The following is a 57671-nucleotide window of genomic DNA, read 5'->3' on the forward strand; positions in this document are numbered from 1 at the left end:
GGAAAAGTTTACGGCAAATACTATCACTACAAAAGAAGAGATGATTCTGCACCTGGCTGAGATTCGAAAAAAAGGCTGGGCACTCGACGATGAAGAACATGAAGAAGGAATTAAGTGCGCAGCGGCACCGATATTTAACCGAATGGGAGAAGTGGAAGCGGCTATCAGTATTGCAGTCCCGATGATGAGAGTAAAAAATAAGGAATTCGAGATGTATATTTCAGAAATAAAAACAGCCTCTCAGGAAATCTCAAAAGCAATGGGCAGTCAATTGACTTCTTGACTACGCTTTCAAATTGAGTATAATAATAAAAATACGCGAATGTATTTTTATTTTACCATTATGAGGAACGGTGTTCCTTAATAAGGAACGAGGAGGAGCTATGAAAAATCAGGTGCTCGAAACGCTGAAAGAAAAAAAACTGGCAGCTATTATTCGTACAGACTCAAGCAAAGATCTGGATAAAACAATTGAAAGTCTTTACAGGGGAGGAATTCATTTTATTGAGGTAACGTTAAACACTCCCCAAGCGCTGAACGTTATAGAAGAAAACGCAGGTCTTTATGACGATCTGTATCTTGGTGCTGGAACTGTGCTCGATAAAGAGTCTGCAGCAGCCGCCATCAGAGCCGGTGCTTCCTTTCTTTTGACTCCGACCCTTGATGAAGAAGTGATCAGAACAGGAAGTCAGTATGGTGTTCCTGTCATTCCAGGAGTGATGACTCCAACGGAAATTCTGGCCGCATACCGTGCGGGAGCTGAAGTAGTGAAAATTTTTCCGGCTCACACGTTAGGCAGCTCATACCTTAAAGACGTAAAGGGACCGCTTCCGTTTGTAGAAGCAATGGCAGTAGGAGGCATTTCAAAAGAAAACGTACCGGAATACCTGCAGAAAGGCTGGCATTCCGCGGGTATTGGGAGCTCACTTGTGAATCCGGAGTGGATTAAAAATCAGGAATTTGAACGGATAGAAAAGCAGGCAGCCGCATTTGCAGACATAGTACGTTCGGCAGAAAGGAAATAAAGATGAAATATATTATGCTTATTGACTCAGGAACTACAAATTCCAGAATCAGGCTGATAGATCAATCTTCTTCGGCAGTGGAAGGCTCCGTAAAAGTAGAAGCCGGGGTTCGGAATACCGCCATGAGCGGTTCAAACGAGGAATTAAAGCAGGCAGTCAAACAGGGAATTGAAAAAATCTTAAGAGATAACAGTATTCAAAAACAGGACATTCAGTATATTTTAGCATCCGGTATGATTACATCGAATTTAGGCCTGCATGAAGTAGCTCATCAAAAAGCTCCGGCGGATACTGAAAAACTAGCCGCCGCTATGGAAAAACGCTGTCTGGAAGAAATGCTTTATATTCCATGTTATTTTATTCCGGGATTAAAAAGTATGGAAGAGATAGAAGGTCGTACAGAGGTGCTTGACGTGATGCGCGGCGAAGAAACGGAAGCTTTTGGCCTGCTTGATGTAATGCAGCTTTCGGGAGATGGAATACTAATGCTTCCTGGTTCGCATACAAAGTGGATTAGAGCTGATGGCTGCGGAAAGCTGCTTTGGAGCTCTACCAGCTTAAGCGGGGAATTATTAAAGGCCGTCCAGAGCCGGACAATTCTTTCTGACTCGCTTCCGGAAGGCCTGATAACAAAACTCGATGAGCGGGCATTATGGAAGGGATTTTCAGCAGCAGAAACAATGGGAGTAAACAGGGCACTGTTTCAGATCCGCCTGCAGCATTTATCCGGAAGCACAGAAGAGAACGAACGGGCTAATTTTTTAACCGGTGTTATTTTTCATTCGGATATTACCGCATTAAAAGAGATGAACCAGCAGAACGGCGGCTGGGTGCTGATAGGAGGATCCTTTCCTTTAAAAGACGCTGCAGCATCTTTAATTAAACGAACACTGCCGGAAATAGAAGTAATAGAAGCATCGTCTGAGCAAGTAGAGCGTGGAGCGTGGAGAGGTCCGCTCGTAATAGCAGAACAAAAGGAGGAATTATCAAAATGAAAATTACAGGATATGAATTGTTCCAGGTACCGCCGAGGTGGCTTTTCCTGAAAATAGAAACAGCAGATGGCATTACAGGCTGGGGGGAGCCCGTTATCGAAGGCAAGGCCCATACCGTTAAAGCTGCTGTAGAAGAAATGATGGATCAGCTTATTGGACTGGATGCCCGGAGAATCGAAGATCACTGGAATATGCTGTACAGGTCAGGCTTTTACCGCGGCGGCCCTATTCTAATGAGTGCGCTGGCTGGAATTGATCAGGCGCTGTGGGATATTAAGGGGAAATATTTTAATGCTCCGGTGTATGAATTAATGGGTGGAGCTTGTCGTAACTCTATTGGAGTGTATTCCTGGATCGGAGGCGACAGGCCTTCAGATGTAGGAGCGGCTGCCAAAGAGGCGGCAGATTCCGGTTTTGCTGCGGTGAAAATGAATGGCACAGAAGAGCTGCAATATATTGATTCCTACCGGAAGATCGACGAAGCGGTAGAAAGAGTAGCCGCAGTAAGAGAACATGGCGGAAAATATATGGGAATAGGAATTGATTTTCATGGCCGTGTGCATCGTCCGATGGCTAAAATTCTTGCGAAGGAGCTGGAACCTTTTCGTCCGATGTTTTTGGAGGAACCCGTGCTTCCTGAAAACAATGAAGCACTTCGTGAGATAGCCAGACACACCCATATTCCAATAGCTACAGGCGAAAGAATGTTTTCCCGCTGGGACTTCAAGCCTTTGCTGGAAGATGGATATGTTGATATTATTCAGCCGGATGTTTCCCATGCCGGTGGAATTACAGAAATGAAAAAAATAGCGTCGATGGCAGAAGCGTACGATACAGCGATTGCTCCCCATTGTCCGCTGGGGCCTATAGCTCTTGCTTCGTGCCTGCAGGTGGATGCCACTTCCCACAATGCTTTTATTCAGGAGCAGAGTCTGGGCATTCATTACAATAAAGGCAGCGATCTGCTTGATTATATAAAGGATAAGACCGTCTTCGACTATGAAGATGGGGCAGTCAAAATACCGGCCGGACCGGGTCTCGGAATTGAGATCAACGAAGAGTATGTAAGAGAACAGGCCCGTAAAGGCCACAATTGGAAAAATCCAGTATGGCGCCATAAGGATGGCAGCATCGCAGAATGGTAAAAAAAGCCGGCCCTTATTATAAGACGGGCCGGCTTCTGTATTTACAAGCGCTTGCGGGAAATAGCATCCCGGATTAAAGATAATGCTTCCTGCGTCTGCTGTTTTCTTTTGACACAGTAATTCACATAAAGCGTATCAAGCAGGGACAGTTCTGCAATTCTGGAAGCCAATGCTTCAGAGCGGTATTCAGTCTCCTCTGCTACCGTATAAAGGGAAATGTCGGCCTGTTTTGTAAGCGGGGATTTGGCATAGTTTGTAATGGCAATGGTGCGGGCGCCTCTGTTTTTTGCGACTTCGAGCACTTCCAGCAGATCCTTATTGGCACCTGTGTGGGAAATGAAAAAAGCGGCGTCTTTTGGCTTAAGCTGGGAAGCGGCCATCAGCTGCAGGTGATTATCGGTATAAGCCAGGCTTGAAAGACCGGTACGCATAAATTTATGCTGCCCGTCCTGGGCGGTGACGCCTGAACCGCCGCTCCCGTAAAAATGCACCTGTCCTGCCTCGAGTAATATATTTAAGGCTTCCTGGAGGGTTTCTTCTTTTTGTATATCTCTTGTATGAGCGAGTGCGGTCATGTTGGATTGGAACACTTTATTCATAATGGTTGTTTCTGAATCATTTTCCTTTATATCTTCATGAATATCTTCAATAGGTGTTACGAGTTCGGAGGCAAGCGAAATTTTCATTGCCTGATAGCCCTTAAATCCTAAATGCGTACAGAAACGAAAAACAGTAGCATCTGCTATTTGGAGATTATCGGACAGCTGGTTAATAGTAGAATGAATAATTTTTTCAGGATTTTTTAACACATAGTCAGCAATCATTTTTTCTTTTACACTCATTTGTTTGTATGAAGAGTGAATAAGATGAAATACGTGCGGGACGGATGCGCTTGCCATAAAGGGCTCCTTTCCAAACGTGTCTTTCTGATAGTGTAAATCAAATAAACAGAGAAGAGAAGTTGAAAGAAAAAAATTTTCAGGTTGTTTAAAATTTTATTTCTTGTATAATAAAAAAATAAGAAAAATATTTTCATAAACAACTAAAAATGAAAACGCTGTAATTTTGCGGGGAGGATTAAAAAGTGAAAGCGATTATTGGAATTGATATAGGAACAACCAGCACAAAGACGCTTGCATATGGCACGGACGGGCGCATTTTTTCTGAAATAGAAAAAGAGTATCCGCTGTATTCATCCATCCCTTCAGAAAAAGAACAAAATCCGGAAGAAGTATACTCCGCTGTGATAGAAACAATAAGAGATACTGTGAAAGTCCTGCAGGAGCAGGGGGTGGAAGCAGCGGGTGCAGGGTTCAGCTCAGCCATGCATAATATCATGGCCGTTGATGAGAATGGAAAACCGCTTACCAGGCTTATTACCTGGGCCGATCAGCGTTCAGTTAAAGAAACGGAAGCTCTAAAAGAAGGAAACGGCCACGACATTTTTCTGCGGACCGGCACACCCATTCATCCGATGTCTCCTTTAACCAAATTAATGTGGTACCGGAAAAATGAACCTGCTCTTTTTAAACAGGCAGCGAAATGGATTTCCATAAAAGAATTCGTGTTTTACCGGTTGTTTGGCACGTACGCTGTTGATTATTCGATTGCTTCTGCTACAGGGCTGTTTCATCTTGAAAACTTGGACTGGGATGGTGAAGCTCTTCGTACGGCAGGTATAACGAAAGAACAATTATCTGTTCCGACAAAGACAAACAGCATTTTCACAGGGCTGAAAGAGGAGCTTCAACAGGAGCTGGGACTGTCGGGAGAAACTCCTTTTGTTATCGGAGCAAGCGATGGGGTGCTCGCCAACGTTGGATCCGGCGCGCTTGCACCGGGAGTGGTAGCCTGCTCTATTGGAACGAGCGGAGCCGTGAGAACAGTGGTTGATAAGCCTTATGTAGATCCTAAGCAGCGGATTTTCTGTTATGCGCTTTCCGAAGGCAGATGGGTCATAGGCGGACCGATTAATAATGGAGGCATAGCGCTGCGGTGGGCCCGGGATAAATTATTTCCCGATTTAAAAAAGCTGGCAGAACAGGAAGGTAAAAATCCCTATGATGTTCTCAACGAGATAATTGATTCTGTAGCTCCCGCGTCGGACGGTTTAATTTTTCTTCCCTACTTAATAGGAGAAAGAGCCCCCTTTTGGAATTCTGATACAAAGGGAATGTTCTTCGGCCTGACGCTTCATCACGGCAGGGAGCATATGCTTCGAAGCGTTATGGAAGGCGTCATGATGCAGATGTATTCTGTTGTTATTGCTTTAATGGAAGCCGGCGTAGAGCCCGTACAGTTCAGGGCGGGCGGAGGATTTGCGCGCTCGCAGACCTGGAAACAGATGATGGCAGATATGTTCGAAACAGAAATTGTTATTCCGGAAAGTCATCAGGGATCCTGCTACGGAGCCGCCTGGATGGCGATGGATGCACTTGGCATGGTGGACAGCCTGGATAGTATTGAACAGACTATTTCAATCGATGAAAAGCAATATCCGGTTAACGAAAATGTGACCGCTTATAGAGATATTAAGCCGATTTTTCTGCGGATGGCAAGAGACCTGCAGGATGAATTTAAAGCAATATCCGACGTACAGCGTTCCCATGCCGAAGGAAAAAGAAGGCTTTCAGCCGACAATGAGGAGGAAATATTATGACAACATCAACACCGTGGCTCGTTATCGTTGCGGTATTAGCAGTTGTTCTGCTTTTATTTCTAGTAATGAAAACGAAGCTGCAGGCATTTATTGCATTACTGCTTGTTAGTTTTATCGTAGGACTTGCTGTTGGGATGCCGCCTGGAGAAATTATAGAAACTATTGAAGCAGGAATGGGAGGCACACTCGGCTTTATCGCTGTTATTATCGGCCTGGGAGCGATGTTCGGTGAAATGCTCCGTGTTTCCGGCGGGGCTGAACGGCTTGCTTTAACGCTGATGGATAAATTTGGAGAGAAAAATGTGCCATGGGCACTTGCTTTGACCGGTTTTATTATATCGATACCTGTATTTCTGGACGTTGCACTTGTTATTTTAGTACCGATTCTATACAGTTTAGTCCAGCGCACCGGCAAATCCCTGCTTTATTTTGGAATGCCGCTTCTGGCTGGTCTTGCAGTTACCCACAGTTTTATTCCGCCGACTCCGGGTCCTATATCGGTGGCAGCTTTACTCGGAGCAGACCTTGGATGGGTTATTCTGTTTGGTGTTATTGCCGGTATCCCGGCAGTGGCGATTGCCGGCCCGATTTTTGGTAAATACATTGCCGGCAAGATCCAGGTAGGTGTACCGGAATATATGTTGGAACAAATGAAAGAAATGGACTATGACCGTGATCTTCCAAGTTTTCGGAGCGTAGTAGCCATTATCACGCTTCCGCTTGTATTGATTCTGGTCAATACCTCTGCTGATCTTGTGCTCGAAGATGGAAGTACACTTCAGGTAATACTTACTTTCATAGGCCATCCATTTGTGGCGCTTACGATGGCAGCTCTCCTGACATTTTATATCTTTGGTATTCGCCGCGGATATAAAAAAGAGGAGATCCAACAGATTACAACGAAAGCGCTTGAACCAGCGGGAATTATTATCCTCGTTACAGGTGCCGGCGGTGTATTTGGTGAAATGCTGATTCAATCGGGTATAGGAGATGTACTTGCTGATTCCATGCAGAATGCGCAGATGCCGCTGATGTTGTTTGCTTTTATCACAGCAACGATTGTGAGAATTGCCCAGGGTTCGGCCACAGTCTCCATGATAACAGCAGCCGGACTGGTAGCACCGCTTTTAGATACCTATAACGTCAGTGATCCTATGCTTGGCCTTTTGGTTATTGCAATCGCTTCTGGTGCGACCGTCGTATCCCACGTGAACGACTCTGGTTTCTGGCTTGTAAACCGCTATTTCGGATTAACGGAAAAACAAACGCTTCAATCATGGACCGTAATGGAAACTATTATTGGCGTTGTCGGATTTACGGTTGTATTTATCATCAGCTTTTTCGTATAAAACAAGAGGGGGATAATTATCATGAAAATCGGATTGATTGGCTTAGGGAAAATGGGATTTAACATAGGCGCACAGATGCTGGAAAAGCAGCACGAGGTAGTGGCCTTTGATGTGAATAAAGAATTTACGGCTTCCTTTGAAAATGAAGGAGGAATGGCAGCTGAAAGTCTGGAAGATCTGGCGCAGAAGCTGGAAACACCCCGCGTTGTCTGGGTAATGGTTCCCGCCGGCGAACCGACAGAAAAAGTGCTGAATGAAATAGCAGGGCATCTGGATAAAGATGATATTTTAATTGATGCCGGAAATTCCCACTATAAAGAATCGCTGGAGCGTCATAAGGCATTTGCTGAACAAGGCATCCGGTTTATGGATATGGGAACAAGCGGCGGCATTTCCGGTGCAAGGCATGGTGCCTGCTTCATGGTAGGAGGCGCCAAAAGCGCCTTTGACCACATTGAGCCGGTACTGGATGATCTATCCGTGCCTGACGGCTACCATTATTCAGGAGAAGGCGGAAGCGGCCATTACTTGAAAATGGTGCATAATGGCATCGAATATGGCATGATGGCAGCCATTGGCGAAGGATTTGATCTTCTCGAAAAAAGTCCATTTGATTATGACTATGAAGGGGTCGCGAAAGTCTGGAATAATGGATCGGTTATCCGCGGCTGGCTGATGGAGCTGATGGAAGAAGCATTCAAGGGAGATGCAAGGCTTGATGATATAAAAGGAGTTATGCATTCTTCCGGAGAAGGCAAGTGGACCGTAGAGTCCGCACTCGATATGGAAATGGCGGCACCTGTCATTACGATGGCTCTGATGATGAGGTATCGTTCGCAGGAAGATGACACGTTTACAGGTAAAGTAGTGGCAGCTCTGCGCCACGGATTCGGCGGCCACGCGACAGAAAAAAGCGGCGAAAATTAAATTATAAAAGGCTGTTCCCTATAACGGGGTGCAGCCTTTTTTTATTATATTAAATCACGGAACAAGTTGGACTGTTCCTCGAGCTCTTTGGCGGCCTGGCTGATTGTGTGAAAATTATCAGCGGCTTCCTTTATCTGCAGCCGGCTGTTTTTTACTCCCTGCTGGGAACGAACGGTACCTTTACTTATTTTATCTACTTCACGGGTTATGCCTTCCACATGCATATTAACTTCTTTGGTAGACTCCTGGGCCCGGTTTGCGAGCTTTCGTACTTCATCTGCCACCACAGTGAAGCCGCGGCCGTGTTCGCCGGCTCTGGCTGCTTCTATAGCAGCGTTTAATGCGAGCAGGTTAGTCTGGGCAGCGATCTCCTTGATGGTCTGAACGATGTCTTTTATGGAGTCGGCCTGATCTTCCAGAGATTTCAGGATACTGAGGTTGTTATCTGCTTCCTCGGATATAATAGCAGCGTTATCAGACAGCTCTCTGCTTTTCTCAACGCCTCCAAGAGCACGCGTTAACAAATCTTCGGACATGTTCTGTATTCGCGAAGACATCTCCGTCATTTCGGCTTCACGGGCGGTGATATCAGTAGCAATTTTAATAATGGCATTTACTTTGTGGTTGTCATCGAATACAGGCATATACGTGGCTTCTAATGTAATCCTCCTGCCGCTGCTCGTAACACGCTGGATTTTATCCTGAAAGGATACGCCTGTACGCAATCGTTTCCAAAAATTCATGTAATCAATGCTTCCTGCAAACTCAGGAAGGCACAGCGCTCGATGATGCATGCCTTTTAGTTTTTCGGCAGGGTATTCTACAGCCTCTGCAAATAAATCATTAGCCCATAGAATCGTGCCATCCGGCTCAAATTCAATCATAGCAAGAGATTTTTCCAAAGAAGCAAGAACATATTGCTGATTTAGAACCTGATGTGAATTAGCTACTATCTTCATTTCTTTATCCCCCGGTCTATATAACGCGTCTAAACTATATATCGGCAGACATAGAAAAGTGTTAATAATTAATAGTAACAATTTGAAATATAACTTTATTTTTTTAATAATTGCAAAAATAAAAGATAGAAAATTAAATAAATGGCAAAAAAAGCATAAAAAAAGAGTCTGGCTTCTAAAAGTCAGGCTTTTTAATAAATAACTATGTATATATAGCAGGGTAGGGATACATCAAACGAAGAATTCTACGCTTGCAGCAGGGTAAGCCGAGCAGGTATCCGATCCCTGCATTCTGGTAACTTCCTTTAAGAAAGGAAATTATTTAATTATCATTATTATACGTTTGCTTTTTTGTTTCTTTTCTTGAAAAGCGGCTTTTTCACAGCTTTTACAACAGGATTTGTTTTGTTCTGCTGCTCAGCGTCTTTGCCGTAAAGCTCTCTAGCTTTTGTGTACATTAGTGTCAATTAATAACCCTCCTTTTTATCTTCTTATAAACAGTTTTCCCGCTGTGTTTTCTTCGCAAACATACGATTTTGTTAATTAAAACAACGGTATAAACAGCGGGAAAATAAATTGCTTATAAGTGAAAATTAAACCATTTTTCAAGCACTGTCAATAGAAGAATTTCAATAAAGTTCAGGAAATTTAGATAACTCTTCTAAAGCGCTTCTGACAGTAGATACAGCGGATTTTAAAAATATAAAAATTCTTTTTTAACGTAGAAAAACCACTCCTTCTTTAGAGTGGTTTTGGGTGAAATTAAGAGCTTGTTTTTAAAGCTCTTTTTAAAATTTTCCCGGTAGCGTTTTTCGGAAGTTCTTCAATAAATTCAATATCGGCAGGAAGCTTAAACTTGGCCAGATGCTGACTGCAGAAACCATGCATATCTTCTGTAGTTAATTCTTTATTTTTTGTAACAACAAAAGCTTTGATTTTTTCTCCGTAGGCTTCATCGGGTTCGCCAAGTACGGCTGCCTCCACGACATCGGGATGCTGGTAAATGACCTCTTCTACCTCGCGGGGATATACGTTGTAGCCGCCGACAATAATTAAATCTTTTTTCCGGTCTACAATATAAATGTAGCCTTCCTCATCCATACGGGCGAGATCTCCGGTATGAAGCCAGCCGTCGCGGATGGTCATACTGGTTTCTTCCGGAAGGTTTAAATAGCCTTTCATCACGTTGGGACCTTTCACGATCAATTCGCCTACTTCATTCGGTGGAACTTCTCTGTCTTCCGGATCCACGACCTTATTTTCTATGCCGGGGAAATTAACGCCGACAGAACCGGCTTTTCGTTCTCCATGCAGCGGATTAAAGGCGGTGACCGGGGCACTTTCCGACAGGCCGTAGCCTTCCAGAATCGGAACATCAAATCGCTCTTGGAAACGTTTAAGAAGCTCAACGGGCATGGAAGCACCGCCGGAAATACATAGGCGGATAGAGGAAAGCTCTTCTTTTCCAATATCAGGCATCTGATTAATAAAGTTGTACATCGTTGGCACCCCTGCAAATAAGGTCACCTGATGCTTTTGTATAGCCGTTACCGTTTCTTTTGGGCTGAAGGCCGGCATTATAACGATAGGCACACCTTTGATAAGAGAAGCGTTCATCGATACGGTCATACAGAATACGTGAAACATGGGAAGTACAGCCATGGATACATCTTTTTCTTCATATTCCATAGCCTCTGCCGTTGCGAGCGCATTGGACAGCACGTTCTCATGCGTTAAGATTGCTCCTTTTGGCCGGCCGGTTGTACCTGACGTGTAAAGAATAACCGCCGTATCCTCTTTTGTAAGCGATACGGAGCCCATAGGAGTCTGGTTATTATCCAGCAGGGAAGAAAAAGAAATATAGCCGGAAGAAGAATCAGAGCCTTCTCCGGTTAAAATAACGTGGTCCAGGGAGGAAAGCTTATCCTTTGCCTGCAGGAGCGGGTCTTTCATTTTTCCAATACCGACAATTGCCTTTGCTCCCGAGTTCGAAAGAATAAATTCAAGCTCGCTCGCCGTATACATAGGATTCATTGGAACAACAGCAGCACCGATACGGAGAATACTGTAATAGGAGATCACAAATTCCGGAGAATTGCCCAGCAGAAGAGCCACGCGGTCTCCTTTTTGAATACCGAGAGATTCTAATGTGCCGGCGGCCTGGTTAATGTCTTCAGTAAGAGAGGAATAGGAAAAAGGCTGGTCCTGCCATATGTATGCAGTAGACTCAGCAGAGCTCTTTGCTACGTCCTCTAAATAATCCACAAGTGTAGTCAATAAATGAATCCTCCTTTTTAAAATAATGAATGAACAGTCATTCATGTAAGCGATAACAAAATACTACTATAAACATAATCTCTATGGAAGAACATGTCAAGATGCGAACATGGATCTATAACGAAAAGGTCTTAAGATCAGCCTGTATCTGCTGATTGAGCTTATTGGATTTTAAAGTATTTGTACTAAAATATTAACATATTCAAAGAGGATTTATTTCTTTTTATAAACAAGGAAGGAAAGGAAGTTCTTTGTATAGAAGAGGTACGTTAATCAAGGAAAAGATACATAGGTGGGATAAAATGGAGAAGCCGTATATTTTAGCATATGGAAGAGTGAGTGAAGAAGCCCTGAAAAAGCTGGGACATGAGTACGAAACGGTCTACTTTGCGAACGGAGAAAATCTGGAAAATGAACGCTTTCGTGCAGTACTGCAGCAGGCACAAGCTATTGTCGGAGTGGAACTGGAAGTGAACGAAGAACTGCTCGATCACGCTCCGGAGCTGAAAGTTGTCAGCAATGTAGCAGTAGGGTACGATAACCTTAACGTGACAGCGCTTTCTAAAAGAGGGATAGCTGCCTGTCATACACCGGGCGTCCTTAATGATACGGTAGCAGATGCCGTGTTTGGAATGGTGCTTGCCTCCGCACGGAGAATTCCGGAAATGGACCGGTTCGTAAAAGAAAAAAAGTGGAATGGAGTCATGCCGGATGAAAAATTTGGTGTGGATGTCCACCATAAGAAAATCGGTATTATTGGCATGGGACGTATCGGAGAAGCGATAGCAAAGCGTGCCGCCCTCGGATTTGATATGGAAGTGCTGTATCACACCCGCTCAAGAAAAGAAAAAGCAGAGGACGAGTATGGCGCGGTTTATCAAGAACTGCCAGACCTGCTGGAGCAGTCCGACTTTGTTGTGCTTATGACGCCGTTGACTCCGGATACGGAAGGGTTAATGGGGACGGAGGAATTCAGGAGAATGAAAGCGGGCTCTATTTTCATCAATGCTTCCAGAGGCGCGGTAGTAGATGAAGAGGCGCTGGTTCATGCTTTGAGGAGTGGAGAAATCCGGGGAGCGGCGCTTGATGTATTCCAACAGGAGCCGATACAGCCGGATCACCCTTTTTTGACGATGGAGCAGGTTATTACGCTGCCTCATTTAGGGTCGGCCACAACGGAAAATGAAAATAATATGTCCCTTCTGGCAGCGGATAACGCCTTGCAGGTACTCAAAGGGCAAAAACCGGCGTATATGATAAATCAGGAAATATGGAAAGGGAGGAATAAACATGAATGAAAAATTTACAGCAGAAGCAGTCAGTCCAGCCGAATGGTATGAAAAAGACGAGGAGCTGGTCTGGCATGCCATGCGTCCCGGCAGTAAAAAACGCTCTTTTATCGCGTCAAAAGCAGAAGGGGCGTGGCTCGAAGATATAGACGGAAACCGCTATCTTGATGCGATGGCAGGCCTTTGGTGCGTAAATGCGGGCTACGGCCGTAAGGAAATTGCGGAAAGCGTATATGAGCAGCTGCTGGAAATGCCCTTTTACCCTCTGACACAAAGCCATAAGCCGGCTATACAGCTGGCCGAGAAGCTCAATGAGTGGCTGGGGGGAGACTATGTTATCTTTTTTTCCAACAGCGGATCGGAAGCAAACGAAACGGCTTTTAAAATAGCAAGACAGTATTTTCACCAAAAAGGGGAGGCGGCGCGCCAGACGTTCATCTCGCGCTATCGCTCGTATCACGGAAACACGATGGCGACGCTTGCAGCCACTGGCCAGGCCCAGCGTAAATATAAATACGGCCCGGGACTCCCCGGTTTTGTTCATGTGTCCCCGCCGGATCATTACCGCTCAGGAATGGAAACAGAAGCACAGAGCAATGAAAAGGCCGTGCAGGACATGGAAAACGTTATGAACTGGGAGCTTGGCGAAACGATCGCTGGGGTTATTATGGAGCCGATTATTACAGGTGGAGGCGTCCTTGTGCCTGGAGATACGTATATGAAGCGGGTGCAGGATGCATGCCGGAAGAACGGGGCTCTGTTAATATCAGATGAAGTGATCTGCGGATTCGGCCGAACCGGAAAACCTTTTGGCTTTCAGCATTTCGATGTGCAGCCGGATATTGTAACGATGGCAAAAGGCATTACAAGCGGCTACCTGCCGCTGTCGGCAACTGCCGTGAAGCGGGAAATCTATGAATCGTTTCAGGGGACGGAAGCTCACGATCATTTCCGCCATGTGAATACGTTTGGGGGCAGCCCGGCATCATGTGCGGCGGCGCTTGCTAACCTGGAAATAATGGAAAAAGAGAAGCTCAGCGAACGCTCAGAAGAGCTGGGCAGAGAACTTCAGGAGTCACTTCAGGAACTGCTGTCTCTTCCTCATGTAGGAGATGTCAGAGGAAGAGGGCTGCTTGCCGGAATTGAGTTTGTGGAAACGAAAGAAAACAAACAGCCGTGGGAAGAGGCGAAAGTAGCGCAGATAGTAGCACGGTGCAAAGACAAAGGCATAATTATTGGAAAAACAGCCGATACGGTAAACGGCTTTAATAATATTATTACGCTTTCACCCCCGCTTAGTCTTACCCGCGAAGACTTTGATTTTCTAGTAAAAACGCTGAAGGAAACCGTTCGGGAAGTAGTAACGCAGTAGGGTCACAGCAAAATGGAACTGACCACCAGACTGAACTGGATCTGGTGGTTCTTTTTTGTTTTATTGGTATAGACAACTATAACATTTAACTGTACAATTAACCTATGAGCAGATAAGAAGGAGTGGAGAAATGAGCAGAGACTGGATTATAAAAAATGTACGGGTTGTCAATCCGGATCAAGAGCTGAGTCAGGCATTTATTCATATACAGCAGGATAAAATTGTAAAAACCGCCCCGATGGCGGATTGGGAAATATATAAAAACGAAATAACGGTGGAAAAGGACAAAGTCCTGGATTTTTCCAAAGATAAAAACACTTTCCTCGTACCGGGTTTTGTAGACGTCCATATTCATGGAGCCAACGGAAGTGACGTGATGGATGGAACAGAAACAGCGTTTCAAACGATGGCTTCTTTTCTTCCCAGCGAAGGGACGACAAGCTTTTTAGCTACGACTATGACCCAGCATCCCGATAAAATCAGGCAGGCGCTGGAACAGGTGGGCAGCTATAAAGCAAAAGAGAAGGCAGAAGCCGAATGCCTCGGAGCCCATGTGGAAGGCCCTTTTTTCACAAAAGAAAAAGCGGGGGCTCAGCCAGTCGAACACCTCCGTCAGGCAGACGTTTCTCTTTTCAAAGAGTGGCAGAAAGCAGCATCCGGGAAAATAAAAATAGTATCACTCGCCCCGGAGCAGGACCCGGAATTTCTGCTTACTTCTTATTTAAAAGAAACAGGTGTGGCCGCATCGGCCGCTCATTCCAATGCAGAGGCAGATCTGGTCCGAATCGCCCAGAAACAGGGAATTTCCCATGCTACGCATTTATATAACGGGATGAGCGGACTAAATCATAGAGAACCCGGACTGGCAGCAGAAGCCCTTCTTAATTCAGGGATGACAATAGAAATGATCGTAGACGGAGTGCATATTCACCCGGATATGGTGAAGCTTGCCTATCGTTTAAAAGGGGCAGCCGCGACGCTGCTTATTACCGATTCGCTGCGTGCTAAAGGACTTCCGGACGGAAAATACGATCTCGGGGGCCAGGAGGTAACAGTCAAAGGGAATAAACCTTATTTAGAAGATGGGACGATCGCCGGAAGCGTTCTGCCAATGAATGAAGCAGTTAAAAACATGACAGCTTTCAGCGGCTGCTCCCTTCAGGAAGCGGTACGGATGGCTTCATGGAACCCGGCGGCGTTAGCTGGAGTAATTGATCGAAAAGGAAGTATCGAAGCAGGTAAAGACGCCGACTTTGTTTTAATGAATAAGGAAGGGACTGTTTATAAAACATGGTGCAGAGGAAATCTGGCTTTTCAGAGAGGAGAATGACAATGCGCTTAATTAAAGTGAGTGACTATAATGAAATGAGCGAAACCGCAGCTCGTCTGCTCTATGAGAAAGCAGCAGAAAAACCGGAGGCCGTGCTTGGTCTGGCTACCGGCGGCACGCCTGAAGGAACATACGCGGCGCTTGTTCGAAAGGTGAAAGCGGAGCCTATTGACCTTTCCCGCCTGCAGACCTTTAATCTTGATGAATATGCAGGACTTTCTCCGTCTCATCCAAACAGTTATTATAAATATATGGAGAGAAAATTTGTGCAGCCCCTGCAGCTCAATAAGATGCAGTTTCATATTCCAAACGGCGAAGCAGAAGACGGTGAAAAAGAGGCAGCACGCTACGAATCATTAGTGCAGGAATCTTCCGGAGTAGATCTTCAGCTTTTAGGAATTGGTGAAAACGGGCATATTGGTTTTAATGAGCCCGGCACCTCTTTTCAGGCAAAGACGCATGTTGTTACACTTAATAAAGAAACAAGAGCCGCTAATGCAAAGTATTTCAAGCAGATAGAGGATGTCCCTGAGAAAGCAATCACGATGGGAATCGGCACGATTATGAACAGTCGGAGCATTATACTGATTGTTTCAGGAAAAAGAAAAGCGCAGGCTCTGAAACGTTTAATGAGCGAAGAGGTGTCAGAAGATTTTCCAGCGTCTATTCTTCACAGCCATCCTGATGTAACGATCATTGCAGACAAAGAAGCAGCCTCGCTCCTTTCCTAAAGACCACACATCCGCATCAAAATATGTCAGGAGGGCGCAATATGATTGATAAGCAGTCTCCGCTCCCGATTTACTATCAAATTCAGGAGCTGATCCGCAAAAAAATAGACAAAAAGGAATGGCAGACAGGCGATGTCCTGCCTTCAGAACGAATTTTTGCAGAGCAGTACGAAGTAAGCAGAATGACAGTGAGGCAGGCGGTCACAGAGCTTGTAAATGAAGGTCTTCTCCGCCGGGAAAAAGGGCGGGGAACTTTTGTTGCGGAGCAGAAATTCACGCAGACGCTGCAGGGACTTACAAGTTTTACAGAAGATATGAAAGAAAGAGGGCTGAAACCAAGCAGCCGTCTGGTCAGTTTTAATGTTAAAGAAGCAGCAGGGAAAACAGCGAGAGTACTCGGTCTCAATGACGGAGAAGCAGTCTATGAAATACAGCGGATCCGGCTGGCAGACCATTCACCGATGGCGATGGAAACAACGTATATTTCAAAAGCACTGATTCCCGGCTTAACAAAAAACATCGTCCAGAATTCTATCTATGAATACGTAGAAGCGGAGCTCGGCCTGGCGATTGGATACGGAGAGCAGTCATTGGAAGCCGCTCTTGCTATGAAAAAGGAAGCTGAGCTTTTGGAGATAGAGTTGAACGATCCTGTTCTGCTGATTTCGAGAATTACTCATCTGCAGGATAAAACTCCCTTTGAATATGTAAAGTCGGCCTACAGAGGCGATCGGTATAAGTTCAGTATTCAAATGCCGAGAAATGAACAAAAGTAAATCTTCCAGCGTTCCTGCATAAAAATCCCCCTCCATCGTTTCGAAACGATGGAGGGGGATTTTTATGCAGGATTCACCAGTAAAAACAGCTGCTTCATTTAAAATCACCTCGTAAAATTAATTAGATTCTTCAGTGAAATGTAAGTGGTTTTTAATTGCCTCACGAAGATGGCCGTTGTGCTTACCTAATAATTGTTCAGGGTATTCACCACCTTCGCCTGTAATTAATTGAACAATGGCGGCTTTTGTATTGTTTTTTTGTTCCTGCATAGCGGTGGCAGCCTCATTTCTGTCTGCTCCCGATGCTTCCATAACGATCGAGAGAGCACGCTCTTGCAGCTTTAGATTTGTTGGCTGCACGTCGACCATCAGATTACTGTACACTTTGCCAATTTTTATCATGGAAACAGTAGAGAGCATATTGAGGACGAGCTTTTGGGCGGTGCCGGCTTTCATTCTAGTGGAACCGGTGATGATTTCAGGACCGAGTATAAGCTCAATAGCATGTGAAGCTTCAGCTGCCATAAGAGAGCCGGAGGAGCAGACAAGAGCTATAGTGAAAGCACCCTGACTGTTCGCCGCTTCTATAGCTCCGAGCGTATAGGGAGTACGTCCGCTGGCGGCTATGCCGACTACAACATCGTTTTCTGTTACTTTTACAGAAAGAATGTCTGAGCGTCCGGCTTCTGCATTATCTTCCGCATCTTCGCGTGTGGTTTTTAATGCCTCATCTCCTCCTGCCAAAAGCGCAATTACCTGCGATGGATCCACTCCATAAGTAGGCGGGCATTCAGAAGCATCGAGCAGTCCTAATTTGCCACTGGTGCCTGCTCCCGTGTAAATAAGTCTTCCCCCTTTTTGAAAAGCTTCTGTAATTTTTTCAGCTGCCAGTACAACAGCAGGAAGAGCCCTGGAAACCGCCAGGGGAACGATGGCATCTTCTTCGTTAATAATGGACATCATTTCATATGTTGATTTTTCATCTATATCCAATGTTTTTACATTTCTGCTTTCGGTCTTAATAGACTGGACATCGATCATAGCGTTTCTCCTTTTCTAAAATAGTCTAGTCAAAATTTATCACCACTAAGTATAGATGTCTATACCAATGTCAGATTATCTTCTGCATTATTATTTTAAATATAGTAACTAATATTTCGGTAACGCTTACATAAATATATCACCACTAAGTATAGATGTCTATACCAAAATTAATTCAATTATTTTATCTGAACAACGATTTATATAATAGAAGAAACAGAAAAAAAGAAAGAAATAATTAAAAAGAAATGAACGCAAACGGTTGCGTAAAAGCCTGGTTATTTCTATACTATTCATCGTGAGTAAAAAAGAGAAGAGAAGAGCAGTACAGAAAGAATAAGGGGGATTTATGAAAGACACTAGTTTTGCTATACATCCGGATCATCAACAGACAGCAGAAGAAGTTACATTTCAGGATATTGGAAACGTCACAGCCGTTTCAGAAGGCAGTGAGGCGGTCAGTCTGACGTGCGAGTATGGGTATGTAAGGATTAGTTTCCCTGCACCAGGTATTGCCAGAGTGAAAATGGATCCTAAAAAAATGCCGGAAGATACCAGCACGGCAGCGGTTGTAAAGCAGCAGCAGCCTGAAAAGATAACGGTACAGGAAATGGAAGAGGTGCTGGCTGTTAAAACAGAGGAGATTCGGCTCTCTATTTCCAAGTATCCCTGCCGTATTACCATGTACGATAAAGATGGAGAGGCTATTACTGACGAACAGCAGGAAGGAATGTCGTTTTCCCCAAGAGGAGAAGTCCGGGTCCGCAAGAAAATGGAGCCGGAAGATCATTTTTACGGCTTTGGCGAAAAAACAGGTTTTCTGGAAAAGCGTGGGGAAAAGATGAGGATGTGGAATACAGACGTATTTGCCCCTCATAATCCTGAAATAGATGCACTCTATCAATCAATTCCTTATTTTATGTCTATTCGGAACGGGAAAGCATACGGCTTTTATTTGGATAATACATTCCAGACGGAATTTGACCTGAAAACCTCTTACGAGACTTATTCCATTACTGCAGATGGAGGAGCGCTGGATTATTATATTTTAGCAGGACCGGCGCCTAAAGACGTGATCCGCCAGTACACCTCGCTTACCGGCAGAATGGAACTGCCTCCGAAATGGGCACTGGGATACCATCAATCCCGTTACAGCTACAGAAGCGAAGCGGAAGTACGTGAACTGGTGGAGGCATTCAAAAGGAAAAACATTCCACTCGATGCCGTCCACCTGGATATTCATTATATGGATGAATACCGCGTATTTACGTTTGATGAACAGAAATTCCCTGACCCGGAAAAACTCGTTCAGGATTTAAAAGCAGAAGGAATTAAAATCGTCCCTATTGTTGATCCGGGAGTCAAACGTGATGAAACGTATCTTCCCTATCAGGAAGGAATGGAAAAAAATCATTTCAGCTCTTATTCCGACGGCTCTGTCTACTACGGGGATGTATGGCCGGGCGAAAGTGCCTTTCCTGACTTTTTCCGCGGGGAGACGAGAAAATGGTGGGAAGAGCAGCAGGCCTACTATACCAATATGGGAATAGAAGGCGTCTGGAATGATATGAATGAACCTGCAGTGTTTAATGAAAAGAAAACGATGGACAATGACGTCTTTCATGAAGAGAATGGTGTATTCAAAACACACCGGGAACTTCATAACACGTATGGTCTTCATATGAGCCAGGCAAGCTTTGAAGGATTAAAAAACAAACTAGGTGGTAAAAGACCATTTGTTCTTACAAGAGCAGGATTTGCAGGTATTCAGCGTTACGCAGCAGTGTGGACGGGAGATAATAGAAGCTTTTGGGAACATCTGCAGATGGCGGTTCCTATGACCCTTAACCTCGGTGTTTCGGGTGTTCCTTTTGCAGGTAACGACGTAGGAGGCTTTGCCCACGACACAAGCGCCGAGTTGTTAACGCGGTGGACCCAGCTTGGAACATTCACCCCCTTTTTCCGGAATCACAGTAATATCGGTACCGTGTTTCAAGAGCCATGGGCTTTTGGGGAGAAAACGGAAGAAACGATTAAAAAATATATTGAACTTCGTCATAAATGGATGCCTCATCTCTATGAGTTGTTTCAGGAAGCTTCCGAAACCGGCATGCCGATTATGAGACCGATGATGATGCATCACGCTGATGATCCAAATACGCTGAAACTGCATGACCAGTTTATGGTAGGTGAAGATGTGCTGGTAGCACCGGTCACTCAGTCGGCTGCCAAGCACAGGATTGTCTACCTGCCGGCAGGCACGTGGTATAACTACTGGAATGATAATGAGGTTTATGAAGGCGGCCGCTATATTATGGCTGAGGCTGATTTGGACACTCTTCCTATTTTTATTAGAGAAAACAGCGCGATTCTTGAAGGCAGCGTAAAACAAAACGCAGACGCCAAACAAGAAAGCCTGAGGGTGCATGTGTATTTAGGTGGAACGGGGAGCCTGTCTAAGCGCATTTATGAAGATGATGGAGAAACGCTCAACCATCAAAACGAGAAATATTTTTCAGAAAGCATTTCTATTTCACGGGACAATGACATTATTTCTATAGAAGAAAAAGATATTCATGCAGGCTATACGCCGTGCTGGAACACTAAGACGTATGTATTGCATCAAGTACCTGAAACAATAGAAGTGTATATTAACGGCAGTAAGCAGGAAATAGTATATGATAAAGCAGATTTTAGGGCATTTGTATAAAAAAATAACCCAGCCGTATAATTACGGCTGGGTTATTGCTTTTTTTTGAATCAAATAGGCCTTATGAATGAAGTATCTAATATTTGAAAATATTACATTACGATTACACTGTAATTTTGGAATAATTTAGGTTTTGAAAAACAGAACACTGTAGAACTGCGGATTTAACACACTATATTGGTTTAATTACCCGGTTTTTAACCAAAATAAACATTTCACTGTACTAATTTTTTTTACAGTTGTATCACAAAACGCTAAAAAGGGTTGAGGAATAACGTTTTGAACTCTATAATTCAGAGTGTTGATCAGGCAGACAAAGACAAGTGAAAAAAACATACAGTAATAAAAAAAATATCAGGGGGTGACTTTTCGTCTGAAGAACGGCATATACTTTATAACGATAGAGACATACATAGAATGATTTAAAGTAATAAAAAAGTACAACAAATCTTATCTGTGAAAAAATCGATAAAGGGATTATGCGGCGTTCAATATACCTTATACATGTATAGGGTATGAATAAGACGAAAATCAATTATGAAAAAATATCTAGTAGGTTCAGCATTCGCAGCAGCAGCACTATTCGCAGTACCAAACGTTTCTGACGCAGCATCAATTGACGATCACGGAAGCTTAAATAAAGGAGACGTTAACTCTTCTGTTAACGCCCTTCAGGAAGAACTAAAATCACAGGGATATTTCAAAGGCTATACCGGTTCTACATTCGGACCTAGAACGCTAAGTGCTGTAAAAGCTTATCAGCGTGACAAAGGCATTTCTTCTCCAGCTGGAAGCTACTACGGCGTAGTTGGACCACAGACGCTTAGTTCCCTAAGCGGATCAAGCAGTTCTTCAAACACAACTGCTTCAAGCAGCTCATCTAATACAAAAGTTGCCGGAGCTTCTACTACACAATCCAGCAGCGGCGTTGTATCTGCAGCCAAGCAGTACATGGGCTCTCCATATGTATGGGGCGGAACATCCCCAAGCGGTTTTGACTGCAGCGGATTCCTTCAGTATTCCTTTAAGCAGGCAGGCAAAAACGTGCCGCGTACTGTTTCCCAAATGTACAGCGCAAGCACTAAAGTGTCCAGCCCAAGCGTTGGAGACATTGTATTCTTTGATACAAGAGGCGGTCCATCCCACGCAGGTATTTACGTAGGCAACAATCAGTTTATCCACGCTGGTTCTTCTACAGGCGTAACTATTTCAAGCATGGACAGTTCATATTGGGGCCCTCGCTATATCGGAGCCGGCCGCGTATAATAAATATAATCGAGGCAGCCTCTTTCTCAAAGAAAGAGGCTGTTTTTATATGTATTTACTGCTTATGTATCGTCTTACTTTTTAATAATGTATAATGTAGAAAGAACCTATTCGACGCTTCATTGCAAAGGAAAGTGAATGATGAATAACATACAATCTGTACAGAGTCAGCTTGCAAGCTATATAGGGAAATTGTTAAGAGATCACTTTGGCAAGGGACCGGGCTCCGTTTTTGTGTCCGTGAAAAACCCCTTTATCACGATTTATTTAAAAGAGTTTGTCACACCGGTAGAACAGGTACTGATCAACCAGGACAAGCAGACAAACGTGGAGAAAACCCGCGATTATCTTATGATGGAATTAATTCCGGAAATAAAAGAATATTTGAGTGCCAATGCGGGATTTTCCATAGAAGAAGTTTATTACGACTGGTCTCTTGATACAAAATCAGGGATGATTCTGGGTGTGCTCTCTGAAGGAAAAGCGTCTAAAGAAAAAACATGGGAGATGTATCCCGGCAAAGAAAATGTGCATAAAGAAATTATTAGAATGAGCCGTCATGCGGAGAAGACACCTATGTATGTAGACTCTTTTTATTTAAACGACCGGACCCTCGTTATTATGCGTACCGGGATCCTTGTTAGAATCGAAAAAGAACTCATCAAATCGGGATTTGAAGAAGAGTTAAAAATCACTAAACGGCCGCTGGAGAAAAATTTAATCCGCAAAACAGAATTAGAAGAAATTCTGCCTTCCTCTATTGAAAATATCTTTTTGGACTGGGATTTTAATGCAGATATCAGCTTTATTGTTATTATTTTAAAACCAAATAAATAAAAGGCCAGAAGAAGGACGGATAATAAGCCGGACTTTGTGCCGGGAACAACAGACTATTTTGTTGTTTCCGGTTTTTTTATTGTGTTTTTAAAACAAAAAATATAAAATAAAGGCTTCTTATCCGATAATTTTAATGTGTTATGATGATAGCAGTTGATTTGGAGATGAATCCAATGTACACAAAAGAATATAAAATAGGTATCGATATCGGTGGTACGAAAATACTGGGTCTGCTGGTAGATGCTGAACATAGAATAGTGAAAGAATGCCAATATCCAACGTTTAACGAAAATGGAATACTTGACTGGAAGGAGGCTCTTTATAAAACAGCCTCCTATCTCTGCAGACAGACGGAAGCCGGCACGATTGGGCATATGTCCATTGCGTGCGCCGGATTAATCAATACAAAAACAGGAACGATCGTTTATTCGCAGAGCCTGAATGTTCATCAGCTCAAGCTTGCAGATGAATTGGCCGCAGCATTTGCCGTTCCGGTTTCTCTTTATAATGATGCCGATGCGGCAGCTTTTGCAGAAGCGGCTTTTTATCAGAAAGAGTCTCTGCTCTACATTTCTGTAGGTACGAGCATTGGTTCTGGGCTGATACTTAACGGAAGTATATTCAATGGGGCTGGTGGAATGGCTGGGGAAATAGGGCATATCCCCGTAGAGCTTGAGGGACGTTCGTGTCCCTGCGGGAATAATGGCTGCGTCAGAGCCTACGCTTCAGGAAAAGCGATGGAGCAGGAGGCGCTGCAGTGGCAGCAGGAACATGGACAAAAGCGGCTTTTGATGCCTGATATCTTATCAGCTGCAGAAAAGGGAGACCCTTATTGTGAAAAACTGCTGCAGGACGCTGCCTCCCGGCTTGCCCAGGCAGCTGCGGCGGCTGTTCATCTGCTGAATCCTTCAATGATTGTTTTCGGCGGAGGCATAATTGAAAACAGCCCATTTTATTTCCAACACACAAAAAAATCTGTCTATGCAGGAATTCTGCCGGGGTTTTCAACTATTCTGGCCATCAAAGAAAGTCACTGGCAGGAAAAAAGTGCCGCACTCGGCAGTATTTACTTAGTATAAGAAAATAGATAAATGATGAAAAGACACACTATTATATATGGAAAATCAGACATAATTTATGTAAAATAATATAAGAGAATAGAAAGGGGCACTAAGCCTATGTCATCCATATTACGAAAGCAGCTTAAGGACGCACTCAACGATGCTGTTGAAAAGCAGCAGTTTCAATTAGCGGAGCAGGCCGTCGTTCATTTAAAAAACCTTGCCCAGCTGGAAGCTTTTATCGAAGGCGGACCAGCGGCGGAGGATTATTCGAGACAGCCCTCTGCTGCTGTAAATCAGGGAACGGTGGATCTTCTGGCGCCGGTGCCGGAAGACAGTGGATCCCGAAGCAGTGAATTTGTATCCCGGCAGGGTGCAGCTGCTTCTAAAAGAGATATGCTTCTGCTTTATTATATAGAAGAAGAAGATTTAATTAAGTTTAAAAAGTCGCCTCAGACATACGCGGTGAGCATTGATTTTTTTAGGGCTTTTCTGGAGAATCTAATAGAATGGAAAAACAAATCTCCTTTTTCTTCCAAAGATTATTATGAAGCGTTTGGAGGAATGCTGAGTGAAAAGTCCACGTACCAGACCTCCACACTCAGGCAGTTTATTACGCTTTTGTTCCGGTACTGTGTAAGGCTCGGGCTGCTTGAAAAACCGGAAATTCATCAAAGAAGCCGATACGTGGTTTCAGATAACAGTAATGTAGAAAAAACTATACAGTATATTAAAAGCGAAAAGATGCTTCAGCTTTAATAAAAGGCTGATTTTGCAGAGAATCCATTGGATTCTTTACAAAATCAGCCTTTTTTTATGCAATAAACCTGAAATATTCCACGAAATTGGATGGGGGTACTTTTATCTCGGTTCTCCATGAGATTATTCTTTAAAATCATAAACATCAAATCGAAAGTCTTAGATAATAGCGTTTATTAAAAATAAGAATAGGTACTTTATCATGTTTATGTTACATATATCCATTCTTATATTACGTATGTGGGACTTACGTTACAGTTGTGTAACAAAACATCAAAGAGTATTGTGGCATCTTTCCCTATCGTCATATAATTCAAACATAATAAAACAAAATAATAAAAAACAAGGAGGTGTGCGTTCGTTTCACTCTCACTACATAATAATAAACATGTCGTTGGAAAACATAAGAATTACCTTCCATACATAAAGCTTTATACATAGAACAATCAATAAAACCCTGTTCTAACGACATACCTACATAACGAGAGAAAACGGCGTCAACTATACTATGAAAAAATATTTTATCAGCGGTGCACTTGCAACAGCTATTCTATTTACTCCATCCATGGCGGATGCAGCTCTTGGCGACCAGACCCTTCGTTCCGGTATGAAGCATTCTGATGTGTCTGAGCTTCAGAAATGGCTGAATAACAAAGGATTCAATGCAGGTTCAGTAGATGGGTCTTTCGGACCGAAAACAAGAAGCGCGCTTATTTCCTATCAGAGAAGCGCAGGTATTTCAGCTGACGGCATCGCAGGTAACCAAACCTTCGGCAAGATGAAACTTAAATCTTCCGGATCGTCTTCAAGTTCTTCTTCGAAAACAACTGTGAAATCTGCTTCCACCGGCAGCAGCGACTTTTCCCGTACGCTTCGTCAGGGAAGCCGTGGAAACGATGTTAAGGCTCTTCAAAGCGCACTTAACAGCAAAGGATTCAGCGCAGGCACAGCAGACGGTGTATTTGGTTCGCGTACTGCACGTGCACTACGCTCCTTTCAGTCTGCTGCAGGAATTGGCGTAGACGGCGTAGCAGGATCAAAAACATTCGCTGCTCTTAAAGGAAGCGTTAAAGCTTCTTCCAGCAGTTCGTCTTCAAGCTCTTCAAAAGTAGCAGGAGCTTCTACTTCCGCCTCTACTAGCGGCGTAGTAAACACAGCAAAAAGATATATCGGCACTCCATATGTATGGGGCGGGACTACGACCAGAGGTTTTGACTGCAGCGGCTATATTCAGTTCGTTCTTCGCCAGCATGGGGTAAATACTCCACGCACAGTGGCACAGATGTACAATGCAGCTTCAAAGGTTTCCAGTCCATCTGTAGGAGATATTGTTTTCTATGATACTAGAGGAGGCCCTACACACGCTGGTATTTATATTGGAAACAATCAATTCATCCATGCGGGAGCTTCTACGGGAGTAGCAATTGCAAGCATGAACAACAGCTATTGGTCCCAGCGCTATATTGGTGCAGGACGCCTGTAATACAGCAGAAAATAACAGCCGGCCGCGCAGAAGCGCAGCCGGCTGTTATTTATCGTTCTGTTGTCAGCCATTTAAAGAAAGACTTCATATTTCCCCGGAAGTCCTTTCTGCCGTCCAGACGGCGGCCGATAATAATTCCAGCTGCCAGGAGCAGAGTGACTAGAAGGGCCTCTCCAAATCCCCAAAGCAGAAAAACGATTCCGGCAGCAACAGCGGCTGTAAGACCAACGATCCGGCCTTTATAAGGCAGGAGCATTTCCAGAAAATCTGATTGATTTTGCATAAATTCCTCCATTTTCTACATTATAACTACGAGCGCAGTACTATTTTTCTTTTGTATACTATCTCCCTTATTTGGCATTTTGAAACGCTTTAAAGGGGAAGGACTTTCTACGGAAATAGGATTACAACTATATAAAAAAGGGAAAGGAGATACCATAACGATATTACGTATAAAGGAGCTAATAACATGGCAGAAATAAATAACCAGAATAACCAGGAAGAAAAAGAACTTCAGTTCAGTAACGAAGTAATTAAGAAAATTGCAGCATTGAGCGCTTCCGAGGTAGAAGGAATTCTATCATTGAGCGGCGGAGTAGCCGAAGGATTTGCGGAGCGTCTGGGCCGTAAAAGCCTGACTAAGGGAGTAAGCGCAGAAACCGGCGAAAAGCAGGCAGCAATTGAACTGAATGTTATCGCGAAGTATGGCGCTAACGTGCCGCAGGTATTTCAGGAAGTAAAAAGAAGAATTACTGAAAATGTAAGACAGATGACGGGGCTTGAAGTAGTAGAAGTAAAAATGTTTGTAGACGATGTGGATGTTGAAGGAGACAGAAAGCTCGGAGAAGAGCCGGAAGCTCAGGAAACAACAGGACGTCTCGAGTAGTATTACGTTTAAACCAGGCTATTATAACTCTATCTAATTAAAGGGGAACTTGCATATGTTTAGAATGGTAAGAAGATTATTTAAATACGGCGTGATGGCGGCACCATTTATTAAGAAGGGCTATAACAAATACAAATCAAAAAAACGCCCATCTGATACTACACGCTAATAATATCCCCGGCGGGAGCCGGGTTTTTTTATACTTAGATTACAAGGATTTAATAGGAGGATGCTATGTCTTTTGAAAATAAAACAGTAGTAGTAACAGGTGCAGCTAAAGGAATCGGACTGGCAGCAGCCCGGATGTATGCTGAAAAAGGAGCTGCGGTAGTACTGGCTGATATCGATGAGAAAGGACAGGCTGAGGCAGAGGAAATGCAGAATAGAAGCCTCAAAGCTATTTTCATCAAAACAGACGTGACCCGCGAAAGTTCAGTATCTTACTTAATGAACAGAGTGTACGAAATATACGGAACGATTGATGTGCTCATAAATAATGCAGGAATGGAAGCATTTCTATCACCATTCGAAATTACGTTGGAAGAATGGGAAAATGTAATGCAAACCAACCTGCGGAGCGTCTTCCTGGGCACGAGGGAAGCAGCTAAAGTAATGAGACAGACGCAGAATGGGGGAGCCATCGTTAATATTGCTTCCACCAGAGCAATGATGTCAGAGCCCCACTCTGAAGCATATGCGGCTTCTAAAGCGGGCATCATCGGCTTAACCCATTCATTTGCGGCTTCGTTAAGTCCTTATAACATTACAGTGAACGCTGTTTCACCGGGATGGATTGAAACAGGGGATTACGAAAAGCTTTCTATTCATGATCATACGCAGCATTTATCGAATCGGGTAGGGCGGCCGGCAGATGTAGCGAAAGCCTGTCTCTACTTATCTGAAGAAACCAATGATTTTGTAACAGGGACAAATCTGGTTATAGACGGTGGAATGACAAGAAAAATGATTTATGAAGAATAGGTCAGGAAAAGCGGCGGATCGCAGGGTGGACGGAAACAGATATATTTCCGGCAACCGCTCTGGAGATCATGCAGCTTTTTTCTGCTTTATCGGCGAGCCGCATGGCTTTTGCCTCTTCCTTTTCTGTGACAGAGGAAGCAAGCAGTAAATTCGGATAATGAATAATCTCTTTGTACGTAAAAACGCCATTTGTTACATCAACGAGTCCTTTACTTTCCATAGAGAGCTTTTCTGTTTTGATACCTGCTCGTTCCAGCATGGCGGCAAAGGTTATAATATAACAGGTGGCAGCGGCTCCAAGAAGCATTTCATCTGGATTGGTTCCAATACCGGGTCCATCCATTTCCGCAGGAATAGAGATAGCCGTTTCCAGGTGTTCTGAAGACAATGTTCCAACGCTGCTGCGGCCTTCCGGCCATTGCGTCGTAACGATAAAAGGGTGCAGAGCCAAACCTATCACTCCTTAAATATAATGGGATATCCTTTTAAACTAACGAAATACAGTTCTTATTTCAAGAAATATCTTCCATGCTGTCTTGACAAGGCTTACATACAAACTGTACGATAAGATTACGTTTAATGGAATCGATTCCATTAATGAAATAAAGGAAGGGCGGTAAATGAATGAATTGGCTTCTGACAAATAAAAACAAACGTCTTACTCCTGAAAATAGTAAAGAACTTGAATATATAAAAAAGCAGGTAGCAGATTCCCCCTGGCGCCAAGTGTTTCATATCCAGCCGGAAAGCGGCCTGTTAAATGACCCGAATGGTTTCGCTTTTTTTAATGGCGAATATCATTTATTTTACCAATGGTATCCATTTGGTCCGGTGCATGGGTTAAAGCATTGGTATCATCTGACATCGGAGAATTTAGTGGACTGGAAAAGCCACGGCGCAGCGCTTGCTCCTGATATCTATGAAGACCGTCATGGTGTTTATTCCGGCAGCGGTTTAGCGGTAAAGGAAAAGCTATATCTGTTTTATACCGGGAACACGAAGCTGGATAATGGAGAGAGGGTGCCTTTCCAATGCTCCTGTGCAATGAGGACTGATGGGACATTTGAAGAAAAAAAGGTGCTGATGGAAGGGGCTCCGGAGGGCTATACACCCCACTTCAGAGATCCGAAAGTATGGCAGGCGGAGGACGGCATGTATTATGCAGTCATTGGAGGCCAGCGCGTCGACCTTACGGGCGCCATTCTTCTATACGTATCCGCTGATCTGGAAACCTGGGAATGCAAAGGAGAAGTTCAAACTAGTCTGCCGTCGTTTGGGTACATGTGGGAATGTCCGGATTATTTTGAAATACAGGGAAACGGAATTTTGATGTTTTCCCCACAGGGCATCGAAGCTGAAGGCGACAGCTTTCAAAATATTTATCAGTCCGGCTATATTATGGGTGAGCCGCTGGATTTAGCCTCAGGCCGACTGGAGCACGGTGCTTTCAGAGAATGGGATCACGGTTTTGACTTTTATGCCCCGCAGACAACGGAAAGTCCGTATGGCAGAAGGATTTTAATCGGCTGGATGGGGCTGCCGGATCAAAGCTATCCGACCGATCGTTTTGGATGGGCCCACTGCCTGACGCTTCCAAGAGAAATTGTTTTTGAAAACGGGGAACTCCGGCAGCAGCCGGTGAAAGAGCTGAAGAATAAACGAAACGAAGCAGAACATCAAACCTGGAATAACGCAGACGAGCTGATGGATGGACAAGCATATGAGCTTGATATTCGTTTTGATTCACTGCCGGATACACCTTTTTCTTTGCACGTACGGGAAGGCAGACAGGAGAGAACAACGCTGCACTATGACCCCCGGGATAGGAAGCTGGTTCTGGATCGATCAGACAGCGGCGAACCGTTAAATGAAGAGTATGGTACGACGAGAGCTGCATTACTTTCCTACCCGCTTGCAACCCTTAGAATATTCGTGGATGTCTCTTCCATAGAAATATTCGCAAATGATGGAGAATGTGTCTTTACTTCGCGGATTTTTCCGAAAGAAGACAGCAATGGAATCCGAATGCAGGCAGATGCCGGCGGTCTGGTCTTTCATGCAGAAAAATGGGAATATAAATAAAACCACAGCCCTTTTTAACAGGGCTGTGGTTTTTAGCTATTTCAGCTGGTCGCGTTTATGCATGGCAACGAGTGTAATCATTTCAAAAGCAACAGCAGAAGCGAGGGCCGCGGTAATCTCTCCATGATCATAGGCAGGCAGCACTTCAACCAGGTCAAATCCTTTAATATTTAATCCGTATAATCCTCTGACATATTCAAGCGCTTCGTGGCTTGTAGGGCCGCCGACTTCCGGGGTTCCTGTACCGGGGGCATAGGCAGGATCCACAAAATCAATGTCGTAGGAAACAAAAGCAGGGGCATCGCCAACGCGCTCTCGTACCTGGCGGAGGACTTCCTCATAGCCGAGCTTATGCACGTCACGCATCGGAATGGTTTTAAAACCCAGATCTTCAGGATCGGTCACGTCGTGAGGTCCGTAAAGCGGCCCGCGGAGGCCGACCTGGATAGAGCGGGAGGTGTCAATCAATCCTTCCTCAACGGCCCGGCGGAAAGGAGTGCCGTGCATGTATTTCTCGCCAAAATAGTTATCCCATGTGTCGCTGTGGGAATCAAAATGAATCAGAGCGACCGGGCCGTATTTTTTGGCAAAAGCACGTAGATGACCAAGGCTTACAGAATGATCCCCGCCTAGTATAACGGGAGTAACATCATCTGCAAGAATAGTGGAAAGCTGTTCTTCCACGAGTTCATAAGAGCGGTGAATGTTCTGCGGAACCGTGTCAAAATCTCCATAATCGACGCCCGAGCAGTAGTCGAATATATCAATTTCCTGATCCGGATTATACGGACGGAGCAGGATGGAGAAGTTACGGATATGCTGAGGGCCTCCTCTCGCTCCAATCCGATTTGATACCGCGGTATCGAAAGGGTTTCCGACAACCACGAAATCAACGTCCTTTGTTGTGCGGATATTTTCCAGACGCATAAACGTGCGCACTCCGGTATAACGGGGGCTTAATGAAGAATCCTTTGGTCTGTACATATGTAATCCTCCTAGAATGTCATATTAGAAAAAGAAAAGGTGAGCCATAGCAACAATAATTGGCAGCGTAATGATCGTCCGCTGAATAAAGACAATAATAAGGTCAAGCAGAGACAATGGAATTTTGGAACGAAGCAGCAGAATTCCTACTTCTGACATGTACACAAGCTGTGTCATAGAAAGGGCAGCAATAACAAACCGGGTCAATTCACTTTCGATCCCGCTTCCAATAACAGCTGGAAGAAACATGTCCGCAAACCCTACAATCATAGCCGGAGCCGCAGCGCCTGCTTCAGGAATGGCCATCCACTCCAGGACCGGTACAAGCGGATAGGATAAAATCGTAAAAATAGGCGTGAATTCTGCCGTTAAAAGAGCCAGGGTTCCCAGTCCCATAACGAGTGGGATTAGACCGAACCAGATATCGAGTACATTTTTAGTGCCGTTTACGGCAAGTTCTTTAGGACCGGTTACTTCTGACGCTTTAGCCACTGCTTTTTCAGCAGCCCAGCGCAGTCTTGTTTTACCTTCCGGTACATCTTCGGAAATCTGTTTGCCGACCGGCTCATAGTATACGTCGGATTTCCGTGAAAGCGGAGGAATACGCGGACAGATGATGGCTGCGGCAAGACCGGCAACTACCACTGTCAGGTAAAATTGGATGAACATATGATCGAGTCCGATAAATTGAATGACTACAAGGCTGAAAGCAATAGAAGCTACAGAGAAGTTAGTGGCAATGACAGAAGCTTCTCTTTTTGTATAAAAGCCGCCTTCATACTGCTGGGTAGTAATCAGCACGCCGACTGTACCGCTTCCCATCCAGGAAGCCATCGCATCAATGGAAGATCGGCCGGGGAGCTTGAATAATGGACGCATCAGAGAGCGGACGAGCGTGCCGATAAATTCCATTAAGCCGAACTGCAGCAGAAGCGGCATGAGGAATCCTGCCACGAGAAACCACGTAGTCAATACAGGCACTAAATCATAAAGTACGGTCCCTCCCGTCAGGTCGGACCATATCATCTCCGGTCCTATCTGGAATAAAACCATCACGGCAAAAACGGCTCCTAAGAGTCGAAAGCCCGCCCAGACCCAGCTGACCGCAAACAGTTCACGAATGAACGGAAAACGCTGCAGCCAGGCAGCATTTTGTTTCTCAGCGGCTATCGCGGTGAGTGTCATAACCCCTGACAAAACGAGCAGCAGCGTCATAAAACCAGCGAGACCATCCTGAAATACAAGCTGGAGGGATTCGGCAGCAATACCGATGCCTATCGTCCACTGCCCCTGATAGGGAACAGGGAGCAGAAACAAAAACAAACTGACAATAGAAGCAATCAGTGCCTTGGACATATTCCGTTTCGTCCAGGTAGTTTCTAAGCTGTGCCTGTCCGCTTCTTTATTCGATTCCATATTCTCCACATCCTTTGCAATTGTTTTCACTTATACATATTGCAAAAACCATGCCAATATCAGGAACGGATGTTGTATTTTTTTAATTTGCGGACGACGGAAGGCTGACTGATGCCGAGCCACTTTGCCATTTCGGTGGTGGTCCGGCAGTTTAAAGCAGCTTCCTGCATGATGGACGCTTCGACTTCAGCAAGCGTATCCGGCAGCGTTTTGGAAAACGTATCGTACATTTCTTTTTTAGCAGCAGGAGAGCGTGGAATGGTAATATCGTTTGCTGTTATAACGCGCGAAGAGCTTGTAACGATCAGACGCTCGATCATGTTCATCAGCTCGCGGACATTTCCTTTCCATTCCAGTTCACTTAGTAGATAGAGCGTATTTTTATCAAATGATATATCCCGGTGATGCTTTTTAGAAAACTCCTGAAGAAAATGATGAATCAGCGGAATAATGTCAGAAGAACGTTCCCGGAGCGGAGGGATCGTAATAGGAACAACATTCAGGCGGAAATATAAATCTTCACGGAAGGTATTGGCTTCGACCATTTTATCTAGTTTTTGGTTGGTAGCACTGATCAAACGAAAATCCACGGATTTCATTTTCCGGCCGCCTACCCTGTAAAACTGTTTTTCCTGGATGAATTTAAGTACCTTTACCTGATCGGCGAGGGAGAGCTCCCCAATTTCATCGAGAAAAAGCGTACCGCCTTCCGCGAGCTCTGCCAGGCCGATTTTACCCTGACGCTGCGCCCCGGTAAAAGCGCCGCCTTCATAGCCGAAGAGTTCCGCTTCAAAAAGGGAAGCCGGAATGGCGCCGCAGTTCACTTCTATGAAAGGTCCTTCAGTACGCATGCTTTCTTTATGAATCATCTTGGCAATCTGGGTTTTTCCAACACCGGATTCCCCGAGGAGAAGCACATTAACATCCACATCGGCTACTTGTTTTGCCATCTCCAGGCACCGCTTCATCTCCGGCGACTTGGCAACAAAGCCGTGCTCCTGCATGTGCCTGCTGCGAAGGTGGGTGAGCTCATGAAGCACGCGCTCCATCTCTCCTTCCATGTCCTCGAGGTAGCTTTTCATATTAACGAGTTCGGTCACATCATGCGAATAGGTGGCTACCCGCCACAGCTTTCCTTTTGTATTAAATACAGGAACCCCGGTCACAAGAAATTTTTTGTTTTCCCTCGTTGTTTGAATTAACGTAACCCGTTCTTCCTGCTTTTTAACAAGAGGCGTCACAATGGGGGTGAAAAGACCTTCCTGTTCAAGGTCATATACAGAGCGGCCCACCAGCTCTTCATCATCGTGAAGGCCGTAAAGCTGCTTCATTGCCGGTGTTACTTTCGTAATCACGCCGTGAATATCGGTTACTAACAGATCGTCCTTAATAGCATTTAAGATTGCTTCATTTTCTTCATTGATCGTCGTATTATTCATATCTTTCGTCCTTTCATCCTTAAATTATTCATTATTGAATAATGAACAGGTTAAAAATTCCTCCGCCTGTGGACGGAGGAAATAGCATGTGTTAAGAAAAAATATTGGTACGGCGTTCCTGATTCATTGTATAAAACGTCTGCCGGCAGGAGTGCTGGTACGCCCTGTCTAAAGAAGGGCTGCCAATATCCGGTTTTCCGGAATGAAGCTGCTGCTGAAGCCTTCCGTCCGGTGCATAGAGAGAAGATTCTCCAAAGAATGAAAAAGGACCGCTTTCTCCCGTGTGGTTCACTGCGGCGACATAAAGCGAATGATCACGTGCCCGTGAAGAAGCAAACCCGTGAAACGCATGCTGATACGGCTCCTCCCAGGCGCTTGGGGCCACAAGCATGTCAGCTCCTTCCCTTGCGAGAAAAGCCGCATGCTCCGGAAAAGCCAAATCCCAGCAGATCATCACCCCGATGCGGCCTATGTCTGTTGACAGCAGCAAAGGAGTGCTTCCTTTTTTGAAAGACGGTTCTCCGCTCGTACAGTGGATTTTTCGGTAGGTGCCGGCGAGTTTCCCGGCTGGTCCGACAACGTTGACTGCATTGTATACCTGCTTTTCTCCCGGAATCGCCTCTGCAAATCCGTAAAACAGATAAATATTGAGTTCTTTCGCAAGAGCGGAAAGGTGATCATAATGGCTGCCTTCCGCGTGGTCTGCGGACGGGGCATATGGATGGCCGGCCTGATAGCCGGACACACACATTTCCGGCAGAACAGCCGCCCCAAGGCCCGGGGAGAGCTCTTTGGCTCTTTTCACAGATTGTTTTATCATTTCTATATTTTTCTGCTCTTCGTTTACAGGGTAATGATCCTGAATCAGTGCTATTTGAGTATCTTTCATACGGTACTTGTCCTTTCTTTAGGTGCCAGCGTCATGAAGATCCAGTAGAGAAGACCTGACAGGAAAAAGGTGAGAATGGTGGAACCGATAGGAAGCGGGGCTATATACGTAAAGTATAAAGCAAAGCCTGCTCCGAGAACATAGGCCAAATAGGAGAATATGTTAACCCCTTTCCGGTACTGGTAGGTACCGCGGGCATTGGAAATCAGCTCCTCTGCCTCGTATTCGGCTTTATGAATTAAATAGTAATCCGTTAAAATGATCGCAAAGATGGGAATGTAGAGTGTTGCAATCAGCAGAACGAAGTCAAAGAAGTTAGCCATCAGCATGTCTTTAAAAAGCGCTCCTGAGGTTGTGATAACACCAAATGCGAGAGCCGGCTTCCAAAATGTAAGCTTCGGAAATATATTTAAAAAGGACATATTGGCACTGTAAAGCGCCATGGCATTGGTAGATAAAACCGAAAAGAAAACGACCGTTGCTGCGATAAGACCGAAGCCGTGCTGGGCTAAAAGAACAGTTGGATCATATGTCTGCGGCATACCTTCAATAATGCTGTAACCGCCAACGGCTGCACCGAGGCCAAAAGCAATAACAGAAGCGATAATATAGCCGCTGAACGTCGCCGTCATCGCCCCTTTTTCACTTTTAGCGCTCCGGTTGTAGTCGCAGACGGAAGACATCCAGGAGAATGCAGTCGCAATAACAATATCAAACGCAATGACTGCGGTAGTAATAGGATTTTCGTTTAACTGCATCATAATTAAATCATTCAGCTGATAGACAGTAAACAGCTGGTAAAAAACAACGAAAGACAAAACGAGCATAGCTACGGAGATGAATTTCTGCGTCCACTCAATTCCCCTGATACCGTAAATGACAATTAGTACCACAATGACCTGCGTAAGTATTGTAAATAAATTAATGTTGCTGTAGCCAAATACCGTATTTACTGCATAATTCAGGCTGAGCCCGGCCATGTAGGCCTGAATCCAGCTCCAGCCGACCAGGACGATAGTATTTGCCAGCGCCGGCAGCACCGCCCCTTTCTGGCCGAATGCCCCCCGGGAGAGTACCATAGTGGGAAGACCGGTACGCGTGCCGATCCGGCCCATCAGTGCAAGAGGGACCGCTCCGACAGCTGAACCGAGAAGGCTTACCGTAACGGCAGTTTGAAACGAAATATCCGGAATAAACAGCATCCCTGTCAGAATTGTGGTAATAACAAAGTTAGCCGCAATCCAGATGGCGAATATCCCAAAGTTACTGACCTTCTGCTCATGCGGCTGCAGAGGACGAATATCATCTGTGCCAAACCTTTTCTTTTTCGCTTCCATGTGCAGCTCATCCTTTCCACGTGCATTTATTTTTCAAAATGGTACCAGCCCGGTGAAGACAGGCTGCTTGAATAATTCGTATGTTTGTATTCCGTAAAAGAAATAAGACCTTCCGGACCGAGTTCGCGTCCGATGCCGCTTGCTTTTACGCCGCCCCAGGGGGCATTTACATAAGGAGTATGATAGCTGTTGATCCAGATAATGCCGGCCTGAAGGCGTGCCTGAACCCAATCAGCAAGCTGTTTATTTTCTGTCAATATTCCGGCAGCCAGTCCGTATGGAGTGCCATTGGCAAGTGCCACTGCTTCCTCGGGATCGGTAAAGGACTGAATAGTAGCAACCGGCCCGAAAATTTCTTCCTGAACAATGTCCATTGACTGGGTAACGCCGGTCAAAATGACAGGATCAAGATAGAAACCGGGGCCTTCCAGTTTGCGGCCGCTGCATAAACGCTGTGCGCCTTCGGCTTCCGCCTGTGCTACAGCGGTGGATACCTGCTCATAATGCCGGCGGCTGATCACAGGACCAAGTTCCGTGTCAGGAAGCAGCGGGTCACCGGCTTTCAGCTGCTGCAGCTGCTCGACGAGTTTTTCCTGAAAAGAGCTCAGTATCGTTTCCTGTACGAGAAAACGGGGCGCTGCCACGCATACTTCACCTTGATTGAAAAAGGCGGCAAAGACCGCCCACGACACTGCTTTTTCCACGGAGACGTCATCGAATACAAGCAGCGGCGATTTCCCGCCCAGCTCCAAAGAAACTCTTTTCATCGATTCAGCGCAGGAAGCGTAAATGCTTCTGCCTGTAGAAACGCTGCCTGTAAAAGAAATCTTTGTGAGCGCAGGATGGTCAACTATTGCTTTTCCAACCGTCCCGTCTCCGGTCACCAGCTGAAAAACACCGGCAGGCAGGCCGGCTTCCTCTAATATTTCAACGAGCAGAACGGCAGTAAGCGGAGTGAGTTCAGATGGTTTGTATACGATCGTATTTCCGGCAGCCAGTGCAGGAGCAACTTTCCAAATACCAAGAAGAAGCGGAAAATTCCACGGTATAATCAATCCGCAGGCACCTATCGCTTCTTTAGTCACAAGACTTGTAGTTCCGTCTTCCATTTCTCTTGTTTCCGTAAGAAAGTCGGGAAGCAGGCCGGCATAATACTGCAGGCATGCGGCTGTGTCCTCAATATCAAGCTCCGCTTCCCGGATTGGTTTCCCGGTATTGCCGGTTTCCAGGGAGGCAGCTTCATCTTTTCGTTTTAAAAGAATCGAAGCGGCCTGCAGGAGCACCTGTTTTCTCGCTGAAGCGTCAAACCGCCAGGATGAATGCTCAAAACTTTCCAGCGCAGCAGATGCTGCCTTATCGACCTGCAATGCGTCCGCATCTTTAATAGAGGCAATGACGTCTTCTGAAGCGGGATTAACGATCGAACGGGCCGGGCCGTTGCCTTCCTGCCAGCTTCCGTTAATATAAATGGATTTCATGGTGTTTCAGCCTCCTTATGAATGTGTAATTAGAATATTTGCAAAATTCGTGCCAAGTATTAAAAACAGCCAAATCAGGCAAAAAAGCTGGCTGCATATTCTCCTGCCGTATGTTTACCAGTATAATAGGCAGAGTATACAGAATGAGAAACGATGAAAGATAATCTGACAATGGTTATTCAATAATAAATAATTATTCAATGTTGAATAAAAAGGAGCATACATATGGCTGTATTTGAACCATCCCACCTTTTAAATCGTCTGCCGGAGCAGTTTTTTGCCACCTTAACGAGAAAAGTACAGAAGCTGCAGAAGGAAGGCGTAACGCTAATTAATCTCGGACAGGGAAATCCGGATCGTGCTGCACCGGCACCGATCGTTGAAAAAATGCAGGAGGCGGCCGCGGATCCGGCAAATCATAAATATTCACCCTTTCGGGGTTATGCCTCTTTAAAACAGGCAGCTGCTGCCTTTTATAAAAAAGAATACGATGTAGACCTTGATCCGGAAACAGAGATTGCCATTTTATTCGGTTCCAAAGCAGGGCTGGTCGAATTAAGCCAATGTTTATTAAATGAAGGAGATACAGCCTTGCTTCCTGATCCGGGCTATCCGGATTATTTATCCGGTATCGCGCTGGCTAAAGCAGAAAGTGCGTTTATGCCGCTGCTGGAGAAAAATGGTTTTCTTCCGGATTATACTGCCATTTCGGAAGAGACGTGGAAGAAAGCAAAAGCTTTATTTTTAAATTATCCGAACAACCCTACGGCCGCCGGCGCTGACCCTGCGTTTTTTGAAGACACCGTGAAATACGCGGAAAAGCATCACGTATGTGTGATTCACGATTTTGCCTATGGAGCGCTCGGGTTTGACGGCGTCAAACCGCCCAGCTTTCTGCAGACGCCCGGAGCGAAGGAAACAGGAGTAGAGCTGTATACACTTTCCAAAACTTATAATATGGCCGGATGGAGAGTGGCTGTGGCAGCAGGAAACGCGTCTGTTATCGAAAGCCTGAACCTCCTGCAGGATCATATGTACGTGAGTATATTCGGAGCTGTTCAGGAAGCGGCTGCTTTTGCTTTCACATCGGACCAGACAGAGGTACATGAACAGGCCGTAATATATGAAAAACGCCGTGATGTGTTTCTGGAAGAGCTGGAAAAGGGCGGCATTAAAGCATCGCCTTCCGCAGGTACTTTTTTTGTATGGCTTGCGGTGCCGAAAGGATGGACATCAGCTGCTTACGCGGAGATGCTGCTTGAGAAGGCCCGTATCGTTACGGCACCCGGCAGCGGATTTGGAAGTAAGGGGGAAGGCTACATTCGGATCAGTCTCCTTGAGTCGGAAGAACAGCTCCAGGAAGCGGCCCGGAGAATTGCAGAGCAGACGAAAGCCCTGCACTCTGTCTAAAAGAGTCAGGGCTGTGCTTGGTTTATTTGACGAGGCCGTAATATTTAAGCCCGTTATAAACGCCATCTTCATCTACGCCTGACGTAACGTACTTAGCCGACTCTTTTACAACATCGGGTGCATTTCCCATTGCTACGCTGTTTTCAACAAATTTAAGCATTTCAATATCATTTAAATAGTCACCGAATGCATACACATTCTCAGGCTTTGTTCCAGTATCAGACATATACCGCTCAATACCTTTTGCCTTGGAGCCGCCTGGAGGGAGAATATCCATAGAGAGCTCATGCCAGCGGATAAAATTCAGGTTGTCAAAATACTTATGGTATTCATTTTCTTCCTGTTTTCCGCAGAATATAAGCATTTGATAGATGTTATGATGCTTATAGTAATCGCTGTCATGATCCGGATGCGTCGCTTTTAACGTGGCGATGCTCTTTTCGATATCTTTATGGTGGGGAACGTTGGCACGCATGCCCTCGTAGCTCATATAAATAAGAGGATGATCCCGTTTTTCGCTGAAGCCGTTAATTTCTTCAATAGCTTTCAGGTCAATCGGATTTTTGAGAATGGCTTCTCCTCTTCTTTGCACATACTGGCCGTTAAAGCAGACAAATGAATCAATGTTAAGCTCCTGCTGAATGCCCTGAAATAAATAAGGCGCTCGGCCGGTGCTGATTGCCACCTCGTGTCCTGCTTTATGAAGCTCAAAAATAGCATGTTTTGTAGAGGCTGGAATTTGCTTTTTATGATCCAGCAGGGTGCCGTCAATATCAAAAAATATTAGTTTTCTCTCCATAGGTCTTACCTTTCCTCTCCGCTCTTGGTATCTATTTTCCGCCCTTACAGGTTACCATATTCAGAGGGTGGAAAGGCAGGGTTTTCTATTATCCGTACTTCTCTTTATGTTCCTTTTTCCAGGCGAGATACGTTTTATCTTCTCTTGCTTTTATCCACTTTTCTTCAAAAATTGCTGCAGATTCCGCCTTTTCCTCATTAATCTGCCTTTCGTTAATATTGCCGTCTTTGTCATACTTTTTTCCGCCTTTATAATTGGCGTAGCGTCTGGCGCGGGTGTAGCCCATCTGCAGGTATTTGCGGGCCATATCCATTCCGACAAAATCTTCCTGTTTTTTATATTCCAGAAACATCCCGTAAATTTTTTCGGAGGATTCCCTGGCAATTTCCGGCGTTTTAAAGCGCCAGTGCGGCAGAATTTCCCCTTTGTAAGGCTCCACCATTAATAATCCCTGCTCACCGCGTCCAACTTCGTACTTTTCTGGATGTTTACGGAAATCAATATTGTCAAAGTCTTTCTTGTAGTCGAAACCCAAAGCTATCTCCCCCTTATTTAAAGATAGTAGCCGTAAAAGAGGGAAAATAAACCGAGAAGTGCCAAAAAGGCTCTTTTCATTTTTTATGACTTCCTATAAGGTATAATTAATAACAAGTTCAAGCTAAGAAAGAGGGAAGCGATGAGAAAAAAACCATACGTCACCGACGCAATCATTGGAAATGGAAATATGCTGATTTCTTTAACAAAGGATGGCGAAGCTCATCGGCTCTATTGGCCGCAGATCGACTATACGGATCAGATCAACGCGCAGTCCGCAGGATTTTATGATTATGAAACGGAAAAAACCCTTTTCTTTCACGGGAAAAGCTGGAAACATACGCAGTATTATCGGAAAAATACGAATGTTCTTATAACGGTTCACCAATATGAAAACTGGGTCGTGGAACAAAAAGATTTTGTTCTGGCGGACAGGGATGTATGGATCCGGCGCTTCAAAGTGAGGAACACGGCAGACTACGCGCGGAAAGTGCAGCTGCTTTATAACTCGGACAGCTCCGTAGGGGGACGTCATCATTTTCAGACCTCTGATTTTGATGAGAATACCGATTGTCTGTATCAATACAACCGCAGCGATTGGATGGCTCTTGCCAGCCCGAATCCCATTACAAATTACTTTATAGGCAATCTAAATCTTCAGGCGCTTCCTGACCCGTTTGACGGACGAAGCGTGTTTAATCATCCGGAATCGAGCCTGTTTTTTGATTTTGATACGATCGAGCCGCAGGAGGAGCATGCGGTTTCCATTTATTTAGCATGCGGCACGAATAAGCGGGAAGTCACCGATTCAATCTGGTACTGCAGGCGGGAAGAAGAAGACCTTGAAGAAATTACCGCGGCCTACTGGTATAAGGTTCTTGAAAAAGCGGAACGGTATTCCTACGGTGGGGAACGCACCCAGGAAATTTATGACCGGTCGATACTTACTTTCCATCTGCTGAAAGACAAAAAGAGCGGTACCTTTATTGCCGGACCGGAAGGCGACGAAAATTATGACTTTTCCGGAGGGTATGCTTACAGCTGGGGACGGGATGCAGCCTTTATCGCAGCAGCGGTGGACGCAGCAGGCTATCCGGAGCTTGTGAATGAGTATTACCGTACAATTGCGAGCTGGCAGATGGACGCCGGACACTGGGAACAGCGCTATTATACAGATGGACAGGTGGCGCCGAACTGGGGAGTGCAGATCGACGAAACAGGCTCGATCCTCTGGGGTATTCACGACCACTATGTTCAGACCGGAGACAAGTATTTTAAGGAAATCATGTGGCCGACGGTAAAAAAGGGTGCCTTTTTCCTGAAGGATTTCATTGATAAAGAAACAAATCTGCCAAAGCCTTCTAAAGATCTATGGGAGAAGCGCGATGGAGAGCACAGCTATTCAGCCGCCGCGGTCTATGGGGGCATGATGGGTGCTTCGAAGCTGGCTGCAGAAGAAGGGGAGTTTCATCTTGCAGAAACCTGGGAAAAAGTGGCGGTTAACATTAAAACAGCGCTTGAAACCAGAGTATGGAGCGAAAAGAAAGGTTCATTTCTGCGCGCCCTTAAACTAGCGGTAAGCCCGAGCGTATATGAAGAAGCTTTAGCAGAAGGCAGGGAAGGATTCATTGAATATAATCAAAAAGGAACACCTATATACTATTTGTGGGAAGACGATGTAACAGACATCTGCCTGCTCGGGTTGAATTATCCGTTTAACGTATTTGATGCCGGCGACAGGCGGATGCAGAAAACCGCAGATCTGATTGAAGCGGAATGTACGTCAGCTCACATAGGCGGTATTGAGCGCTTTCCGGGTGATGTGTATATTGGCGGGAATCCATGGATTATTACGACGCTGTGGCTTGCCATTTACAAAAAACGAAGCGGCAAACCAGCAGAGGCCCACGAACTGTTCCAGTGGACCATTGGACATGCAAACCATCTCGGTCTGCTGCCGGAACAGGTAGATAAGCATACGGCAGAACCTGCATGGGTCATGCCTCTTACCTGGTCACACGCCATGTTTGTTCTCGCTGTGAAAGAATTGTCGGCAGAGGAAACAACGCAGAGCCTTGAGGAAGATTTAGAAGCAAAACGATAATAAGCTGTAAAATACTAGCCCTCGCCAATGGTGGGGGTTATTTTATGTGAGCAGAAAACGTAAGTTATATAAATTAGTGTTAATTTTGCAAATAATCTGACATGAAATGCTCTTTTTTTGTATGTATCTATGATTTGAGAATAATTATTTGTACAGCATCGCTAATGTTATTTAAGAAAATTGACCTTATAATGTGACTATATCTTAAGCGGAGCGGAAAGGAGTAAGTATGTTGGATGCCAGATACTCTCAAAAAGCCTTTGAAACATTTTTTTTACCTAGATTAAGTACACAGGAAGTGAATAACATACCAAAAGACAAAGCCTTGCTTGTTCTGCATATTGGGGCAGTAGAACAGCACGGGAAGCACCTTCCTGTATTTACGGATACGTTGATTGGCGAAGGTTTGTTAATGCAGACATTTGAAAAGTTTAGTACAGAAGATAATATTTGGCTACTGCCCTCTATTCCATATGGAAAGAGCACGGAACACAGCAGCCATCCCGGAACTTTCTCTTTATCTGCAGCAACTCTTCAGAGTATCGTGATGGATATTGGTAAAAGCGCGGCAGTCAGTGGATTTAGAAGACTTCTTATATTAAATACGCATGGCGGGAATAATGATTTACTAAATATGATGGCAAGAGACATTAGAGAAGAAACCGGATTAATGGTATTTCGATTAAACCCGCATTCGGAACAAACGAAGGAATGGATTACAGAGCAGGAAGCTTCCTACGGTATTCATGGAGGCGACGTGGAAACTTCAATGGTTCTTTGTTTTAAAGAGAACTGGGTGGACATGAATAAGGCAGACAAAGAGTTTCTGCATGAGCCTGAAAAAAAGACTTCATTAAACTTGAAGGGCAATCGGTACTTTGCATGGAAAATGGATGATATTTCTAAAACCGGCATCGCTGGAGATGCCACAAAAGCGACGAAGGAAAAAGGAGATAAAATCAATAAAGCTGTCAGTGAAGAACTGGCCGGCGCCATGCTGGAAATGGCAGATTTTGAAATAGAACAGTTAATAAAACCTTAAGGAGGTTATATTCGCCATGCAGGCAGATATCCAAAAGACAGAACAAGAAAAGCATACGGCTGAAACGATCTCAATGAAAAATGTCAGTAAGGTTTACGACAATGGGCATACGGCAGTTCAAAACGTTGACCTGACTATAAAGGAGGGGGATTTTGTTTCTTTTGTGGGACCATCAGGCTGCGGGAAATCGACTATTTTTAAAATGGTCGCAGGATTGACTACTATCACGGAGGGACATATACATCTCTTCAATAAAGAAATAGACTCCAGCGACCGGGATTCACGGGACCTGGCCTACGTTTTTCAAGATGCTACACTGCTTCCCTGGCTGAATATAGAAAAGAACGTGCGGATGCCTCTGACTTTTCAATCCATAAAAAAAGAAGAACAAAACAAAATGGTTCAGGAAACATTGGAATTAGTAGGGCTGAAAGGATACGAGCGTGCCATGCCAAGAGAATTATCGGGTGGTATGAAAATGAGAGTATCGATTGCAAGGGCTTTAGTATCTAAACCAAAATTGCTTTTAATGGATGAGCCTTTTGGAGCGCTTGACGAGATCACAAGACAAAACCTTCAGGAAGAACTGCTGCGCATTTGGAATTCGCAGAAAATGACGGTGCTTTTCATAACCCACAACGTTTTTGAATCGGTGTATTTATCCAACAGAGTAGCTGTTATGACTGCATCTCCAGGAAAAGTGGATGATGTGATTGATATTCCTCTTTCTTATCCAAGAAATTCGGATGTTCGTACGGCCCCGGAATTCAGTAATTTAGTGGCTGAGATATCTGAAAAATTAAAAAATTAAGGTGGGAAAGTGTATGTGGGTGGAAAGGTTAAAAAACACTATAGCGGACCAAACGGAAATAACTAGTGATAATGATACGGTAGAGCGCTTATCCAAAGATGCCTATTGGTATTCTCCAATTTTATACAAGGAATTAAACGGCATGAAAGCTGACTGTGCGGTTTTTCCAAAAAATGAAGAAGAGGTAAGAACGGTTGTAGCATTTGCAGTGAAAGAAAAAATACCATTAACGGTCAGGGGTTCAGGCACAGGAAACTACGGTCAGTCTATTCCGTTAAACGGCGGAATTATTATCGACATTACACAGATGAATCAAACCGTTAAAGAAACCTCTGCATCTGTAACCGTTCAAGCAGGGAAAAAGCTGGGTACTCTTGAGAAAGAGCTGAGAAAAAAAGAGAAGGAACTCCGTATTTTCCCGAGTACTTTTATGAAGTCGACAGTAAGCGGCTTTTTATGCGGCGGGTCGGGAGGCATTGGATCTATTCGATGGGGGAACCTGTGGGACAACAATGTCATGTACGTCAAGATGATGACTATTGAAGAAGATCCGAAAATTCTTCACATACACGGGGAAGAAATTCTTTTATTTATCCACACATATGGAACAACGGGAATTCTGCTGGAAGCCGAGCTTCCTGTCGAAGATAAAATGGAATGGAATCAATATCTGCTTACCTTTCCCACATTTCAAGAAGCCGTGGACTGCTGCCAGTACTTAACTGAACAGGGAAATATGCCTTTACGGCTGTTGTCTACCTGCGAGTGGCCACTGCCGCAGCATTATAAGCCTCTTATAAGCTACATTGACGAAGGCAGCTCGATTGTAATAATAGAATCAACCATTATGAAAAAAACTATGGAAAAGATAGTGGAAAGTCAAAAGGGAAATATGTCTTTGTTCATACCCTCCGAAAAGTACCAAAAAGGCTTGAAGCTTTCTGATTTCACATGGAATCATTCCACGCTTTGGGCACATAAAAACGGGGAAAATATGACGTATTTACAGGCGAGATTTGATAAAAGTAAACTTCACAGCCAAATCGATACGATAAAAGAGGAGTATGGAGATGAAGTACAGCTCCATTTCGAATTTATAAAAATTGATGAAGAAATAACTCCGGCTGCGCTTCCTGTCCTTCAATTCCGGTCCAAAGAACGTATTTATGACATTATTGATTTTTTTGAGAAACACGGTATTCAAATTAATGATCCTCATACCTACCTGCTCGGGTTCGGAGGTTACAACATGAGAATGGATGAAATTAAAAAGAAAAAGAAAGCCTATGATCCTTATGACCTGCTCAACCCTGGAAAAATACCGAAAACCAGAGAGGTTATTTAATCAAAATAGAAAGGAGCATGCCCTGCATGAATAGTAATGTGGAAACCACTTCTATACGAACAAGCGGACAGCCGAAGGCTAAAAGTATGAGTAAGGGAAAAAGTAAATTGATTTCAGTCTTACCGCCTTTAGCAGCTTTTATTATATTTGTTGGGGGGTGGGAGCTTCTTGTAAGACTGCTGCAGATTCCCCACTACCTTCTGCCGACGCCTACCGCTATCGTTACGGCTGCAGTAGAGAATGCGGCTAACCTGACCACGGCCGTTTCTGTCACTATTCTAGAAGCAGTCATTGGCTTTACGCTCAGCGTAATTGGAGGCGTGGCCGCAGCTATACTGATGGCGAGCTCCAAATGGGTGGAAAAAAGCCTTTATCCCTATGCGGTCATTCTACAGACCATTCCCGTAGTGGCGATTGCACCAATTATTGTTATTTGGTTTGGGTCCGGTATGAATTCTATTGTCATTATCACTTTTCTCATTGGGTTTTTCCCGATGCTTTCCAATACACTCATCGGATTGAATGCCACAGATAAAGATATGCTCAATTTAATGAAGCTCTACAAAGCTTCGAAGATGAAAGTGATGTGGAGAGTTCGTGTTCCTTATGCCCTCCCCTATATTACTGCAGGGCTGAAGATCTCCTGCACCTTAGCCGTTATTGGAGCCATAGTTGGTGAATATATCGCGGGCATCGGCGGAGGAAGCGGGGGAATAGGCTATGCTATCACAGTATCCGCTGCAAGAATGGAAACCGCCTACTTATTTGCGTGCGGAATAGCAGCCTCCCTGCTGGGTATTGTATTTTTCTTATTAATTAATATGTTTTCTAAATGGGTACTTGGTTCGTGGCATGAATCAGAATTAAACAATAAAGATTAATAAAAAAACGGGGGATACTCATAATGAAAAAGAGCACACAGAAAAAGTGGATGATGTACGCTGTCGGATTAACAAGTCTGTCCGTATTGGCTGCATGTGGATCAGGAGAAGAGAACTCAGGAGCAGAGGCGGATTCTTCAGAGCTTGAAGAAGCAAAGCTTGTAACAAACTGGTTTGCTCAGCCGGAGCACGGTGGAAACTATGCAGCATTGGTGGAAGGCATGTATGAAGAAGAGGGATTGGAAATGGAAATCGAGCCGGGAGGACCGGAAATTTCGGCCACCCAGATTGTAGCTTCCGGTGACGCCGACTTTGGTTATACGAGCGGCGAAGATTTAGTGATTGCCAGAGACGAAGGAATTCCTCTGGTAGCGATAGGAGCTATTTTTCAGGAAAGTCCTTATGTATTGATTTCACATGAAGGCCAGGTGGACAGCTTTGAGGATTTGGAAGGCAAAACCGTCTTTACAGCAACAGCTGTTGGGTACTGGGAATATATTAAAGAAGAATATGAATTAGAGGAAGTAGAGGAACGGGCTTATACAGGTTCTCTAGCTGAATTTGTAGATAATGAAAATGCAGTAACGCAAGGGTATATGACATCGGAACCATACTCTTTAGATGAGCAGGGTGTAGACATTGATTATTTAAAAGTAAGTGATTCCGGGTTTGAATCATATGGAAACGTAATATTCACGACAGAGGATATGATCGAAAACAATCCGGAAAAAGTGCAGGCATTTATGAATGCAACTGTAGCAGGATGGGAGTATTACAGGGACAATCCGGATGAGACCAACACTTATCTGCAGGAGCAGAATCCTGATTTAACAGAGGAGAAAATGGAATACAGCAAAGAAGCTATGGATGAAATTGTCTACGGGGGAGACGCTGAAGAAAACGGATTTGGGTACATGGAAGCGGACAACTGGCAGACCCTTCAGGACAACATGAACCAACTTGACCTTACTTCCAGTGAAGAAGATATCGAAGAAGCCTTTAATATGGAATTTCTGGAGGAAGCGCATAATGAATAATTTTTTAATAAAAAATGTTTGTGTTCCAGGCCTGGATCTGGACGAGGCTCATATTGTAATTAAGGACGGTCGGTATGATACTATCATGCCGGCTGTTTCAAATGAAGCACTAATCTTTACGCAGAATTGGGAGGAAGATAACAAAAAAGCTGTAGATGGACGTGGGTGGACAATCTTTCCTACATTTACGGATATACATACCCACCTGGACAAAGCATTTACGTATGAACAGGTTCCCAATTACTCAGGTACGTTAAGAGAAGCTATCACAAATTATCAATCCGCGCTTCCTTCATTCACGGAAGAAGCTATGATGGAGCGGATGCGGCGGTTAATGGATCGGGCTGTTTCATACGGAACCGGCAGAATGAGAACACATATTAATGCAGGCGAAGACAAAGCAGGAAATATTGCACTGCAGGCAGCCTCGAAAATAAAAGAAGAGTATAGAGGTATTCTTGATCTGCAGATTATAGCGATGGTTGGAAATATGTCTCAACCGTTGACTAAGAATATCGAGCTGCAGGACGTGCTGCTTTCCAATAATATTGATGGAATCGGCGGCGCACCTCATTTGTCGGAATCCTGCAATGAAGAAATAGACGATCTCTTTGCGTTTGCCTCTTCCCGGGATCTGCTCATCGACCTTCACGCGGATGAGCAGGATGATCCGGAGGTAAGATCTATTTGTCATATAATAAAGCAGGTCAAAAAATATGATTATCAAAAGAAAACAACTGCCGGACATCTTTGTTCGCTTTCGGCAATGGAAGAGGAAGCTGCTTTTTCTATTATAGATGAAATGATTCAAGAGCAAATATACGCAGTTACGCTTCCAGCAGCAAACCTCTGTCTGCAGGGAAGAGACGATAAAAAAAATGTCCGCAGAGGCACAACAAGAGTAACGTCTTTTCTGAAAAAAGAAGCTGTAATAGCGGTGGGGTCAGATAATGTCAACGATCCGTTTCATCCATTTGGAGATGGTGATATGCTGCTGACAGCTCTGATAGCTGCGTATGCAAATCATTTAACCAGTCAAAAAGATATCAGCCGGCTCTTTCAAATGATAACGACGAAACCGGCTGAAATATTCGGTCAAACCAACCATATTCAAGAAGGAGAAAAAGCTGATTTTGTTTTAATAGAAGGAAAGGGAGAAATAGAATTGCTATCTGTACAGTCCGGGGGAAGAAAGGTGTACAGAAATAGCCGCTGGGTCAGTGAAAGACAGGAAACAATCAGTGTATGGAAGAAAGGAAATATATATGCTTGATTTATTAATTAAAAATGTCCGGACACACAGCAGTCCCGTATTATTTCATTTAGGAGTGGAAAATAACCGCCTTCGGTTTGTATCCTCTTCAGGCCGGGCATCAAAAACAGTGGAGGGGGAAGGCGGCATAGTACTGCCGCCTTTTGTAGAAATGCACCATCATGCCGACACCTATAAAGCAGGTGAACGAGTCGGAGAAAATAAGTCCGGCACGATTGAGGAAGGTATTGCTATATGGGACAGTGCTAAGTCCCAATTGATTAAAAAAGAACTTACAGCTCAAATGGAAGATTTAGTTTCTACATTTATCGGCCAGGGGATTTTATATACCCGATGGATGATCGACGTCTCAGAGCCTGGTTTGAAGGCTCTTTCCTGCGCAATTGCTGTAAAAGAAAAATACAAAAATACAGTAGCTATAGAAATAACAGCATTTCCTCAGCTTGGAATGAAAGAACCATGGAAAAGAGAGCTGCTTGAAAAAGCTTTACAGATGGGCGCAGATCAAGTTAGTGCCGTCCCCCATCTGGAAGAATCCGAAGAACAGGAAGACGCCGCTGTTCAGGAATGTTTCAGGCTGGCCCAACAGTACAAAAAAGGAATTCATATTTTCTGCGATGAAACAGATAATCCGGATTCCATGTCTTCAAGCAAAATAGCTGAAGCTGCTTTAAAAGGAGAATATCACAATCCATCCATTACTATAAGTCACGTTAATGCCCTGAGCTACTATGAGGAAACGAAAGCAGCTGAAACAATACAAAAAATTAAGCAGGCCGGCATTCACGTTATCAGCTGCCCTTTAATCAACAGTACGACTATTGGAAAATCACTGGACAGCAGGCATGCAGCCAGAGGAATTACCAAAGTTAAGGCATTGAGAGATCAAGGCGTGAATGTATGTGTTGCGCACGATGATATCAAAACGCCATTTTATCCATTTGGTAATGGAAATATGCTTCAGGCAGGATACATGATGGCTCACTTGGCACAGTTTACAACAGAGCCGGAGCTGATCAGCTTAGTAGACATGCTTACCTACAACGGAGCAAAGGCTATGAATGTGCAGCACTATGGAATAAAGGAAGATGGCCCCGCAGAATTTCTGCTTTATAAAGAAAACAACCTATTCAGCCTTTTTACAGAACATAGCAAACCATTTGTAGTGTGTAAAAATGGCATGGTTATTTCTTAAATTAAAATACGTCATTTTACAAACTGTGAGTAGATTAATAGCAGCAAAGTTGTTTTAAGTTGGCAAGAAACTGTTCCATATTGTATATCTATACATGATATCGAATATTTTTAAAGTCTCTTATGAAAAGAAGAAAATAAACAGGGGTGACTCCTGCAGAACAGCCATAGAAGAAGATAAAGAGGGGTTTTTCCTCTTTAGCTTAAGGCTCGGCCTGCGGAAAGCACCTCCTGTAAAGATTTTGTATAAAAACACCTGTTTTTTGTCTTTTTCAACAGCCTGATTTATTGTTTCTATTATTTTTAACGTTCCTGTTAATGGAGGTGTAACAATAGTATGAAAGAAAATAAATATGATGATACCAATTTCTTCACTGCTTATCAAAAAATGCCGCGATCCGTTAAAGGTCTGGAAGCTGCCGGTGAATGGCACGTTTTGAAAGCATTAATGCCAGCATTACGTAATAAAAATGTTCTCGATCTGGGATGCGGTTTTGGATGGCATTGCCGCTATGCAGGAGAACAGCAGGCTGATTCAGTAATAGGTGTGGACATTTCCGAAAATATGCTTAAAAAAGCTCGTGACAGCACGAATGATCCCGCCATTTCATTTATAAAGATGCCAATAGAAGATGTAGAATTCGATAGTGCCCAGTTTGAAGTAGTTATAAGTTCATTAGCTTTTCACTACATTGAGCCATTTGAAAGGATGTGCCAAAAAGTCCACAATTGGCTGAAAAAGGGAGGCACTTTTCTTTTTTCAGTAGAACATCCTATCTTTACTTCCCAAAATAAACAAGAGTGGTATTACGATAAGCAGGGAAATATTCTGCATTGGCCTATAGATCATTATCAAGAAGAAGGATCGCGTCAAACGATATTTCTTACAGAAAAGGTAATTAAATATCACCGAACACTTTCGACGTATATCAACAGCTTAATTAGCGCAGGGTTTTATATAAAGTCAGTCAAAGAGCCGGCTCCTTCTGAGGAGATGCTGCAGCGTATGCCGCAAATGAAAGATGAACTCCGCAGACCGATGTTTTTAATCATATCAGCAGAAAAAATAGATTCACAATGAGGTATGATTTCTTATATTGTACGTTTCTGCATTTTTATACCCGTGATAGAATAACTTCAACAATTACTGTGTCTTTTTTCTTTAAAGTAACATTAAAGACCTCTTTTCGAAGAGGTCTTTTTAGAAGGATCATTTTCTTTTTACAAAAACGGCAGGTAAAACAGCAGAAACGCTGCAAAGCTGCCAATAACGCTTAACGTTACATAAAGAATCAGCGGTTTGTATGCTTTTCGTTCAATCAGGCGGAATGACTCCATGCTGAAGGTGGAGAATGTGGTGAAAGCTCCAAAAAAGCCAACGGCTGCCGTAAGAAATAAAGGATCCTCGTAGGCATCACCCGGAACATAGCCGTAAAATAAAGCCAAAAACAAACCAAGTCCCGCCGAACCGAGAATATTAACCGTAAGCATAGCTGTCGGAAAAGGAGGATCAGCGAACCTGTAGTCTATCCATTTTCCAAGAAGATAGCGGCAGACTGCCCCGGCTGCTCCCCCGATCATTAATAAAACGATCATAAGCGGCGGCCCTCCTCAGAAGACCGGAGTTTTCTGCCAAGACGCTGTCCGCCTGCAAATCCAGCCCAGGCGAAGGCGATTCCGCCAACAATAGTAGGTAGAATGTAGGCTGCTATGTAGAGCGGGGAGAGGGCAGAGCCCAGCAGAACGGTGTCTGATACGAGTGTCGAAAAAGTAGTATAGCCGCCGCACAGGCCGACACCCAGACCGGCGCTGATCCATTCCCTGACGGTAAAAATAGCAAAAAAACCAGTCAGAGCTCCGAGAAGCGCACTTCCGCTCCAATTTTCCATAAGCGTACCGAAAGGGAAAATAGAATCGAATGCAGCGGCATTAATGGAATAGCGCAGAAGGGTTCCGAGCATGGCACCCGCGGCTATGGCCAGCAGAACACTTGGCGGCCCGAATCGTTTGTTCATGAATATCCCCGGCTTTCTATGTGTTTTCCCTCCAAAGTATACGTCTTTTATCTCAAAAGAAAAAGCAGCCCCTCATAAAAAGAGGAGCTGCTGCTTTATGGAGAAAAAGTCTGCTGCGCGAGATTTTTAATTTCCGCATAAACATCAACAAATGGTTTGTCGCTGCGGCTTGAAGCTTTCTCAACATCGTCGTATTCAGGGGAGACCTGATACAGGATGTCTCCTTCAAAGCCGAGTTTAATGGAAACAGGGCCGTAGGGCGTCTCCAGAGCTTCAAAATGGCGGGAAAGGATGCGGCGTTCCCACCGGCTGCTCCTTACGCCAAAAGTAGTCGTCTCTCTAAAAAGTATAGTTTCCAGTACAGCTTTGTTCGACTGCCTGCATAATACAGTAAGCAGCGTACCCGGCCTGTTTTTCTTCATGTAGACCGGGGTGTAATAGACGTCGAGAGCCCCGGACTGAAACAGACGGTCCATCGTCGAGCCCAGTGCTTCTCCGGATATATCATCAACCTGGCATTCCAGGGTATAAACCGTTTCATCTGAAACAGCCTGTTCTTCAAATAATACAGCGCGCAGCACATTGGGGTGGGCAAAATCTTTTTTGCCGGCACCATATCCAATTTTTTGAAGAGGCAGGGCGGGCAGGCTTCCGAATGACTCAGCCAGCGCTTTAAGAAATCCGGCACCGGTTGGCGTCGTTAGTTCACCCTCTGCTTCCAGAGAGGCAAGCGGAATGCCTGTCAGCAGTTCAGCTGTAGCAGGTGCCGGGATGGGATACAGGCCGTGAGCCATACGGACCTTCCCCTGGCCGGTCGGCACGGGGGACGCAATAATTCGTTCTGCACCAAGACTTTCCAGTGCAAGACAGACGCCGATAACGTCTATAATCGAATCCATGGCACCGACTTCATGAAAATGCACATCAGCGGCAGGTATTCCGTGAATATGACCTTCTGCTTCCGCAATATGTTCAAATACAAGCCGGCTTCTGTCTTTTACCCGCGGCGCAAGTGCGCTCTGTTCGATCATTTCCAGAATATCAGCCGCTTTTCGGTGATGATGGTCATGATCGTGATGATGGTGATGAGGTTCTTCTATTTCCAGCTGCAGATAGGAGGCAGAAATGCCCTGCTTGATCACCGGTACGATTTCCATCGTAAAGGAATCGAGCGGCAGTTTCTCCAATTCGGTGCGTATATAGGAAATATCGGCTCCCAGGTCAATAAGGGCGGACAGCGTCATGTCCCCGGAAATGCCGGAGACACAGTCCAGATAGATTGTATTCATGAGGAAGCCCCTTCCGATGCCAGTTTCAAAATCATGGCGGCCTGGTAGGCGGCGCCGAATCCGTTATCAATATTTACGACGCTCATTCCGGAAGAACACGAGCTCAGCATACTGAGAAGCGGAGTGAGTCCGTCAAAATGGGCACCGTAGCCGACCGATGTCGGCACGGCAATGACCGGACGCTTCACAAGGCCGCAGACGACGCTTGGAAGAGCTCCTTCCATACCGGCTACAGTAATCACAACTGAGGCTTCCTGGAGAACATCCCGGTAGGAAAGCAGCCGGTCAATGCCGGCTACGCCTACATCGTGAATAATTTCTGTTTCGCAGCCGAGCCATTTTGCCGTCCATTCCGCCTCTTCGGCAACAGGCAGATCCGACGTGCCGGCCGACACAATTATAATTTTTCCGTTATATAATACAGCTGGTTCTCCATAAATAAGCAGGCGGGAGTTTTCCTTGTATGCACCGTTGGGGTGAAGAGCAAGAACTTCTTCTGCTTTTTCAGGGGACATTCTGGTAGCCATGGCTCTGCCATGCTTTTGGATCAGTTTTTCTATAATAGCAGCCGTCTGTTCTGCCGTTTTGCTTTCACCATATATAATTTCCGGATAGCCATTCCGGCTTTCCCGGTCGTAATCGACTTTGGTATGGCCGAGATCTTCGAATGTCATCAAGCAGTCTCCTTTTTGTCTTTAATCAACGGAAACAGGAGAGGATAAAGACAGCGATTTATTCATACTCCCGCTCTTGTAACCGGCGAGGTCCATCGTAACGAACTTGAATCCCAGCGTCTCCAGCTTTTCGGAAATGCGGCTGTGCAGAGAAGCGAGCTTTTGCATGTCCTCAGGTGCTACTTCGATACGGGCTATCTCATCATGCGACCGCACCCGGACCTGAGCCATGCCGAGTTCGCGGATATACTGTTCCGCCGCGTCCACCCGGTTCAGTTTTTCAATAGTGATTGTTTCCTCGTAGGCAATTCGTGAAGCGAGACAGGCGTAGGAAGGTTTGTTCCAGTTCGGAAGGCCCATGTCCTTTGAGAGCTCCCGAATCTCGCTTTTATATAAGTCAGCTTCCTGCAGCGGACCGCGGACGCCGTGTTCTTTGGCCGCAATAATGCCGGGACGGTGTTCGCCCATGTCATCTGCGATAAGGCCAAAAACAATATTTTTATAATGACGTGTTTCAAGCAGCGGCTTCAGGTTTTCAAACAGGTTATCGCGGCACAGGTAACAGCGGCTGCTTGTATTTTCCACATAGCCCGGAATGTTCAGCTCCGACGTGGAAATAATCTCATGGGATGCGTCCAGGTGGGCAGCCAGCTCCTTTGTATCAGCCAGCTCCCGGTCGGGAAAGGTCTCCGAATCAGCTGTAACAGCAAGTACATTTTCGCGTCCGAGCGTCCGGTTGGCCACATGCAGCAGAAAGGTGCTGTCAATGCCGCCCGAGAAAGCCACGACGACGCTTTTCATTTCCAAAAGAATAGATTCCAGCTTTTCCAGCTTTTTTTCAATCATGGATGGATCTCTCCTTTCGTTGCCATAAAAAATTATACATACGGAATCGTTAAAGGTCCGAGCGGCAGTACAGCTACACTCATGTCCGGGCCGTATTTCTGCTTCAAGTCTTCGAGCGTCTGTTCAATGTCATTGCACGGATTAAGCATGGTCTGTTCAATCTGCTCGTTGCTCAGTTTGGAATGAACGTATACGTCTGCCCATACTTGGATGACCGCCTGCTTCTGCACCTGCCACTGGTCAAACATTTTAAATTCCGGGTCATTAATCATATCGAGCAGTTTCTGCGGACTGTCAGCCATACTGAAAATTTCCGCAAAGTTGCCGTGATCAGGAATGCCGTCTGAGCATTCGGCTGCCACAATAATAGCTCCGCCTTCTTTTACAATTTTATGGGCGGCGCTCATACCTTTTACCGCCTGGTATAAATTCTGGTCAAGCGGGTAGCCGGAGTTCGTTGTAATTACAACGTCAAAGCGTTCTTCGCACTGAATCATCGCATGTTCCTTTGTAAATGCACAGCCCTTTTCGTGAGCCGCAAACAGTTCCCCGGCAAATACGCCGGTAATATCCTTATCGCCATTGAGGGTGACGTTAAGAAGGAAATCGGGAGGACAAACCCGGTTTATTTCCCGTGTCATGTTCTGGACCGGATTGTCTTCCATATTGCCCCAGGTCGATTTAGGATCACCGATCATTCTGGCGTTATGAAAAGTCATAATCGTTTCAATTCCGGCTATTCCCGGCATAATTCCTTTCGGGCCTCCGGAAAAACCGGCGAAAAAGTGCGGTTCAATAAAGCCGGTGTTAATACGGAAGTCCGCCTCTACATATTCTTTGTTTAAATAAATATCACAGCCGAACGTGCTGCGGCCAAGGTTAACGAGCTCGTCTTTTTCATGGCAGTGATTGTTAATAATACGAATATTATCAACCACCCATTGGCCGAGCATGCCGACAAGCTCTTCTTCCGTCTGGTCGCGGTGGGTGCCGGTACCGTTGATAATCACGAACTGCTCATGGGGAATATGGGATAGTTCCTCAATAAGAAGCGGAACGAGAATGTGATTTGGCGTCGGCCGGGTGATATCGCTGATGACGATAGCTACTTTATCAGACGCTTTCGCCATGGATTGTAATGGAGGTGTGTCTATTGGATTGCGCAGGGCATCCCGTACAGCCTGATTCTGGTCTTCTAAAGCCGGGAGGTTATTCGGTTCTATAATATAAGCATCCTCCGGAACGTTCACCTCGAGATGCTGTTTTCCATAAAGTAGAGAAGTCTGCATCATAAATCCTCCTTCATAGTCGCTTTGCTTAATATAAGATAACGGTTACATATTGATTTAAAAAATAGGAAGAACGGTATTATCTTCTATCATACCAACATCAGAGCTGAATAGTACAGGTAAAAGTGATCAGATGAGCGGATCATGAAGGAATAAGAATAATTGTTGAAACATGCAACGAAATTTTGTATGATGTAAACACTTACATTAATAGTCATCAGATGACCTTATCACTAAATATGCAGTGAGGGAGAGAAAGACATGAAAGTATCGTTATTTATTACCTGCCTCGGCGATGTGTTTTACCCGGGAGTAGGAAAAGACGTGGTGGAGATTCTGGAAAGGCAGGGCTGTGAGGTCGAGTTTCCGGACGCCCAGACCTGCTGTGGACAGCCAGCTTACAACAGCGGCTATCATAAAGAGGCAAAGAAAGCCGCCAAACATATGATCAAGACATTTGATTCAGCAGAATATGTTGTGGCGCCTTCCGGCTCCTGTGCTGCGATGTTCCGGGAATATGAGCATCTTCTCGAAGACGATCCAGCCTGGAAAGAAAGAGCCCGGGAGCTGAGAGAGAAAACGTATGAATTTACCCAGTTTCTCGTCCGGGTGCTGAAGGTGGAGAGCACGGGAGCTGTGCTGCATGCCAATGCCACCTACCATTCCTCCTGTCACATGTCACGCCTTCTCCGGGAAACCGAGGCGCCTTTCCGGCTGCTTTCCAATGTAGAAGGGCTTACGCTTCATGAACTTCCCAATAAGAATGACTGCTGTGGATTCGGCGGTACATTTGCTGTGAAAATGGGAGCCATTTCCGAGCAGATGGTAGAGGAAAAAGTAGAACACGTAGAAGAAACAGGAGCGGAAATACTGATTGGCGCTGATTCCGGCTGTTTGATGAATATCGGCGGCAGACTGCAGCGCGGCGGAAAACCAGTCAAAATTATGCACATTGCCCAGGTACTTAACAGTAGAGAATAGAAAAGGAGAGATGCATCATGCCGATGAAAATAGGCGAACGGTCTTTTGATAACCGCGTCAAGCAGGGAATCGACAACACGTTTATGCGCGATGCCGTAAGCTCTGCCCAGGCCCGCTTTCAATCTAATAAGGCAAAAGCGGAAGAACAGCTGGGACACTGGGAAGAGTGGAGGGAGCTGTCAGAAGAAATTCGTGCCCACACGCTGGAAAATCTCGATTTCTATCTCGAACAGCTGAGTGAAAATGTTACAAAAAACGGCGGCCATGTCTTTTTTGCTTCTACAGGAGAAGAGGCCAACGACTATGTGAAAAAAATTGCCCAGGAAAAGAAGGCTAAAAAAGTCATCAAAGCAAAATCGATGGTCACCGAAGAGATCAGTATGAACGAAGCATTTGAAAGTGTCGGCTGTGAAGTGATTGAGTCTGATCTAGGTGAATATATTCTCCAGCTTGACGATCATGATCCTCCCTCCCATATTGTGACGCCGGCCCTTCACAAAAATAAAGAGCAGATTCGGGAAACATTTGCGAATTTAAAAGGATACGAAAAAACCTCAAAGCCGGAGGAGCTGGCCCAATTTGCGAGAGAACAGCTCCGCGAGGAGTTTTTGACCGCCGATATCGGCGTCACGGGATGTAATTTTGCCGTAGCTGAATCAGGCAG

Annotated in this window: 54 protein-coding genes (2 of these 54 only partly in view); 33 read left to right on the forward strand and 21 right to left on the reverse strand. The window is 44.8% G+C overall.

Features of this window, described 5'->3' with window-relative positions; translation table 11 throughout:
- The 4 genes from ATL39_RS01550 to dgoD all read left to right on the forward strand — a co-directional run.
- On the forward strand, positions 1–283 hold the final stretch of the coding sequence (locus tag ATL39_RS01550) for an IclR family transcriptional regulator (protein WP_120191526.1). The gene continues 503 nt to the left of window position 1, outside the view; the window shows 283 of its 786 coding nt (coding positions 504–786); the start codon falls outside the window, past its left edge; it ends in the stop codon at positions 281–283.
- A gap of 100 nt (positions 284–383) precedes the next feature.
- Positions 384–1025, forward strand: coding sequence for a bifunctional 4-hydroxy-2-oxoglutarate aldolase/2-dehydro-3-deoxy-phosphogluconate aldolase (locus ATL39_RS01555; RefSeq protein ID WP_120191527.1), 642 nt, complete (start codon positions 384–386; stop codon positions 1023–1025).
- Between the two features lie 2 nt (positions 1026–1027).
- Complete coding sequence (locus tag ATL39_RS01560; protein ID WP_120191528.1) at positions 1028–2020, forward strand: 2-dehydro-3-deoxygalactonokinase; 993 nt, start codon at positions 1028–1030, stop codon at positions 2018–2020.
- A complete protein-coding gene (gene dgoD, locus ATL39_RS01565) occupies positions 2017–3165 on the forward strand; it encodes a galactonate dehydratase (protein ID WP_120191529.1) in 1149 nt (382 codons plus the stop codon). The genes ATL39_RS01560 and dgoD overlap by 4 nt, the downstream gene beginning before the upstream one ends.
- Positions 3166–3206: 41 nt before the next feature.
- On the opposite strand, the gene ATL39_RS01570 is transcribed toward dgoD, so the two are convergent.
- Positions 3207–4064, reverse strand: coding sequence for a MurR/RpiR family transcriptional regulator (locus tag ATL39_RS01570; RefSeq protein ID WP_120191530.1), 858 nt, complete (start codon positions 4062–4064; stop codon positions 3207–3209).
- Positions 4065–4258: 194 nt separating this feature from the next.
- Between ATL39_RS01570 and ATL39_RS01575 the strand changes: the two genes are divergently transcribed.
- Genes ATL39_RS01575 through gnd form a run of 3 tightly spaced genes read left to right on the forward strand, consistent with a single transcriptional unit; the run spans position 4259 to position 8100 of the window.
- Entirely contained in the window at positions 4259–5824 is a 1566-nt protein-coding gene (locus ATL39_RS01575) for a gluconokinase (protein ID WP_120191993.1), read from the forward strand.
- Complete coding sequence (locus tag ATL39_RS01580; RefSeq protein WP_120191531.1) at positions 5821–7173, forward strand: GntP family permease; 1353 nt, start codon at positions 5821–5823, stop codon at positions 7171–7173. Before ATL39_RS01575 ends, ATL39_RS01580 begins: the two co-directional genes overlap by 4 nt.
- 21 nt (positions 7174–7194) lie before the next feature.
- Positions 7195–8100, forward strand: coding sequence for a phosphogluconate dehydrogenase (NAD(+)-dependent, decarboxylating) (gene gnd, locus ATL39_RS01585; protein ID WP_120191532.1), 906 nt, complete (start codon positions 7195–7197; stop codon positions 8098–8100).
- A gap of 44 nt (positions 8101–8144) precedes the next feature.
- Here gnd and ATL39_RS17595 read toward each other — a convergent pair whose 3' ends face one another.
- The 3 genes from ATL39_RS17595 to ATL39_RS01595 all read right to left on the reverse strand — a co-directional run bounded on the left by ATL39_RS17595 (position 8145) and on the right by ATL39_RS01595 (position 11381).
- The gene (locus tag ATL39_RS17595; RefSeq protein ID WP_120191533.1) at positions 8145–9059 is read right to left on the reverse strand and encodes a methyl-accepting chemotaxis protein; all 915 of its coding nucleotides are present in this window, start codon (positions 9057–9059) and stop codon (positions 8145–8147) included.
- 335 nt (positions 9060–9394) lie between these two features.
- On the reverse strand, positions 9395–9526 hold the full coding sequence (locus ATL39_RS17600) for a hypothetical protein (RefSeq protein ID WP_281270876.1): 132 nt from the start codon (positions 9524–9526) through the stop codon (positions 9395–9397).
- Positions 9527–9821: 295 nt separating this feature from the next.
- Positions 9822–11381 (reverse strand): long-chain-fatty-acid--CoA ligase, encoded by a 1560-nt coding sequence (locus ATL39_RS01595; RefSeq protein ID WP_120191534.1) that lies wholly within the window; start codon positions 11379–11381, stop codon positions 9822–9824.
- Between the two features lie 257 nt (positions 11382–11638).
- Between ATL39_RS01595 and ATL39_RS01600 the strand changes: the two genes are divergently transcribed.
- From ATL39_RS01600 to ATL39_RS01620, 5 genes are all read left to right on the forward strand, one after another.
- Positions 11639–12634 carry a 2-hydroxyacid dehydrogenase gene (locus ATL39_RS01600; protein ID WP_120191535.1) on the forward strand — a complete coding sequence of 332 codons (996 nt, stop codon included), beginning with the start codon at positions 11639–11641 and terminating at the stop codon, positions 12632–12634.
- Positions 12627–13997, forward strand: coding sequence for an aspartate aminotransferase family protein (locus ATL39_RS01605; protein ID WP_120191536.1), 1371 nt, complete (start codon positions 12627–12629; stop codon positions 13995–13997). The genes ATL39_RS01600 and ATL39_RS01605 overlap by 8 nt, the downstream gene beginning before the upstream one ends.
- Before the next feature lie 130 nt (positions 13998–14127).
- Positions 14128–15327 (forward strand): N-acetylglucosamine-6-phosphate deacetylase, encoded by a 1200-nt coding sequence (gene nagA, locus ATL39_RS01610; protein WP_120191537.1) that lies wholly within the window; start codon positions 14128–14130, stop codon positions 15325–15327.
- Between the two features lie 2 nt (positions 15328–15329).
- Positions 15330–16058, forward strand: a complete 729-nt coding sequence (gene nagB / locus ATL39_RS01615; RefSeq protein WP_120191538.1) for a glucosamine-6-phosphate deaminase — start codon at positions 15330–15332, stop codon at positions 16056–16058.
- Between the two features lie 41 nt (positions 16059–16099).
- Positions 16100–16834 (forward strand): GntR family transcriptional regulator, encoded by a 735-nt coding sequence (locus ATL39_RS01620; protein WP_120191539.1) that lies wholly within the window; start codon positions 16100–16102, stop codon positions 16832–16834.
- Positions 16835–16951: 117 nt separating this feature from the next.
- Here ATL39_RS01620 and murQ read toward each other — a convergent pair whose 3' ends face one another.
- Entirely contained in the window at positions 16952–17875 is a 924-nt protein-coding gene (gene murQ / locus ATL39_RS01625; RefSeq protein WP_120191540.1) for an N-acetylmuramic acid 6-phosphate etherase, read from the reverse strand.
- A gap of 349 nt (positions 17876–18224) precedes the next feature.
- Here murQ and ATL39_RS01630 point away from each other — a divergent pair, with 349 nt between their 5' ends.
- From ATL39_RS01630 to ATL39_RS01655, 6 genes are all read left to right on the forward strand, one after another.
- Entirely contained in the window at positions 18225–20585 is a 2361-nt protein-coding gene (locus ATL39_RS01630; RefSeq protein ID WP_120191541.1) for a glycoside hydrolase family 31 protein, read from the forward strand.
- 537 nt (positions 20586–21122) lie between these two features.
- Complete coding sequence (locus tag ATL39_RS01635; RefSeq protein WP_120191542.1) at positions 21123–21851, forward strand: C40 family peptidase; 729 nt, start codon at positions 21123–21125, stop codon at positions 21849–21851.
- Positions 21852–21992: 141 nt separating this feature from the next.
- Positions 21993–22688, forward strand: coding sequence for a Na-translocating system protein MpsC family protein (locus tag ATL39_RS01640; protein ID WP_120191543.1), 696 nt, complete (start codon positions 21993–21995; stop codon positions 22686–22688).
- Positions 22689–22861: 173 nt separating this feature from the next.
- The gene (locus ATL39_RS01645) at positions 22862–23767 is read left to right on the forward strand and encodes an ROK family protein (protein ID WP_170146804.1); all 906 of its coding nucleotides are present in this window, start codon (positions 22862–22864) and stop codon (positions 23765–23767) included.
- Between the two features lie 99 nt (positions 23768–23866).
- Positions 23867–24508 carry a hypothetical protein gene (locus ATL39_RS01650; RefSeq protein ID WP_120191545.1) on the forward strand — a complete coding sequence of 214 codons (642 nt, stop codon included), beginning with the start codon at positions 23867–23869 and terminating at the stop codon, positions 24506–24508.
- Positions 24509–25016: 508 nt separating this feature from the next.
- Positions 25017–25991 (forward strand): C40 family peptidase, encoded by a 975-nt coding sequence (locus ATL39_RS01655; RefSeq protein WP_120191546.1) that lies wholly within the window; start codon positions 25017–25019, stop codon positions 25989–25991.
- Positions 25992–26040: 49 nt separating this feature from the next.
- On the opposite strand, the gene ATL39_RS01660 is transcribed toward ATL39_RS01655, so the two are convergent.
- A complete protein-coding gene (locus tag ATL39_RS01660) occupies positions 26041–26274 on the reverse strand; it encodes a DUF2273 domain-containing protein (protein ID WP_170146805.1) in 234 nt (77 codons plus the stop codon).
- A gap of 186 nt (positions 26275–26460) precedes the next feature.
- Between ATL39_RS01660 and ATL39_RS01665 the strand changes: the two genes are divergently transcribed.
- Together ATL39_RS01665 and ATL39_RS01670 are read left to right on the forward strand one after the other, a co-directional pair.
- Positions 26461–26877 carry an Asp23/Gls24 family envelope stress response protein gene (locus tag ATL39_RS01665; protein ID WP_120191548.1) on the forward strand — a complete coding sequence of 139 codons (417 nt, stop codon included), beginning with the start codon at positions 26461–26463 and terminating at the stop codon, positions 26875–26877.
- Between the two features lie 234 nt (positions 26878–27111).
- The gene (locus ATL39_RS01670; protein ID WP_120191549.1) at positions 27112–27858 is read left to right on the forward strand and encodes a glucose 1-dehydrogenase; all 747 of its coding nucleotides are present in this window, start codon (positions 27112–27114) and stop codon (positions 27856–27858) included.
- Between the two features lies 1 nt (position 27859).
- On the opposite strand, the gene ATL39_RS01675 is transcribed toward ATL39_RS01670, so the two are convergent.
- Entirely contained in the window at positions 27860–28309 is a 450-nt protein-coding gene (locus ATL39_RS01675) for an OsmC family protein (RefSeq protein WP_120191550.1), read from the reverse strand.
- Positions 28310–28482: 173 nt separating this feature from the next.
- Here ATL39_RS01675 and ATL39_RS01680 point away from each other — a divergent pair, with 173 nt between their 5' ends.
- A complete protein-coding gene (locus tag ATL39_RS01680; RefSeq protein ID WP_120191551.1) occupies positions 28483–29940 on the forward strand; it encodes a glycoside hydrolase family 32 protein in 1458 nt (485 codons plus the stop codon).
- A 36-nt stretch (positions 29941–29976) separates the two neighbouring features.
- On the opposite strand, the gene speB is transcribed toward ATL39_RS01680, so the two are convergent.
- The 6 genes from speB to ATL39_RS01710 all read right to left on the reverse strand — a co-directional run bounded on the left by speB (position 29977) and on the right by ATL39_RS01710 (position 37483).
- Positions 29977–30924, reverse strand: coding sequence for an agmatinase (gene speB, locus ATL39_RS01685; RefSeq protein WP_120191552.1), 948 nt, complete (start codon positions 30922–30924; stop codon positions 29977–29979).
- A 24-nt stretch (positions 30925–30948) separates the two neighbouring features.
- On the reverse strand, positions 30949–32340 hold the full coding sequence (locus ATL39_RS01690) for a YjiH family protein (protein ID WP_120191553.1): 1392 nt from the start codon (positions 32338–32340) through the stop codon (positions 30949–30951).
- Positions 32341–32399: 59 nt separating this feature from the next.
- Positions 32400–33779 (reverse strand): sigma-54 interaction domain-containing protein, encoded by a 1380-nt coding sequence (locus tag ATL39_RS01695; protein ID WP_120191554.1) that lies wholly within the window; start codon positions 33777–33779, stop codon positions 32400–32402.
- Positions 33780–33870: 91 nt separating this feature from the next.
- Positions 33871–34668 (reverse strand): carbon-nitrogen hydrolase family protein, encoded by a 798-nt coding sequence (locus tag ATL39_RS01700; protein ID WP_120191555.1) that lies wholly within the window; start codon positions 34666–34668, stop codon positions 33871–33873.
- Positions 34665–36005, reverse strand: a complete 1341-nt coding sequence (locus ATL39_RS01705) for a purine-cytosine permease family protein (protein WP_120191556.1) — start codon at positions 36003–36005, stop codon at positions 34665–34667. The genes ATL39_RS01700 and ATL39_RS01705 overlap by 4 nt, the downstream gene beginning before the upstream one ends.
- A gap of 26 nt (positions 36006–36031) precedes the next feature.
- Complete coding sequence (locus tag ATL39_RS01710; RefSeq protein ID WP_120191557.1) at positions 36032–37483, reverse strand: aldehyde dehydrogenase family protein; 1452 nt, start codon at positions 37481–37483, stop codon at positions 36032–36034.
- A 225-nt stretch (positions 37484–37708) separates the two neighbouring features.
- On the opposite strand from ATL39_RS01710, the gene ATL39_RS01715 reads away from it, so the two are divergent.
- Entirely contained in the window at positions 37709–38893 is a 1185-nt protein-coding gene (locus ATL39_RS01715) for a pyridoxal phosphate-dependent aminotransferase (protein WP_120191558.1), read from the forward strand.
- Positions 38894–38915: 22 nt separating this feature from the next.
- Here the strand turns inward: ATL39_RS01715 and ATL39_RS01720 are convergent, their stop codons facing one another.
- Together ATL39_RS01720 and ATL39_RS01725 are read right to left on the reverse strand one after the other, a co-directional pair.
- A complete protein-coding gene (locus tag ATL39_RS01720) occupies positions 38916–39692 on the reverse strand; it encodes a Cof-type HAD-IIB family hydrolase (protein ID WP_120191559.1) in 777 nt (258 codons plus the stop codon).
- 88 nt (positions 39693–39780) lie between these two features.
- Positions 39781–40227, reverse strand: coding sequence for a DUF4385 domain-containing protein (locus tag ATL39_RS01725; protein ID WP_120191560.1), 447 nt, complete (start codon positions 40225–40227; stop codon positions 39781–39783).
- A gap of 141 nt (positions 40228–40368) precedes the next feature.
- On the opposite strand from ATL39_RS01725, the gene ATL39_RS01730 reads away from it, so the two are divergent.
- The 9 genes from ATL39_RS01730 (at position 40369) to ATL39_RS01770 (ending at position 50994) form a co-directional block, all read left to right on the forward strand.
- On the forward strand, positions 40369–42330 hold the full coding sequence (locus ATL39_RS01730; RefSeq protein WP_120191561.1) for a glycoside hydrolase family 15 protein: 1962 nt from the start codon (positions 40369–40371) through the stop codon (positions 42328–42330).
- Positions 42331–42559: 229 nt separating this feature from the next.
- A complete protein-coding gene (locus ATL39_RS01735) occupies positions 42560–43372 on the forward strand; it encodes a creatininase family protein (RefSeq protein WP_120191562.1) in 813 nt (270 codons plus the stop codon).
- Between the two features lie 16 nt (positions 43373–43388).
- Entirely contained in the window at positions 43389–44183 is a 795-nt protein-coding gene (locus ATL39_RS01740) for an ABC transporter ATP-binding protein (protein WP_120191563.1), read from the forward strand.
- A gap of 13 nt (positions 44184–44196) precedes the next feature.
- A complete protein-coding gene (locus ATL39_RS01745) occupies positions 44197–45528 on the forward strand; it encodes an FAD-binding oxidoreductase (protein WP_120191564.1) in 1332 nt (443 codons plus the stop codon).
- Between the two features lie 86 nt (positions 45529–45614).
- Positions 45615–46409, forward strand: a complete 795-nt coding sequence (locus ATL39_RS01750) for an ABC transporter permease (protein WP_245960914.1) — start codon at positions 45615–45617, stop codon at positions 46407–46409.
- A gap of 23 nt (positions 46410–46432) precedes the next feature.
- Positions 46433–47446, forward strand: a complete 1014-nt coding sequence (locus tag ATL39_RS01755; protein WP_120191566.1) for an ABC transporter substrate-binding protein — start codon at positions 46433–46435, stop codon at positions 47444–47446.
- Positions 47439–48719 (forward strand): amidohydrolase family protein, encoded by a 1281-nt coding sequence (locus tag ATL39_RS01760; RefSeq protein ID WP_120191567.1) that lies wholly within the window; start codon positions 47439–47441, stop codon positions 48717–48719. The genes ATL39_RS01755 and ATL39_RS01760 overlap by 8 nt, the downstream gene beginning before the upstream one ends.
- Positions 48712–49914: an amidohydrolase family protein gene (locus ATL39_RS01765; RefSeq protein ID WP_147419324.1), complete on the forward strand. Its 1203-nt coding sequence runs from the start codon at positions 48712–48714 to the stop codon at positions 49912–49914. Before ATL39_RS01760 ends, ATL39_RS01765 begins: the two co-directional genes overlap by 8 nt.
- 336 nt (positions 49915–50250) lie before the next feature.
- Positions 50251–50994, forward strand: coding sequence for a class I SAM-dependent methyltransferase (locus tag ATL39_RS01770; RefSeq protein WP_120191569.1), 744 nt, complete (start codon positions 50251–50253; stop codon positions 50992–50994).
- A 140-nt stretch (positions 50995–51134) separates the two neighbouring features.
- Here ATL39_RS01770 and crcB read toward each other — a convergent pair whose 3' ends face one another.
- From crcB to larA, 6 genes are all read right to left on the reverse strand, one after another.
- The gene (gene crcB, locus ATL39_RS01775; protein WP_120191570.1) at positions 51135–51509 is read right to left on the reverse strand and encodes a fluoride efflux transporter CrcB; all 375 of its coding nucleotides are present in this window, start codon (positions 51507–51509) and stop codon (positions 51135–51137) included.
- Positions 51506–51928, reverse strand: coding sequence for a fluoride efflux transporter FluC (locus ATL39_RS01780; protein ID WP_120191571.1), 423 nt, complete (start codon positions 51926–51928; stop codon positions 51506–51508). Before ATL39_RS01780 ends, crcB begins: the two co-directional genes overlap by 4 nt.
- Positions 51929–52023: 95 nt before the next feature.
- The gene (gene larC, locus ATL39_RS01785) at positions 52024–53217 is read right to left on the reverse strand and encodes a nickel pincer cofactor biosynthesis protein LarC (protein ID WP_120191572.1); all 1194 of its coding nucleotides are present in this window, start codon (positions 53215–53217) and stop codon (positions 52024–52026) included.
- A complete protein-coding gene (gene larB, locus ATL39_RS01790; protein WP_120191573.1) occupies positions 53214–53891 on the reverse strand; it encodes a nickel pincer cofactor biosynthesis protein LarB in 678 nt (225 codons plus the stop codon). Before larB ends, larC begins: the two co-directional genes overlap by 4 nt.
- A gap of 21 nt (positions 53892–53912) precedes the next feature.
- Positions 53913–54737 carry an ATP-dependent sacrificial sulfur transferase LarE gene (gene larE / locus ATL39_RS01795; protein ID WP_120191574.1) on the reverse strand — a complete coding sequence of 275 codons (825 nt, stop codon included), beginning with the start codon at positions 54735–54737 and terminating at the stop codon, positions 53913–53915.
- 32 nt (positions 54738–54769) lie between these two features.
- Positions 54770–56026 (reverse strand): nickel-dependent lactate racemase, encoded by a 1257-nt coding sequence (gene larA / locus ATL39_RS01800; RefSeq protein WP_120191575.1) that lies wholly within the window; start codon positions 56024–56026, stop codon positions 54770–54772.
- 261 nt (positions 56027–56287) lie between these two features.
- Between larA and ATL39_RS01805 the strand changes: the two genes are divergently transcribed.
- Together ATL39_RS01805 and ATL39_RS01810 are read left to right on the forward strand one after the other, a co-directional pair.
- Entirely contained in the window at positions 56288–57007 is a 720-nt protein-coding gene (locus ATL39_RS01805) for a (Fe-S)-binding protein (RefSeq protein ID WP_120191576.1), read from the forward strand.
- 17 nt (positions 57008–57024) lie between these two features.
- On the forward strand, positions 57025–57671 hold the 5' portion of the coding sequence (locus tag ATL39_RS01810) for a LutB/LldF family L-lactate oxidation iron-sulfur protein (RefSeq protein WP_120191577.1). The gene runs 778 nt beyond the window's last position; only the first 647 of its 1425 coding nucleotides appear in the window; the start codon lies at positions 57025–57027; its stop codon lies beyond the right edge, outside the window.

Source organism: Sinobaca qinghaiensis, from assembly GCF_003610495.1.
Classification (GTDB): domain Bacteria; phylum Bacillota; class Bacilli; order Bacillales; family Marinococcaceae; genus Sinobaca; species Sinobaca qinghaiensis.

What these genes read in the sequence shown, in the direction of transcription:
- ATL39_RS01645 (WP_170146804.1), top strand. Translation starts at nt 22,862, where the DNA reads ATGTACACAAAAGAATATAAAATAGGTATCGATATCGGTGGTACGAAA.
- ATL39_RS01735 (WP_120191562.1), top strand. Translation starts at nt 42,560, where the DNA reads ATGTTGGATGCCAGATACTCTCAAAAAGCCTTTGAAACATTTTTTTTA.
- ATL39_RS01805 (WP_120191576.1), top strand. Translation starts at nt 56,288, where the DNA reads ATGAAAGTATCGTTATTTATTACCTGCCTCGGCGATGTGTTTTACCCG.
- ATL39_RS01720 (WP_120191559.1), bottom strand. Translation starts at nt 39,692, where the DNA reads ATGGAGAGAAAACTAATATTTTTTGATATTGACGGCACCCTGCTGGAT.
- ATL39_RS01730 (WP_120191561.1), top strand. Translation starts at nt 40,369, where the DNA reads ATGAGAAAAAAACCATACGTCACCGACGCAATCATTGGAAATGGAAAT.
- larB (WP_120191573.1), bottom strand. Translation starts at nt 53,891, where the DNA reads ATGACATTCGAAGATCTCGGCCATACCAAAGTCGATTACGACCGGGAA.
- ATL39_RS01700 (WP_120191555.1), bottom strand. Translation starts at nt 34,668, where the DNA reads ATGAAAGATACTCAAATAGCACTGATTCAGGATCATTACCCTGTAAAC.
- ATL39_RS01635 (WP_120191542.1), top strand. Translation starts at nt 21,123, where the DNA reads ATGAAAAAATATCTAGTAGGTTCAGCATTCGCAGCAGCAGCACTATTC.
- ATL39_RS01745 (WP_120191564.1), top strand. Translation starts at nt 44,197, where the DNA reads ATGTGGGTGGAAAGGTTAAAAAACACTATAGCGGACCAAACGGAAATA.
- ATL39_RS01690 (WP_120191553.1), bottom strand. Translation starts at nt 32,340, where the DNA reads ATGGAATCGAATAAAGAAGCGGACAGGCACAGCTTAGAAACTACCTGG.
- ATL39_RS01620 (WP_120191539.1), top strand. Translation starts at nt 16,100, where the DNA reads ATGATTGATAAGCAGTCTCCGCTCCCGATTTACTATCAAATTCAGGAG.
- ATL39_RS01710 (WP_120191557.1), bottom strand. Translation starts at nt 37,483, where the DNA reads ATGAAATCCATTTATATTAACGGAAGCTGGCAGGAAGGCAACGGCCCG.
- ATL39_RS01605 (WP_120191536.1), top strand. Translation starts at nt 12,627, where the DNA reads ATGAATGAAAAATTTACAGCAGAAGCAGTCAGTCCAGCCGAATGGTAT.
- ATL39_RS01765 (WP_147419324.1), top strand. Translation starts at nt 48,712, where the DNA reads ATGCTTGATTTATTAATTAAAAATGTCCGGACACACAGCAGTCCCGTA.
- nagA (WP_120191537.1), top strand. Translation starts at nt 14,128, where the DNA reads ATGAGCAGAGACTGGATTATAAAAAATGTACGGGTTGTCAATCCGGAT.
- ATL39_RS01640 (WP_120191543.1), top strand. Translation starts at nt 21,993, where the DNA reads ATGAATAACATACAATCTGTACAGAGTCAGCTTGCAAGCTATATAGGG.
- speB (WP_120191552.1), bottom strand. Translation starts at nt 30,924, where the DNA reads ATGTACAGACCAAAGGATTCTTCATTAAGCCCCCGTTATACCGGAGTG.
- ATL39_RS01665 (WP_120191548.1), top strand. Translation starts at nt 26,461, where the DNA reads ATGGCAGAAATAAATAACCAGAATAACCAGGAAGAAAAAGAACTTCAG.
- ATL39_RS01595 (WP_120191534.1), bottom strand. Translation starts at nt 11,381, where the DNA reads ATGAATGACTGTTCATTCATTATTTTAAAAAGGAGGATTCATTTATTG.
- ATL39_RS01570 (WP_120191530.1), bottom strand. Translation starts at nt 4,064, where the DNA reads ATGGCAAGCGCATCCGTCCCGCACGTATTTCATCTTATTCACTCTTCA.
- crcB (WP_120191570.1), bottom strand. Translation starts at nt 51,509, where the DNA reads ATGATCGTTTTATTAATGATCGGGGGAGCAGCCGGGGCAGTCTGCCGC.
- ATL39_RS01630 (WP_120191541.1), top strand. Translation starts at nt 18,225, where the DNA reads ATGAAAGACACTAGTTTTGCTATACATCCGGATCATCAACAGACAGCA.
- ATL39_RS01740 (WP_120191563.1), top strand. Translation starts at nt 43,389, where the DNA reads ATGCAGGCAGATATCCAAAAGACAGAACAAGAAAAGCATACGGCTGAA.
- ATL39_RS01750 (WP_245960914.1), top strand. Translation starts at nt 45,615, where the DNA reads ATGAGTAAGGGAAAAAGTAAATTGATTTCAGTCTTACCGCCTTTAGCA.
- ATL39_RS01650 (WP_120191545.1), top strand. Translation starts at nt 23,867, where the DNA reads ATGTCATCCATATTACGAAAGCAGCTTAAGGACGCACTCAACGATGCT.
- ATL39_RS01715 (WP_120191558.1), top strand. Translation starts at nt 37,709, where the DNA reads ATGGCTGTATTTGAACCATCCCACCTTTTAAATCGTCTGCCGGAGCAG.
- larC (WP_120191572.1), bottom strand. Translation starts at nt 53,217, where the DNA reads ATGAATACAATCTATCTGGACTGTGTCTCCGGCATTTCCGGGGACATG.
- ATL39_RS01695 (WP_120191554.1), bottom strand. Translation starts at nt 33,779, where the DNA reads ATGAATAATACGACGATCAATGAAGAAAATGAAGCAATCTTAAATGCT.
- ATL39_RS01680 (WP_120191551.1), top strand. Translation starts at nt 28,483, where the DNA reads ATGAATTGGCTTCTGACAAATAAAAACAAACGTCTTACTCCTGAAAAT.
- dgoD (WP_120191529.1), top strand. Translation starts at nt 2,017, where the DNA reads ATGAAAATTACAGGATATGAATTGTTCCAGGTACCGCCGAGGTGGCTT.
- ATL39_RS01760 (WP_120191567.1), top strand. Translation starts at nt 47,439, where the DNA reads ATGAATAATTTTTTAATAAAAAATGTTTGTGTTCCAGGCCTGGATCTG.
- ATL39_RS01580 (WP_120191531.1), top strand. Translation starts at nt 5,821, where the DNA reads ATGACAACATCAACACCGTGGCTCGTTATCGTTGCGGTATTAGCAGTT.
- ATL39_RS01770 (WP_120191569.1), top strand. Translation starts at nt 50,251, where the DNA reads ATGAAAGAAAATAAATATGATGATACCAATTTCTTCACTGCTTATCAA.
- ATL39_RS01705 (WP_120191556.1), bottom strand. Translation starts at nt 36,005, where the DNA reads ATGGAAGCGAAAAAGAAAAGGTTTGGCACAGATGATATTCGTCCTCTG.
- ATL39_RS01600 (WP_120191535.1), top strand. Translation starts at nt 11,639, where the DNA reads ATGGAGAAGCCGTATATTTTAGCATATGGAAGAGTGAGTGAAGAAGCC.
- ATL39_RS01560 (WP_120191528.1), top strand. Translation starts at nt 1,028, where the DNA reads ATGAAATATATTATGCTTATTGACTCAGGAACTACAAATTCCAGAATC.
- murQ (WP_120191540.1), bottom strand. Translation starts at nt 17,875, where the DNA reads ATGATCGATGTCCAGTCTATTAAGACCGAAAGCAGAAATGTAAAAACA.
- nagB (WP_120191538.1), top strand. Translation starts at nt 15,330, where the DNA reads ATGCGCTTAATTAAAGTGAGTGACTATAATGAAATGAGCGAAACCGCA.
- larE (WP_120191574.1), bottom strand. Translation starts at nt 54,737, where the DNA reads ATGATTGAAAAAAAGCTGGAAAAGCTGGAATCTATTCTTTTGGAAATG.
- ATL39_RS01555 (WP_120191527.1), top strand. Translation starts at nt 384, where the DNA reads ATGAAAAATCAGGTGCTCGAAACGCTGAAAGAAAAAAAACTGGCAGCT.
- ATL39_RS01655 (WP_120191546.1), top strand. Translation starts at nt 25,017, where the DNA reads ATGAAAAAATATTTTATCAGCGGTGCACTTGCAACAGCTATTCTATTT.
- larA (WP_120191575.1), bottom strand. Translation starts at nt 56,026, where the DNA reads ATGCAGACTTCTCTACTTTATGGAAAACAGCATCTCGAGGTGAACGTT.
- gnd (WP_120191532.1), top strand. Translation starts at nt 7,195, where the DNA reads ATGAAAATCGGATTGATTGGCTTAGGGAAAATGGGATTTAACATAGGC.
- ATL39_RS17595 (WP_120191533.1), bottom strand. Translation starts at nt 9,059, where the DNA reads ATGAAGATAGTAGCTAATTCACATCAGGTTCTAAATCAGCAATATGTT.
- ATL39_RS01660 (WP_170146805.1), bottom strand. Translation starts at nt 26,274, where the DNA reads ATGCAAAATCAATCAGATTTTCTGGAAATGCTCCTGCCTTATAAAGGC.
- ATL39_RS01780 (WP_120191571.1), bottom strand. Translation starts at nt 51,928, where the DNA reads ATGAACAAACGATTCGGGCCGCCAAGTGTTCTGCTGGCCATAGCCGCG.
- ATL39_RS01670 (WP_120191549.1), top strand. Translation starts at nt 27,112, where the DNA reads ATGTCTTTTGAAAATAAAACAGTAGTAGTAACAGGTGCAGCTAAAGGA.
- ATL39_RS01755 (WP_120191566.1), top strand. Translation starts at nt 46,433, where the DNA reads ATGAAAAAGAGCACACAGAAAAAGTGGATGATGTACGCTGTCGGATTA.